This is a genomic window from Olsenella absiana (genome assembly GCF_036408855.1).
Taxonomy (GTDB): Bacteria; Actinomycetota; Coriobacteriia; order Coriobacteriales; family Atopobiaceae; genus Olsenella_K; species Olsenella_K absiana.
Genome location: NZ_JAZGJQ010000010.1, coordinates 1 through 55961, shown reverse-complemented (window position 1 = coordinate 55961; position 55961 = coordinate 1). Strand labels below are relative to the sequence as shown.

At 68.4% G+C, this 55961-nt stretch carries 57 protein-coding genes (1 of these 57 running past the window's edge); 10 read left to right on the top strand and 47 right to left on the bottom strand.

From position 1 onward, the window contains the following. The 17 genes from VXJ25_RS08295 to lepA form a co-directional block, all read right to left on the bottom strand. Window positions 1–1329, bottom strand: the 5' end (the start) of a protein-coding gene (locus VXJ25_RS08295) for an FtsK/SpoIIIE family DNA translocase (RefSeq protein ID WP_330958743.1). Its footprint begins 1386 nt before the window's first position; 1329 of the gene's 2715 nt are visible here — the first part of the coding sequence; the start codon lies at window positions 1327–1329; its stop codon lies beyond the left edge, outside the window. 4 nt (window positions 1330–1333) lie between these two features. Next, a complete protein-coding gene (locus VXJ25_RS08290) occupies window positions 1334–2995 on the bottom strand; it encodes a ribonuclease J (RefSeq protein ID WP_330958742.1) in 1662 nt (553 codons plus the stop codon). 303 nt (window positions 2996–3298) lie between these two features. Next, complete coding sequence (locus VXJ25_RS08285; protein ID WP_330958741.1) at window positions 3299–4537, bottom strand: glycoside hydrolase family 3 N-terminal domain-containing protein; 1239 nt, start codon at window positions 4535–4537, stop codon at window positions 3299–3301. A 47-nt stretch (window positions 4538–4584) separates the two neighbouring features. Beyond that, entirely contained in the window at window positions 4585–5973 is a 1389-nt protein-coding gene (locus VXJ25_RS08280) for a zinc ribbon domain-containing protein (RefSeq protein ID WP_330958740.1), read from the bottom strand. A 258-nt stretch (window positions 5974–6231) separates the two neighbouring features. Further along, the gene (locus tag VXJ25_RS08275) at window positions 6232–8478 is read right to left on the bottom strand and encodes a polyribonucleotide nucleotidyltransferase (RefSeq protein ID WP_330958739.1); all 2247 of its coding nucleotides are present in this window, start codon (window positions 8476–8478) and stop codon (window positions 6232–6234) included. A gap of 164 nt (window positions 8479–8642) precedes the next feature. Further along, window positions 8643–8921, bottom strand: a complete 279-nt coding sequence (gene rpsO, locus VXJ25_RS08270; protein ID WP_330958738.1) for a 30S ribosomal protein S15 — start codon at window positions 8919–8921, stop codon at window positions 8643–8645. Window positions 8922–9090: 169 nt separating this feature from the next. Then, a complete protein-coding gene (recO, locus tag VXJ25_RS08265; RefSeq protein WP_330958737.1) occupies window positions 9091–9840 on the bottom strand; it encodes a DNA repair protein RecO in 750 nt (249 codons plus the stop codon). 1 nt (window position 9841) lies between these two features. Then, window positions 9842–10756: a GTPase Era gene (era, locus tag VXJ25_RS08260; RefSeq protein ID WP_330958736.1), complete on the bottom strand. Its 915-nt coding sequence runs from the start codon at window positions 10754–10756 to the stop codon at window positions 9842–9844. Between the two features lie 35 nt (window positions 10757–10791). Then, window positions 10792–11166 (bottom strand): diacylglycerol kinase family protein, encoded by a 375-nt coding sequence (locus VXJ25_RS08255; protein WP_330958735.1) that lies wholly within the window; start codon window positions 11164–11166, stop codon window positions 10792–10794. Next, on the bottom strand, window positions 11163–11690 hold the full coding sequence (ybeY, locus tag VXJ25_RS08250; protein WP_330958734.1) for an rRNA maturation RNase YbeY: 528 nt from the start codon (window positions 11688–11690) through the stop codon (window positions 11163–11165). Before ybeY ends, VXJ25_RS08255 begins: the two co-directional genes overlap by 4 nt. After that, complete coding sequence (locus tag VXJ25_RS08245) at window positions 11690–12670, bottom strand: PhoH family protein (RefSeq protein WP_330958733.1); 981 nt, start codon at window positions 12668–12670, stop codon at window positions 11690–11692. Before VXJ25_RS08245 ends, ybeY begins: the two co-directional genes overlap by 1 nt. 67 nt (window positions 12671–12737) lie before the next feature. Further along, on the bottom strand, window positions 12738–14051 hold the full coding sequence (locus tag VXJ25_RS08240; RefSeq protein WP_330958732.1) for a MiaB/RimO family radical SAM methylthiotransferase: 1314 nt from the start codon (window positions 14049–14051) through the stop codon (window positions 12738–12740). After that, on the bottom strand, window positions 14048–15301 hold the full coding sequence (dnaJ, locus tag VXJ25_RS08235; RefSeq protein ID WP_330958731.1) for a molecular chaperone DnaJ: 1254 nt from the start codon (window positions 15299–15301) through the stop codon (window positions 14048–14050). The genes VXJ25_RS08240 and dnaJ overlap by 4 nt, the downstream gene beginning before the upstream one ends. A 92-nt stretch (window positions 15302–15393) precedes the next feature. Continuing rightward, entirely contained in the window at window positions 15394–16542 is a 1149-nt protein-coding gene (locus VXJ25_RS08230; protein ID WP_330958730.1) for a DnaJ domain-containing protein, read from the bottom strand. Between the two features lie 51 nt (window positions 16543–16593). Further along, window positions 16594–17862 carry a coproporphyrinogen-III oxidase family protein gene (locus VXJ25_RS08225; protein ID WP_330958729.1) on the bottom strand — a complete coding sequence of 423 codons (1269 nt, stop codon included), beginning with the start codon at window positions 17860–17862 and terminating at the stop codon, window positions 16594–16596. Next, the gene (locus VXJ25_RS08220; protein WP_330958728.1) at window positions 17855–19006 is read right to left on the bottom strand and encodes a tRNA dihydrouridine synthase; all 1152 of its coding nucleotides are present in this window, start codon (window positions 19004–19006) and stop codon (window positions 17855–17857) included. Before VXJ25_RS08220 ends, VXJ25_RS08225 begins: the two co-directional genes overlap by 8 nt. Next, window positions 19003–20814, bottom strand: coding sequence for a translation elongation factor 4 (gene lepA, locus VXJ25_RS08215; protein ID WP_330958727.1), 1812 nt, complete (start codon window positions 20812–20814; stop codon window positions 19003–19005). The genes VXJ25_RS08220 and lepA overlap by 4 nt, the downstream gene beginning before the upstream one ends. Window positions 20815–20920: 106 nt before the next feature. Between lepA and rpsT the strand changes: the two genes are divergently transcribed. Beyond that, window positions 20921–21184 carry a 30S ribosomal protein S20 gene (gene rpsT, locus VXJ25_RS08210; protein ID WP_330958726.1) on the top strand — a complete coding sequence of 88 codons (264 nt, stop codon included), beginning with the start codon at window positions 20921–20923 and terminating at the stop codon, window positions 21182–21184. Between the two features lie 91 nt (window positions 21185–21275). Here rpsT and holA read toward each other — a convergent pair whose 3' ends face one another. From holA to VXJ25_RS08125, 17 genes are all read right to left on the bottom strand, one after another. Then, window positions 21276–22259, bottom strand: coding sequence for a DNA polymerase III subunit delta (gene holA, locus VXJ25_RS08205; protein WP_330958725.1), 984 nt, complete (start codon window positions 22257–22259; stop codon window positions 21276–21278). Window positions 22260–22278: 19 nt separating this feature from the next. Continuing rightward, window positions 22279–24663: a ComEC/Rec2 family competence protein gene (locus tag VXJ25_RS08200; protein WP_330958724.1), complete on the bottom strand. Its 2385-nt coding sequence runs from the start codon at window positions 24661–24663 to the stop codon at window positions 22279–22281. Beyond that, window positions 24656–25489 (bottom strand): helix-hairpin-helix domain-containing protein, encoded by an 834-nt coding sequence (locus VXJ25_RS08195; protein ID WP_330958723.1) that lies wholly within the window; start codon window positions 25487–25489, stop codon window positions 24656–24658. Before VXJ25_RS08195 ends, VXJ25_RS08200 begins: the two co-directional genes overlap by 8 nt. A gap of 217 nt (window positions 25490–25706) precedes the next feature. Further along, entirely contained in the window at window positions 25707–26996 is a 1290-nt protein-coding gene (gene thiI, locus VXJ25_RS08190) for a tRNA uracil 4-sulfurtransferase ThiI (RefSeq protein WP_330958722.1), read from the bottom strand. After that, window positions 26996–27289 (bottom strand): DNA-directed RNA polymerase subunit omega, encoded by a 294-nt coding sequence (locus VXJ25_RS08185; protein WP_330958721.1) that lies wholly within the window; start codon window positions 27287–27289, stop codon window positions 26996–26998. Before VXJ25_RS08185 ends, thiI begins: the two co-directional genes overlap by 1 nt. Further along, window positions 27276–27869, bottom strand: a complete 594-nt coding sequence (gene gmk, locus VXJ25_RS08180; RefSeq protein WP_330958720.1) for a guanylate kinase — start codon at window positions 27867–27869, stop codon at window positions 27276–27278. The genes VXJ25_RS08185 and gmk overlap by 14 nt, the downstream gene beginning before the upstream one ends. Beyond that, on the bottom strand, window positions 27869–28177 hold the full coding sequence (gene mihF / locus VXJ25_RS08175) for an integration host factor, actinobacterial type (RefSeq protein WP_330958719.1): 309 nt from the start codon (window positions 28175–28177) through the stop codon (window positions 27869–27871). The genes gmk and mihF overlap by 1 nt, the downstream gene beginning before the upstream one ends. 215 nt (window positions 28178–28392) lie before the next feature. After that, window positions 28393–29118 carry an orotidine-5'-phosphate decarboxylase gene (gene pyrF, locus VXJ25_RS08170; protein ID WP_330958718.1) on the bottom strand — a complete coding sequence of 242 codons (726 nt, stop codon included), beginning with the start codon at window positions 29116–29118 and terminating at the stop codon, window positions 28393–28395. Next, complete coding sequence (locus VXJ25_RS08165) at window positions 29112–30035, bottom strand: dihydroorotate dehydrogenase (protein WP_330958717.1); 924 nt, start codon at window positions 30033–30035, stop codon at window positions 29112–29114. Before VXJ25_RS08165 ends, pyrF begins: the two co-directional genes overlap by 7 nt. After that, window positions 30035–30844, bottom strand: a complete 810-nt coding sequence (locus tag VXJ25_RS08160; RefSeq protein ID WP_330958716.1) for an iron-sulfur cluster-binding protein — start codon at window positions 30842–30844, stop codon at window positions 30035–30037. The genes VXJ25_RS08165 and VXJ25_RS08160 overlap by 1 nt, the downstream gene beginning before the upstream one ends. A 9-nt stretch (window positions 30845–30853) precedes the next feature. Further along, window positions 30854–32149, bottom strand: a complete 1296-nt coding sequence (locus tag VXJ25_RS08155) for a dihydroorotase (RefSeq protein WP_330958715.1) — start codon at window positions 32147–32149, stop codon at window positions 30854–30856. Continuing rightward, entirely contained in the window at window positions 32133–33068 is a 936-nt protein-coding gene (locus VXJ25_RS08150) for an aspartate carbamoyltransferase catalytic subunit (protein ID WP_330958714.1), read from the bottom strand. The genes VXJ25_RS08155 and VXJ25_RS08150 overlap by 17 nt, the downstream gene beginning before the upstream one ends. Before the next feature lies 1 nt (window position 33069). Next, window positions 33070–33666, bottom strand: coding sequence for a bifunctional pyr operon transcriptional regulator/uracil phosphoribosyltransferase PyrR (pyrR, locus tag VXJ25_RS08145; protein ID WP_330958713.1), 597 nt, complete (start codon window positions 33664–33666; stop codon window positions 33070–33072). Between the two features lie 194 nt (window positions 33667–33860). Next, complete coding sequence (locus tag VXJ25_RS08140; RefSeq protein WP_330958712.1) at window positions 33861–35789, bottom strand: hypothetical protein; 1929 nt, start codon at window positions 35787–35789, stop codon at window positions 33861–33863. 74 nt (window positions 35790–35863) lie between these two features. After that, complete coding sequence (locus tag VXJ25_RS08135; RefSeq protein WP_330958711.1) at window positions 35864–37012, bottom strand: glycosyltransferase family 2 protein; 1149 nt, start codon at window positions 37010–37012, stop codon at window positions 35864–35866. A 1-nt stretch (window position 37013) separates the two neighbouring features. Next, window positions 37014–37850 carry an ABC transporter ATP-binding protein gene (locus tag VXJ25_RS08130; RefSeq protein WP_330958710.1) on the bottom strand — a complete coding sequence of 279 codons (837 nt, stop codon included), beginning with the start codon at window positions 37848–37850 and terminating at the stop codon, window positions 37014–37016. Between the two features lie 48 nt (window positions 37851–37898). Further along, window positions 37899–38732 carry an ABC transporter permease gene (locus VXJ25_RS08125; RefSeq protein ID WP_330958709.1) on the bottom strand — a complete coding sequence of 278 codons (834 nt, stop codon included), beginning with the start codon at window positions 38730–38732 and terminating at the stop codon, window positions 37899–37901. Between the two features lie 1117 nt (window positions 38733–39849). Between VXJ25_RS08125 and VXJ25_RS08120 the strand changes: the two genes are divergently transcribed. Together VXJ25_RS08120 and VXJ25_RS08115 are read left to right on the top strand one after the other, a co-directional pair. Further along, window positions 39850–40920, top strand: coding sequence for a ComEC/Rec2 family competence protein (locus VXJ25_RS08120; protein ID WP_330958708.1), 1071 nt, complete (start codon window positions 39850–39852; stop codon window positions 40918–40920). A gap of 1085 nt (window positions 40921–42005) precedes the next feature. Then, complete coding sequence (locus VXJ25_RS08115) at window positions 42006–42791, top strand: 2'-5' RNA ligase family protein (RefSeq protein ID WP_330958707.1); 786 nt, start codon at window positions 42006–42008, stop codon at window positions 42789–42791. Window positions 42792–42801: 10 nt separating this feature from the next. Here VXJ25_RS08115 and VXJ25_RS08110 read toward each other — a convergent pair whose 3' ends face one another. The 3 genes from VXJ25_RS08110 to VXJ25_RS08100 all read right to left on the bottom strand — a co-directional run bounded on the left by VXJ25_RS08110 (window position 42802) and on the right by VXJ25_RS08100 (window position 45841). Continuing rightward, window positions 42802–43239 carry a CRISPR-associated endonuclease Cas1 gene (locus VXJ25_RS08110; protein WP_330958706.1) on the bottom strand — a complete coding sequence of 146 codons (438 nt, stop codon included), beginning with the start codon at window positions 43237–43239 and terminating at the stop codon, window positions 42802–42804. Window positions 43240–44461: 1222 nt separating this feature from the next. Beyond that, window positions 44462–45220 (bottom strand): hypothetical protein, encoded by a 759-nt coding sequence (locus VXJ25_RS08105; protein WP_330958705.1) that lies wholly within the window; start codon window positions 45218–45220, stop codon window positions 44462–44464. Window positions 45221–45322: 102 nt separating this feature from the next. After that, a complete protein-coding gene (locus VXJ25_RS08100; protein WP_330958704.1) occupies window positions 45323–45841 on the bottom strand; it encodes a helix-turn-helix domain-containing protein in 519 nt (172 codons plus the stop codon). A gap of 205 nt (window positions 45842–46046) precedes the next feature. Between VXJ25_RS08100 and VXJ25_RS08095 the strand changes: the two genes are divergently transcribed. From VXJ25_RS08095 to VXJ25_RS08075, 5 genes are all read left to right on the top strand, one after another. Further along, window positions 46047–46373, top strand: a complete 327-nt coding sequence (locus VXJ25_RS08095) for a hypothetical protein (RefSeq protein WP_330958703.1) — start codon at window positions 46047–46049, stop codon at window positions 46371–46373. A gap of 111 nt (window positions 46374–46484) precedes the next feature. Beyond that, window positions 46485–46760: a hypothetical protein gene (locus VXJ25_RS08090; protein ID WP_304199048.1), complete on the top strand. Its 276-nt coding sequence runs from the start codon at window positions 46485–46487 to the stop codon at window positions 46758–46760. A 334-nt stretch (window positions 46761–47094) separates the two neighbouring features. Beyond that, window positions 47095–47271 (top strand): hypothetical protein, encoded by a 177-nt coding sequence (locus VXJ25_RS08085; RefSeq protein ID WP_330958702.1) that lies wholly within the window; start codon window positions 47095–47097, stop codon window positions 47269–47271. Between the two features lie 298 nt (window positions 47272–47569). Further along, the gene (locus VXJ25_RS08080) at window positions 47570–47809 is read left to right on the top strand and encodes a hypothetical protein (RefSeq protein WP_330958701.1); all 240 of its coding nucleotides are present in this window, start codon (window positions 47570–47572) and stop codon (window positions 47807–47809) included. 40 nt (window positions 47810–47849) lie between these two features. Further along, complete coding sequence (locus tag VXJ25_RS08075) at window positions 47850–48986, top strand: IS3 family transposase (RefSeq protein WP_330958700.1); 1137 nt, start codon at window positions 47850–47852, stop codon at window positions 48984–48986. 309 nt (window positions 48987–49295) lie between these two features. Here the strand turns inward: VXJ25_RS08075 and VXJ25_RS08070 are convergent, their stop codons facing one another. From VXJ25_RS08070 to VXJ25_RS08050, 5 genes are all read right to left on the bottom strand, one after another. Then, entirely contained in the window at window positions 49296–49592 is a 297-nt protein-coding gene (locus tag VXJ25_RS08070; protein ID WP_330958699.1) for a hypothetical protein, read from the bottom strand. Window positions 49593–49651: 59 nt separating this feature from the next. Continuing rightward, window positions 49652–49942 (bottom strand): hypothetical protein, encoded by a 291-nt coding sequence (locus tag VXJ25_RS08065; RefSeq protein WP_330958698.1) that lies wholly within the window; start codon window positions 49940–49942, stop codon window positions 49652–49654. 193 nt (window positions 49943–50135) lie between these two features. Further along, window positions 50136–50429, bottom strand: a complete 294-nt coding sequence (locus VXJ25_RS08060; RefSeq protein ID WP_330958697.1) for a hypothetical protein — start codon at window positions 50427–50429, stop codon at window positions 50136–50138. 268 nt (window positions 50430–50697) lie between these two features. After that, a complete protein-coding gene (locus VXJ25_RS08055; RefSeq protein ID WP_330958696.1) occupies window positions 50698–50973 on the bottom strand; it encodes a hypothetical protein in 276 nt (91 codons plus the stop codon). Window positions 50974–51091: 118 nt separating this feature from the next. Continuing rightward, window positions 51092–51685 carry a sugar O-acetyltransferase gene (locus VXJ25_RS08050; RefSeq protein ID WP_330958695.1) on the bottom strand — a complete coding sequence of 198 codons (594 nt, stop codon included), beginning with the start codon at window positions 51683–51685 and terminating at the stop codon, window positions 51092–51094. A gap of 468 nt (window positions 51686–52153) precedes the next feature. Between VXJ25_RS08050 and VXJ25_RS08045 the strand changes: the two genes are divergently transcribed. After that, window positions 52154–52336, top strand: a complete 183-nt coding sequence (locus VXJ25_RS08045; RefSeq protein WP_330958694.1) for a hypothetical protein — start codon at window positions 52154–52156, stop codon at window positions 52334–52336. Between the two features lie 20 nt (window positions 52337–52356). Here VXJ25_RS08045 and VXJ25_RS08040 read toward each other — a convergent pair whose 3' ends face one another. The 5 genes from VXJ25_RS08040 to VXJ25_RS08020 form a co-directional block, all read right to left on the bottom strand. After that, window positions 52357–52485 carry a hypothetical protein gene (locus tag VXJ25_RS08040; RefSeq protein ID WP_330958693.1) on the bottom strand — a complete coding sequence of 43 codons (129 nt, stop codon included), beginning with the start codon at window positions 52483–52485 and terminating at the stop codon, window positions 52357–52359. Window positions 52486–52495: 10 nt separating this feature from the next. After that, window positions 52496–52735 carry a hypothetical protein gene (locus VXJ25_RS08035; protein WP_330958692.1) on the bottom strand — a complete coding sequence of 80 codons (240 nt, stop codon included), beginning with the start codon at window positions 52733–52735 and terminating at the stop codon, window positions 52496–52498. 66 nt (window positions 52736–52801) lie between these two features. Further along, a complete protein-coding gene (locus VXJ25_RS08030) occupies window positions 52802–53095 on the bottom strand; it encodes a hypothetical protein (protein WP_330958691.1) in 294 nt (97 codons plus the stop codon). A 237-nt stretch (window positions 53096–53332) separates the two neighbouring features. Continuing rightward, complete coding sequence (locus VXJ25_RS08025; protein WP_330958690.1) at window positions 53333–53617, bottom strand: hypothetical protein; 285 nt, start codon at window positions 53615–53617, stop codon at window positions 53333–53335. Between the two features lie 107 nt (window positions 53618–53724). Beyond that, the gene (locus VXJ25_RS08020) at window positions 53725–53985 is read right to left on the bottom strand and encodes a hypothetical protein (RefSeq protein WP_330958689.1); all 261 of its coding nucleotides are present in this window, start codon (window positions 53983–53985) and stop codon (window positions 53725–53727) included. A gap of 890 nt (window positions 53986–54875) precedes the next feature. Here VXJ25_RS08020 and VXJ25_RS08015 point away from each other — a divergent pair. Continuing rightward, a complete protein-coding gene (locus tag VXJ25_RS08015) occupies window positions 54876–55655 on the top strand; it encodes a DUF4230 domain-containing protein (RefSeq protein ID WP_330958688.1) in 780 nt (259 codons plus the stop codon). Window positions 55656–55961: the final 306 nt, after the last annotated feature.

Here is a 55961-nt window from a genome sequence, read left to right as displayed (position 1 = left end):
GTCGAGCTCCGCCTTGGAGCTGGCGGACCCGCTGGAGTTGGGGTTGGAGGAGAGCATCTCGAGCGGCGGCAGCTCGTACTCGCCGTCGTCGTCTCCAGGGCGTACGGCATGCTGCGGCGCGGCAGCGGAGGCGGCAGGCGCCGTGGCCGCGCGGCCCGCCTCGGAGGCGGACGCGACCCCGGCGACCCTGGGGGTCTTCGCCTTCGGGTTCCTGAGGAAGTCCGGGACGGCGGCACCTGCCGCCGTGCTCGCGCCCTCCCCGTCCGTGGCCTCGACCGGACGCCTCCTGCCGTGCGGGCCCCGCTTGAGCCGCGTCGTCCTCTTAGCGGACTCGTCGTCCGCGCTGGCCGCGCTTGCGTCGCGCCCGCCCTCGGGGGCGGACCCGGGGGCGTCTGCCGGCGTCTCGGTCGTCCCGGCCGCGGCAACGGCGTCCTGGCCGAGGGCCTCCTCCACCTTCGGCCTCCGCTTGAGCTTCACGGTCTTGAGCGCGTCCTGGATCTGCGACTGCGCCCCCTTGGCAGTACCCTCGACCTCAGGCTGAGCCTTCGACTTTCCCTTCCTCGTGAGCACGGAGGTCTTGCGGGAGCCGATGAAGGTGGTGTCCCCCTCGGCCGTCCTGCGCGGGGCGGGCCCGCCAGCCTCGGGGGCCTCGGCGCCCTGCTCCTCGAGGGCGACCTCGCGCTCGGCCGCAGCGGCGGCCCTGCGCAGGGCGTACGACTCCCGTGCGGAGCGCACGCCGTCCTGGACGTGCTCGACGAGGCCTGAGATCGAGAAGCCGCAGACCACCACGCCCGCGACGATCGCCCCGACGAGGACGACGTTGGCGACGACCTGGCCGAGGAAGGTCAGGAGCGCCCAGGCGATGAGGCCTCCCACGTAGCCGCCCGCGTGCGGCACCACAGCGGAGCCGACGACCAGGGAGGGGTCCGCCGCGGCGCCGGGGACGTTGACGGAGATCATGGAGAGCAGGGCGAGCACGATCAGCAGAAGGCCCAGCGCCGCCCTCTCGCCGAGCGGGCCCTCGCTCTCCACGAAGAAGGTCAGCGCGAAGAGGAAGAGGGCGACGGGGCAGAGGATCGCGCCGACGCCGAAGCAGAGCGTGAGCACCTGTGCGGTGGCGTGCGTCACCACGGCCGAGGTGGGGGCGACGAGTGCCACCAGCATGGCTATGGCGACCACGGCGAGGACCACCCCCGCTATGTCGTTTCGCGCGCTGCCGGGGACGGCAGCCTCCGAGGCGCGCGGCGACTTGCCGCGTGCCTCGGAGGACCTCCCCTGCGCCTTGCCCTTGTTCGTCCTGGGTGCGTTCGTCCTGCGCTTCTGGGGCATCTGCCTAGACCTCCATCACGACCGTGATGACCATCGGCCGCGTGTGGGTCCTGTTCCACAGGAAGTTCGAGAGGCCGTTCCTGATGCTCTTCCTCAGGGTCTCGATCGCGTAGTTGTCGTCCGAGACCTTCGCGACCTGGCCGCGCACGACGTCCTGTGCGTCGCTCACGAGGGCGTCGTCGTTGGCGAAGGAGACGCCGCGCATCGAGATCTCGACGTCGCCGACCTTGTGCCCGCGCCTCGAGACCGTGGCGACGACCGTCACGATGCCGTCCTGCGAGAGCTTCTGTCGGTCGCGGAGGACGACCGGATCCGCGTCGGTGACGGACAGGCCGTCGACGTAGACCACGCCGGAGTCCACGGGGGCGCCGATCCTGGCCTTTCCGCCGCTGAGCTCGAGCGTGTCGCCGTTGTCCATGAGGAAGATGTTGCTCTCGGGGATGCCGACCTCGCGCGCGAGCCGGGCGTGGGCCCTCAGGTGCACGGCCTCGCCGTGCACCGGCATGAAGTTCCTCGGGTGCGTCATGGCCAGCATGAGCTTGAGCTCCTCCTGGCTGCCATGGCCGGAGACGTGCACGAGGGTCTGCGACTTGTCGAAGACGGTGCAGCCGATCTTGGAGAGCGAGTTGATGATCCCCTGCACGCTCTTCTCGTTGCCGGGGACCGGCGTGGCGGAGATGATCACCGTGTCGTCGGCGGTGATGGAGAGGCTCCTGTGCTCGCCGTTGGCCATGCGGGCGAGGGCCGAGAGCGGCTCGCCCTGGCTGCCCGTGCAGAGCACGACGATCTTCTCATCCGGGAGCTTCTCCACGTCGTAGGCGTCGACGATGTTCTCATCGGCGATCTTGAGGTAGCCGAGCTCGCGCGCGACCTTGGTGTTGGTAATCATGGAGCGGCCCGTCACCACGACCTTGCGGCCCACTGCAACCGAGGCGTCGCACACCTGCTGGAGCCGGTGGATGTGGCTCGAGAAGGACGCGACGAAGACGCGGCCGGGGGCGTTCTTGATGATGTGGCGCAGGCTCGGGCCCACCGCGGCCTCGGAGGGCGTGAAGCCCGGGCGCGTCGCGTTGGTGGAGTCGGAGAGGAGGAGGTCGATCCCGTCGGTGGCGAAGCGGTTGATGGCGCTGTAGTCGGGGCGCACGCCGTCGATCGGGGTCTGGTCGAGCTTGAAGTCCCCGGTATGCATGACGGTGCCGGCGGGCGTCCTCATGAAGACGCCGAGCGAGGCCGGGATCGAGTGCGTCATGGAGAAGAAGTCGATCTGGAAGGCGCCCAGCGTGATGTGGGAGCCGTCCTTGACCTCCTTGAACTTGGGGTTCTTGATGCGGTGCTCGTCCAGCTTGCCCTGGATGAAGCCGAGGGTGAGCCTCGAGCTGAAGATGGGCACCTTGCGGGTGAGGTCCATCAGCAGGTACGGGAGGGCGCCCGTGTGGTCCTCGTGGCCGTGGGTGATGATGATGCCCCTGAGCTTGTCCTCGTTCTCGAGGACGTAGGTGTAGTCGGGCAGGACGAGGTCGATGCCCAGCTGCTCGTCGTCGGGGAACATGAGTCCTGCGTCGACGAGCACCATGTCGTCGCCGTATTCGAACACCGTCATGTTCTTCCCGATGCCGTCGAGGCCACCCAGGGGGATGACCCTCAGCGGCGTCTGTCTTCTTGCCATGCTCTCGTCGTTCCTTTCTCCGTGGCTTCCTCAGCCGATTCTTCTCTTCTTCTCTGCTACCTATGTAGACGGCTCTGGCGCTCGCGCACAGGCCGCTAGTCTCCCAGAGTGATTGTAAGGTAAGTCTCCCCTGCGGGAGCATCCCCATGCACGCGCACGCAAACGTCCAGAAACCTCAAAGCACCTGCGACAAGGGCGGCCGCGTCCGACCATGCGGACGCGGTGCGCACACAGAGGCTCCACAGAAGGGGCACTCGCGTCGGGCCCCCGCGCCGCGCGCCCGTGCGCGCGATGCGCCGCGCGTCAGCCCGAGGCGCCGACTGGCTGCGCTAGCGAGAGCTTCAGGGCGACGACCCTGCGCAGGGACTCCTCGATGCGCCCCTCGCCGATCCTGCCCGACGAGACGGCATCGAGCACGCCCTGGAGGGCGGACTCGAAGTCCGCAGGCATCAGGATGAGGTCCTGCCCCGCCTCGAGGGCGGCGACGGCGGCCTCGGCCGGGGTGCGCGTCGCCGTGACGGCACCCATGCCGAGCGAGTCCGTGATCGCCACGCCCGAGAATCCCAGCCTACCGCGCAGGAGGTCGCCCACGACCGCGCTCGAGAGCGAGGCGGGCTCATCGGTCCCGGTGACGCCCGCGCAGCTCAGGTGCCCGACCATGACCATGGGGACGCCCGCCGCGACCGCGGCCGCGAAGGGGACGAGCTCGCGCGCGGCGAGGTCATCGACGGTGCCGTCGAGGCTGATGGGCTCGACCTCCGAGTCCCCGGAGGCGTACCCGATGCCGGGGAAGTGCTTTGCGCAGCAGCCGACGCCCCTGCCGGCGAAGCCCCTCACCTGCGCGGCGACCATGGAGGCGACGAGGTCGGGGTCGTCCCCGAAGGAGCGCCGCCCCATGACCGAGCCTGCGGGGGCGACGTCTGCCACGGGGGCGAAGTCGACGTTGAAGCCGAGGTCCGCGAGATAGGCGGCGACCGTCTCCGCCGCGGCCCCCGCCGCGTCGGCGTCGCCGCCGGCCCCGACGGAGCGCATGTCCCCTACGTTGGCCACGCCGAAGGCTGGGTTTGAGGCGACGCGCGCGACCGTGCCGCCCTCCTCGTCCACCGCCCTGAGGATCGGCAGGCCGACCGCCTCCTCGGAGAAGGACTCCACGTTCGCGAGCATCCGGCGCACCTGGTCGGGGTCCTCGAGGTTGCGCCCGAAGTAGCAGATGCCGCCGACCGGACGGCGCCGGAGCGCCTCGCGCGTCGCCTCGCCCGCCGCGACGACCGTGCCGACGTCGACGATGTCCTCGGGCCGCACCACGAAGAGCTGGCAGACGCGCTGCTCGAGCGAGAGGGACGCTATGGCGCGCCCGACGGGGTCCGCCTCCTGGACGCCGTCCTGCGCCCCCTCGCCGGCGCCCGAGGGGGCGCAGGACGAGAGTCCCGCGAGCGAGGAGGCGGCCGCGAGGGAGGCCCCTGCGAGCGAGGCCCCCGCCACGAGCGAGAGGGCGCCCCTCCGCGAGAGCCTGCGACCGTCCGTGTCAGCGTTCCTGCCCAACCGAGCCCTCCCTCCTCGGGTCCTCGCCCGCAAGCTGGCGCGACCACCTAGACGGGGTCGCCCATCCTGACCTTGGTGACGAGGTCCTCGTCGTTGAAGCTCACGGTCATGGTCAGCGTGTAGCTGCCTGCCTCCTGCCACTTGAGGGCATCGCCCTTGTACGGGTCCGCGGTCCCGTTCCCCTTCGCCTGCGTTGCGTGCATGGCGACCGTGAAGTCCCCGCCGTCGGGCGAAACACGGGCAACGCGCACGTCCGAGATCAGCATCGGGGTGCCCGAGAACCCGGTATCCGTGGAGACGTCCTGGTAGATCCTGCTGCTCGGGTCCAGGTAGCGGAGCACGTCGGACTTCCAGGCTCCGAAGTCGAGGAAGTAGATGCCGGGACTCCCCTCCTCGCCGTCAGTCCGTCCAGTCTCGTTGAACTTCTCGGCGAAGGCAAGGGCCAGCTCGGAGCGCCTCTGGCGCGCTGAGGCAGCGCGGCTCTCCTCCTCCGCCTTCTTGCGGGCCTCCTCCTCGGCGACCTTCTTCGCCGCCACCGCGTCGTCGCGCCTCTTGGTGGCAGCCTCCGCATAAGGGCCGGCCTTCGCGGCCTGGTCGGCGTCCGGGTCCGCCTCGGCGGCCGCGCGCGCCGCCGCAATCTGGTCGTCCGTGACGGTCGTGAGGTCGTCGATGGTCTCAAGCTCCACCTCCACCATGGCGGTGGACCCGCCGTCAGCGTCCGATGAGGCACCGGCGTCATCGGAACCGTCGTCCGTGCCCGTAGCCGAGCCGATGTCGTCTCCCACCCGCAGGGCCGTGGGCTCGGCCGGCAGCGCGTAGAGCGACCCGTCCTGCAGGATGGGGGACGCGACCACGCTCACCTGGTAGTCGCCCTTCCTGAGCCGAAGCTCGCTCGTGTCCGCGTTGACGTAGAAGACCTGGTCCACCGCCTGCTGGTCGAGGTCGGTCCCCGTGACCCTGAGGGGGATGCGCGTCGCCGCGTCGTCGTAGTTGGGGGCGACGAGGCTCAGGTGCACGGCGCGCTTGGCGTGCTCGGCGTCCCACGCGGCCTGTCGGGCGGCCTCCTCGGCCGCCTTGCGGTCCGACTCGACCTTCCACCAGACGCCCGCCCCGGCACCCGCCACCGCGAGAAGGACCAGCGCTACGACGAGGGCGACGCGCAGGCCGCGACGAGGCCGCCTGCGGCGCCCCTCTCCGCCCTTGGCGCCACCATCCTCGTAGCCGGGGACGGGCTCGGGGACCTCCCGCGCAGGCGCCGTCGCGTCAGGGCCATCCGCTGGCGGCCGCGGCATCTTGGCCGTGACGTCCGCGGACGCCGGCTGCTCGAGGGGCGCCGTGGGCCCGGTGCCCGCAGCGTCGCCGAGCGGCGCGCCGCACATGGGGCAGAACGCCGAGTCCTCGCGCTCCACCTTCGCCCCGCAGTTCGTACAGAACATCGAGCGCACCTCTCCCCCGCGTCAGCCCAGCTCCTCGTGGGCCGGGCGTCGTCTCCGGTCAGCGAGCATCCACCTGCCTGCCTGCTCGGAGAAGAACGATACCCCAGGCGCGCGCGTCTCCGTTGCGCAACAAGGGGCCGGCCCCGGAAGCGCTCCGAAGCCGGCCCTCTGCTCTAAGGTCGCCGCACGACGGCGGGTCCTTCTCACCTGTGTCGCCAAGCCGCCGACCATGGGATGGGGCGGGCAGGACCTCAGTCGCTACTGGCCCTCGTGGTGGCGCCTGGGCTGGCGTCCCTGGCCCTTGGGCGCGCCGCCCTCCCTGGAGCCGCCCTGGTCGCCGGGGTGGCGGTGCTGACGGGCGCGCGGGCGCTCGGAGTGCTCCTTGCGCTCGCCGCGACCGGCGTTCGCCGGTGCCTCGGGCTTGTCGAGGCGGTCGAGCGAGATCTTGCCCTTCTCGTCCACCTCGAGAACCTTGACCTTGACCTCGTCGCCGATGTTCAGGACGTCCTCGACCTTGTCCACGCGGCCCTTGGCGACGCGGGAGATGTGCAGCAGGCCGTCCTTGCCGGGCAGGAGCTCGACGAAGGCGCCGAAGGGCTGGATGCCCACGACGCGGCCCGTGTACTCCTCGCCGACCTCGGGCACCTTCACGATGGCGCGGATGCGCTCCGCGGCCTCCTTGGCGCACTCGGCCGTGCCGGCGATGAAGACGTTGCCGTCCTCCTGGATGTCGATCGTGGCGCCCGTGTCGTCCTGGATGCCGCGGATGACCTTGCCGCCGGAGCCGATGACGTCGCGGATCTTGTCGGTCGGGATGGTCAGCGAGACGATCTTGGGCGCGGACTCCTTGGTCTCCTCGCGCGGCGCGGGGATCTGGTCGAGCATGGCGTCGAGGATGAACATGCGGCCCTCGTGCGCCTGCTGGAGCGCCTGGCGCAGGATCTCGGGCGTGAGGCCGGTGGCCTTGTTGTCCATCTGCATGGCGGTGATGCCCTTGGTGGTGCCCGTGACCTTGAAGTCCATGTCGCCGAGGAAGTCCTCGAGGCCCTGGATGTCGGTCAGGACGACGGTCTTGCCCTCCTCCTGGATGAGGCCCATGGCGACGCCGGAGACGGGGCGCTTGATGGGCACGCCGGCGTCCATCAGCGCGAGCGTGGAGCCGCAGGTGGAGGCCATCGAGGAGGAGCCGTTGGACTCCATCACGTCGGACACGACGCGGATGGTGTAGGGGAACTCGTCCTCGGAGGGGATCACCGGGAGCAGCGCGCGCTCCGCGAGGTTGCCGTGGCCGATCTCGCGGCGCTTGGGGCTGCCCATGCGGCCGGTCTCGCCGGTGCAGTAGGGCGGGAAGTTGTAATGGTGGATGTAGCGCTTGCCGTCGACCGGCTCGATGGTGTCGAGGCGCTGCCACTCGTTGAGCATGCCCAGGGTGCAGACGGAGAGCACCTGGGTCTGGCCGCGCTGGAAGAGGCCGGAGCCGTGGACCAGGGGCAGGTAGTTGGGCTTGACCATGAGCGGGCGCACCTCGGTCGCGCTACGCCCGTCCACGCGCTCTCCGGTCTCGACGACCATCTTGCGCATGGCGTGCTTCTCGAGGCCCTTGAGCTCGACGGGGATGGCGCGGTCCCACTCGGCCTGCTCGTCCTCGGAGAACTCGGCGCGGATGGACTCCTTGAGCGCCTCTACCTTGCCGATGCGGGAGAGCTTGTCGGCGTCGCGCAGCGCGGCGCTCATCTCGTCGAAGTGGGCGAAGACGCGCTCGTGCACCTCGGGCACGGGCTCGTCGAGCACGTACTCGCGCTTCGGGAAGGGGCCGTTGGCCTCCTCGACCTTGGCGAAGAACTTCTTCTCCTCCTCGCAGAAGGCCGCGATCGCCTCCTGGCCGAAGGCCATGGCGTCGAGCATGTCCTCCTCGGAGATCTCCTTGGCGCCCGCCTCGAGCATGGAGATGAAGGTCGCGGAGCCGCCGAGCTCGAGGTCGAGGTCGGAGGCGTCGCGCTCCTCGTAGGTGGGGTTCACGAGGAACTCGCCCGTCTCGGGGTTGCGGCCGATCCTCACGCCCGCGAGCGGCCCCTCGAAGGGGACGCCGCCGACGGTGAGGGCGGCGGAGGCGCCCATGATGCAGATCGTGTCGACCGAGTTGACCTGGTCGGCGACGAGCGGCATGGCGACGATCTGGACCTCGTTCCTGAAGCCGTCGGGGAACGACGGGCGGATCGGGCGGTCGATCATGCGCGCGGTGAGGGTGGCCTTCTCGGAGGGGCGCGCCTCGCGCTTGAGGTAGCCGCCGGGGATGCGGCCCACGGCGTACATGCGCTCGATGAAGTCGACCGTCAGCGGGAAGAAGTCGTAGTTCTTGCGCTCCTTCGAGACGACGACGGTGACGTTGACCGTGGAGTCGCCGCAGGAGACCAGGCACTCGCCGGTCGCCTGCTTCGCGAGCTCGCCCGTCTCCAGCTTGTAGTGCTTGCCGTACAGGTCGAACTCGTGCGTAACCTTTGCCATTCTTTTCCTCTTATCTCCGCCTGCCCCATCGCAGGCGGGCCGTCTTGCGGGGCCCTCGGGACGCCGCCCTCGCGGCGTGCGCGACGCATCGCGCCTCCCGCGCGCCGGGTTCGCCGGCGCAATCCGAAAGGAGCGCCCGAAGGCGCTCCCCCACTACCAGAAGGCTACTGGACGTTGTCGCGGATACCGAGGCTCTTGATGAGGCTGCGGTAGTTCTCGATGTCCTGCTGCTTGATGTAGGACAGGAGGCGACGACGCTTGCCGACGAGCATCAGCAGGCCACGACGGGTGTGGTGGTCGTGCTTGTGGACCTTCACGTGCTCGGTGAGGCCCTTGATGCGCTCGGTCAACAGGGCGACCTGGACCTCCGCGGAACCGGAGTCGTGCTCGTCCTTGCCGTACTGCTTGATGAGCTCGGCCTTGCGCTCCTTGGTAACTGCCATGTGTGACGCCTTTCTCTCGTGAATTCGCCTCGGACCGGGTCGGCCGCCTGGCATGAGCGGGCCGCTAGGTAGGAGGTACAACCTTTGCAATAGTAGCACGGGGAGGCGTCGCGTCCCGCCCCGGGGGCACGCGCACAAGAACTGCACGCGCGCCGTCCACGTCCCGCGGCTAGAGCGAGAGCATGAACTCGAAGGCCCTGAGCCGCGCGTCGAGGTGCGTCGCCGCCCAGACGTGGGCGTACGAGAGCAGCTCCGTGGAGGTCGCCACGTCAACCTCGGCCCTCCCCAGCTCGTCGAAGGTCGAGCGCAGGAGCGAGCGCAGCCACGCGAGCGTGCGCGCGTCGACGGGCTCCGCTCCCGCGACGTTCCTCGCGCAGCTCGAGCAGAGCGTCCCCCCGAACGGGGCAGAGAAGAACGTGACGCTCGCGTCCCCGCACGCGACGCAGGAGTCGAGCTCGGGCCTCCAGCCGCTGTGCGCGAGCACCTTGAACGCGTAGGCCGCTACCGCAAGGTCGAGCCTCCCCTGGTCGGGCGCCTGCTCGAGCGCGGTGAGCGCGCGTGCGAGGATCGCGTGGAGGAAGGGGTCCTCCGCGTCCTCGAAGCTCGTGAGCCGGGCCACCTCGCAGACGGCCGAGGCCGCCGAGACCCGCTCGAGGTCACCCCGCAGCCCCGCGTGCGCGCACGTCACCTGCGCCTCGGAGACGACGTCCAGGCTCCGGCCCCGCGCGAGGAGGAAGTCGCTCTCGCAGAAGAGCTCGACACGGGCCGCGAGCCTGCCCCCGGGCTTGCGCGCGCCCTTGGCGACGGCGCGCAGCTGCTCTCCCGTCTCGGAGAGGAGCGTGAGGATGAGGTCCTGCTCGGCCAACTTGGTGTGGCCGAGCACGATGGCCTTGGTGCGATAGGTGCGCCTGCCCGCCAATCTACTCGCCCGCGTCGTAGCCGAGGCGGCGGATCTCGTTCTGGTCGCGCCTCCAGGCGGGCTGGACCCTCACGCTGAGGTCGAGGTAGACCCTGCGCCCGAGGAGTCGCTCGATGTCGCGGCGGGCCTCCGTGCCGATCTTCTTGATCATGCGGCCGCCGTGGCCGATCACGATGCCCTTCTGGCCCTCGCGCTCGACGATGATGGTGGCCTCGATGGAGGCGTGGTCGCGCGCGTACTCGATCGAGTCGCAGACGACGCCGACGGAGTGCGGGATCTCCTCCCTGAGGTTGAGGAAGGCCTTCTCGCGCACGAACTCTGCGACGAGCTCCTCGGTGGTGGCGTCGCAGCTCATGTCCTCCGGGAACCACCGGGGCCCCTCGGGGAGGTGGCGCGAGACGAGCTCGACGAAGGAGTCGACGTTGAATCCGGTCTTGGCGGAGACGACGAGCTCGTCGTCCCAGTCGAGCAGGGCGCGGGCGGCCTCGAGCTGGGAGGCCATCTGCTCCGGCCCGGAGAGGTCCGCCTTGGTCAGGACTAGGAGCTTGTAGGGGGCGTCGCAGGCCTTCACGTGGCCTGCGACCCACTCGTCGCCCGTGCCCACCGGCTTGGTGGCGTCGACGAGCATGGCGACGGCGTCCACGTCCTCCAGCTCGGCCAGGGCGGAGCGGTTGAGCTCCTTGCCGAGCGCGTCCTTGGGCTTGTGCAGGCCCGGGGTGTCGACGATGACCAGCTGCGAGGAGTCCGTGTTGATGACGGCGCGCAGGCGCTTGCGGGTAGTCTGCGCCACGGGGCTCGTGATTGCCACCTTCTGGCCGAGCGCCGCGTTGAGCAGCGTCGACTTGCCGGCGTTGGCACGGCCGACGAGGGCCACGAAGCCGCTGGTGAAGGGGGTCTGTGCGGTGTTATCGCTCATGTTGCTCCTAAGTCCTTTGGTGGGGCGCCGGCGCGTCAGCCGAGCAGGGCCCTCGCGTACACCAGGGCGCCCACGACGGCGGCGGCAATCGAGAGGACCCAGACGGCGGCGGCGGCGATGTCCTTGGCGCGGCCGGCGAGGGGGTGGAACTCGGGCGAGACGAGGTCGACGACCGTCTCGATGGCGGTGTTCAGCAGCTCGGCGGAGATGACCGCTCCGCAGCAGACGACGATCGCCGCCCAGCCGAGCAGGTCGACCCCGCACGCGACACCGAGCGCGATGGCGAGGGCGCCGCCGGCGAGCATGACCTTGATGTTCCGCTCGGTCCTGACCGCCGTGCGGAAGCCCTGGGCCGCGAAGAGGAAGCTGCGCCGGAAGGTCGGGTGGTTTTCCTTCTGGCCGGGTATCATGCGCCTTCAGCGCCCCTGTGCCTGGTCGTCGTCACGTGGCCGAGGCCGGCCCCGCCCAGCAGGGCTGAGACGAGCTCGTCCTCGCGGGCCTCCATGACCTCGGCGTCGGCGTCCTCAATGTGGTCGTAGCCGAGCAGGTGGAGCGTACCGTGGACGAGGAGGAGCGTGAACTCGGCTGCCGGGGAGGTCCCGAAGCCCGCCGCCTGCCGCTCGATGTAGGCGGGGGCGAGCGCGATGTCGCCCAGCTCGCAGGGCTCGCCGTCCGCGAGGTCGGGGTCGTCCGGGCGCTCGCACTCGAGCGAGATCACGTCGGTCGCGCGGTCGACGCCGCGCCACTCGCGGTTGAGCTCGTGGATGCGCCCGTCGCCGACCAAGGAGACGGAGACGAGGCAGGGGCGGGTGACGCCCTCCTCGGCGAGGACGAAGGCGACGGTGCGCCTGATCTCGTCGTCGGTGAGGGGAGCCTCGACCCCATCCTCGTGGCTGATGTCGAAGAGCTCCTCCGATGCCTGGCTTGCGCCCATCACTGCTCCCTCCCCCTCGCGCGGGCCTGCCGCTCGGCCGCCTCCGCCTCATTGTAGGCGTCGACGATGCGGGCCACGAGCGAGTGGCGCACGATGTCGTTCCTGTCGAGAGACACGAAGGCGACGTCCTCCACGCCGCCCAGCACGCGTCGGGCCTGCTCGAGGCCGTTCGCGCCGCGCACGTCCCGCTGCGAGGCGTCGCCCGTGACCACGAACCTGCTGTGGAACCCGAGGCGCGTGAGAAACATCTTCATCTGCTCGGGCGTCGTGTTCTGCGCCTCGTCGAGGATCACGAAGGCGTCGTTGAAGGTCCGCCCGCGCATGAAGGCGAGCGGCGCTATCTCTATCACGCCCTGCTCGATGAGCTCGTTGCCCCGCTCGCGGCCCGTCAGGTCGAACAGCGCGTCGTAGAGGGGCCTCACGTAGGGATCGAGCTTCTCCTCCAGGGTGCCGGGCAGGTAGCCGAGCGACTCCCCCGCCTCCACGACGGGCCTCGCCAGCACGATCCGGCCGACCTCGCGCCGCTTCAGGGCCGCCACGGCCATGGCCATGGCCAGGTAGGTCTTGCCGGTGCCCGCCGGGCCCACGCCGAACGTGATCGTGTTGGCCCTGATGGCCTCGATGTAGCGGCGCTGCCCGGGCGTCTTGGGCCTGACGGCGCGCCCGCGGTACGTGAGCACGACGTCGTCGCCCGAGCGCTCCATCCTCCCCGCCCCGTGCGCGACCTGCCCAACGATGAGGTCCACGTCGGCGACCGAGGGCGTCTCCCCGGACTCCACGAGCCCGATCAGGCGCGAGAAGACCGTCGTGGCCTCGGCGACCGCGCCGGCGGGGCCGGTGACGGACACCTGGTTGCCTCGGACGCAGATCATGGCCTCGGACTTCTCCTCTATGCGGCGGAGAAGGGCGTCGGCGGGCCCCATCAGGGCCGTGGGGTCCACCGAGTCGGGGATGGTCAGACGGATGTTGGTCGGCTCCATGCTCCTCCTGGCATCTTGCTGCCCGCACGGGGCGCGCACCTCGGCGCGCCCCGCCCCGCGGGCGTCCTCACTTCGATGATAGGGCACTTGCCCCCGGCTGTCGCACGGCCTCGCCCACCAGGGTGCCGTCCTCGAGGGCGCGCACCATCCTCACGCGCGCCACCTCGCCGACAGGGACGCGCGGGTCGACGAGGACGTCGAAGAGGCCGCCCGAGACGCCCCTGCCGGGGTACTCCACGAGCACGTCATCCATCTCCCCGACGTGCAGCGACGCCTCGTGGGCGCGCATCCTCGCGGCGAGGTCGCGCACCCGGCGGCTCCGCTCCGCCATGACCTTGGGCGCCACCTGGCCCGGGGCGTCGGCCGCCGGCGTACCGGGGCGCCTCGAGTAGCGGAACACGTGCATCTTCGCGAACGACATCTCGCGGCAGAAGCCGAGGGACTCCTCGAACTCCTCGTCCGTCTCGCCCGGGAAGCCCACGATGAGGTCGGTGCCGAGCGCCACGCCGGGCAGCGCCTCCCGGCTGAGCTCGCAGACGCGCCGGAAGGAGGCCGCATCGTAGACGCGCCCCATCCGCCTCAGGGTGGCGTCGCAGCCGGACTGGAGACAGACGTGCAGGAAGGGGGCCACGCGCCCCCCGGAGGAGGCCATGACGTCGAGGAGCTCCCCCGTGACGTCGGGCGGCTCTATGGACGAGAGGCGCACGCGCTCGACGGGCGTCTCGTCCAGGATGAGCGAGAGCAGGCCGGCGAGGCCGATCTCGCGGCCCCGCGCGTCGCCCGACGCGTATCGCCCGAGGTTGATTCCGGTGAGCACGACCTCGTGCGCGTCGCGCGCGCAGGCCTCGCGGACGGCCGCGAGCACCCGGTCCGCCGGCAGCGACCGCCCGGCGCCGCGCGCCTTCCAGACGATGCAGTAGGTGCAGCGGTTGTCGCAGCCGTCCTGGACCTTGATGCCCGGGCGCGACCGGCCGGTCGGCGTCGGCGAGCTCGCGAGCTCGCCCGCGTCGGAGACCGCGCCCGCCCCCAGGCCGAGCGCCTCGAGGGCGCGACGAGCGACGAGCGACTTGTCGGCCTCCACGACGACGTTGGGGGCAAGCGAGGAGAGCTCCTCGGAGAAGAGGCTCGCGACGCAGCCCGTGGCCACGACGAGCGGCGCCTTGGGGAGGCGCGCCGCATGGCGAATCACCTTGCGCGTCTTCGTCTCCGCCTCGCCCGTGACCGCGCAGGTGTTGACCACGACGAGGTCCGCCTCGTCTTGCCCCACCATCCTGAGCCCCGCGCGCTCGAGCGCGGCGGCGACGAGGTCCGTCTCGACCCTGTTGACGCGACAGCCCAGGTTCACGACGGCGAACCCGGGCGCTCCCCCCGCGGCGCTCACTTCTTCCTTCCGTGGAAGGGCGAGCGCTTCTGCCTCTTGGCGGCGTGGCGCCTCTCGCCGGCCGCCCCGGCGGCACCGGCGTCCGCGTCGCTCGTTGCGGGGGACCCGTCGGACGCCCCGCCCTTGGTGCCCGCAGGGGCCTCCGCCTCCTCGCGCTCGTCGCCCGCAGGGTGCATGACGGAGGCGACGGCGCGAACGTGCTCGAGCAGGCCCTCGCTCAGGTTGGTCGGCGTCACCACGCGCACGACGGCGAAGAGGTTGCCGCGCGCGTGGGAGTTGAGCCTCGGCATGCCCTTGCCCTCGACCCTGACCTGCTGGCCGAACTGGCAGCCCGCGGGCACCTCCACGACGACGCGCTCGCCGGCGAGGATGCCGTCGACCTCGACCCTCGTGCCGAGAATCGCCTCGAGGGAGTCGACGCTCACCTCGCAGAACAGGTCGTCGCCCTGGCGCTCGAAGCGCTCGCTCTCCGCCACCTTGACCGAGACGACGAGGTCTCCGGCGGAGTCGCCGCGCACGCCCGCCTCGCCGTAGCCCGGCAGGCGTATCGTCTGGCCGGAGTGCACGCCGGCCGGGATCTCGACCTTCACGGTCTCGTGGGAGGGGGTCCGGCCCTGGCCGTCGCAGGTCTCGCACGGCTTGTCGACGACCTTGCCGGTGCCGTGGCAGACCGGGCAGGTCGACTGGGTCTGCATCTGCCCGAAGATCGTACGCTGGACCTCCACCACGCGCCCGGTGCCGTGGCAGCGGTCGCAGGGCTTCTCCTTGCCGCCCTCGGCGACGCCCGTGCCCCCGCAGTCGTCGCAGGGGGCCAGGCGGTCGTAGGCGATGGTCTTGGTGCAGCCGGCGGCCGCCTCCTCGAGGGTGATCCTCATGGTGATGCCCATGTCGCGCCCGCGCGTACGCGCCGCGCGCCCGGCGCCCTGTGACCTGCCGCCGCCGAAGAAGGAGTCGAAGATGTCGTTGATGCCGAAGCCGCCGCCGTTGAAGATGTCCGACATGTCCACGTAGTCGGAACCGAAGCCGCCCGGGCCGTCGGGGTTGCCGTACTGGTCGTAGTTGGCGCGCTTGCGCTCGTCGGAGAGGACCGAGTAGGCCTCGTTCACCTCCTTGAAGCGCTCCTCCGCGTCCGGCTCCTTGTTGACGTCCGGGTGGAGCTTGCGCGCGAGCTTGAGGAAGGCGCGCTTGATCGTCCTCTGGTCGGCGTCCCTCGACACGCCGAGCACCTCGTAGTAGTCCTTGTCTGCCACTCTAACCAATCCCTCGAGACGGCCAAGCCGGCCGCACGGTACCTATTCCTGACGAGCAAACTCTTATTACCCCAAACGGCCGCGGGCGAAACCTAGGCGTTGAGCCCGCCCGCGCCCCCGCGCGGCGCCGCGGTGAGCGCCGACGCGGAGCAGGAGCTCATGAGGAGGAAGAGCAGGGCGATGACCAGGCCGATGGCGAAGCCGTTGCGCATCGCGTACCAGGCGTTCCTCCACCAGCGCCGGCTCTTGTGCGCGACGCCGTCCTGGCAGGCTATGAGCACGCCCACCGCTATGAAGACGAGGTCCACGACGGGGACGCCCCCGCCGAGGCCCAGCGCGAGCGAGAGGAGCGAGACGAGCGTGAAGGGCAGGAAGAAGCCGACGATCTCCAGGCCGATCGCCTGCCCCTGGGTCACCCGCTCGCTCGGGACGCCGACCCGGCACACGAAGTCGCCCGACTCCTTGCCGTTGGTGCCGGCGTTGCCCATGCCCCTCACGCGGACCTCGTCGCCGTCGTGCGACCCCGCGGGGATGTCCACCACGACCTCGCTCGCGGTGAGCACGCGGCCGGAGCCGCCGCAGGAGCCGCAGGGGTCCTCCACCACCTGGCCGGAGCCCTCGCACTCGGGGCACTCGACCTCGATGACGCCGAAGCCGAAGATCCCGGAGAGGTCGACGTGCATGCGGCCCGTGCCGCCGCAGGTCGGGCAGGTGACGGGCCGTGCGTGCTCGACGGAGCCCGAGCCGTGGCAGACGTCGCACGTGGCGTAGCGCTGGAAGGTGACGCCGCGTCGCGTGCCGCTGCGCGCCTCCTCGTCCGAGAGGTCCACGGAGTAGGCCACGTCCTTGCCCGCGCGCGGGTTGTAGGCCCGGGAGCGGCGGGTGGTGGTGCGGAAGCCGCCCCCGCCGAAGGGGAAGCCGCCGAAGCCCGCGAAGGGGTCGCCATAGCCGCCGAAGGGGTCGCCGTAGCCGCCCGCGTAGCCCGGCTGGGAGCCGCCGGCGGCTCCCTGGAAGGGGACGCCGGAGCGCATGGCGTCGTAGCGCTTGCGCTTGCTCTCGTCGGACAGGACCGCGTAGGCCTCGGAGACCTCCTTGAAGCGCTCCTCGGCGTCCGGCGCCTTGTTGACGTCGGGGTGGAGCTTGCGCGCCTTCTGCTGGAAGGCGCGGCGGATCTCGTCCGTCGTCGCGTTCTCCTCCACGCCGAGTATGGCGTAGTAGTCCTTCTCGTTCATAGCCGCCATGGCATATCCCCCTACCCGCGCGCCCAGGGCGCCGCGGCCACGACCAACCTGTCAGCAGCGAAGCTCTTCTATGGTACCCTCGGCGAGTTCCCAGCAGGCACCGAACAGCTCGTTTCCAAGAAGCCACCCAGATTCGGTCGGCGCGATGCCGCCCGCCGCAGTCTCCCTGACGAGCCCGCGCGCCAGCATCCGCTCGGCCATCGCGTCGACCCGGGCGGCCCCCAAGGCGCCCCGGGCGTGCCCGAGGAGGGCCGGGCCCACGCCCGAGGAGAGCCTGAAGCCGAGCATGAGGTCCTCTGCTGCGGCCTGCCCCTCGTCGAGGACCTCGAGGTCCCAGTGGCGCTCGGCCAGGGAGGGCCTCTCCGCCACCCCCACGCGGCCGTCCGCGACCGTGAGCCTCACGCGGGCCGCGCTCGGCGGCAGCGCGGGCAGGGACGTCGCGACGCGGCGGAGGCGCTCGTAGCCCTCCCGCGCGAGCATCGACGAGGCGCGCACGCCGAGCCCCAGGTAGGGCCTGCCGGTCCAGTAGGCGACGTTGTGCTCGCAGCGCCTGCCGGGCCGCGCGTAGCTCGCGACCTCGTAGCGCGCAAGGCCCGCCCGCCCGAGCGCCTCCTCGGCGCGCCTCATGCGCCGGGCCTGCACGTCCGGGTCGTTCCACGCGACGGGGGCGTCCCCGTAGCGCCGCCAGAGGGCCGTGCCCTCCTCGATGGCGAGCGGGTAGACGCTCACGTGGCCGACGCCCAGGGCGATGGCGCCCTCGAGGGTGGCGTCCCAGCTCTCGTCCGTCTGCAGGGGCGTCGCGCACATGAGGTCGACCGAGACGTCGAGACCCGAGGCGACGGCGGCGCCCACGCGCTCGCGAGCGAGCCTCGCATCGTGCACCCTGCCGAGGGCCTCGAGCTCCTCGTCCCGAAGGCTCTGCACGCCGATGGAGAGCCTCGTGCAGCCGGAGCGGGCGACCCCCTCCACGAGGGCGTCCGTAAGCGACTCGGGGTTGGCCTCGCAGGTGAGCTCTGAGACGGGGGCGCGGCTCGTCACGGTCGAGACGAGCCGGGGCAGGAGGCGCTCCCCCAGAAGCGACGGCGTACCCCCTCCCACGTAGGCGGTCGCACAGGCTCCGAGCAGCCCCGCCGAAGCTACCTCCTCGACCTCGCGCTCCAGGGCGGCCTCGTAGGCGCCCATGAGGGGGTCGTCCCGCCGCGTCGTCCACGAGGCGAAGTCGCAGTAGGCGCACTTGCGCGCGCAGAACGGCACGTGGAGGTAGAGCGCCTCGGCCCCAGCCTCGTGGAGGCGCGGCTCCCAGCCGTCGGCGCTAGGCACGCCGCTCCCCCTCGGCCGCGCGGGCGGCGCCTTCCTCCGCGAGCTGCGCGCGGAGGGCCGAGGCGAGCGCGAGGTAGTCGTCGACCGTCCGGCACCGCATCGCCCTGTCCCGCCACGTCGAGGCGTCGGGCATCCCCTTGAGGTACCAACCCGCCGCGCTCCGTGCGCGCGCGAGGTGGGCGCCCGTCGCCTCCAGCAGCAGGACGTGGCACGCGAGCGCGGAGAGGCGCTGCTCCGCCGTGGGGACGACCTCGGGCTCGCCGGCGAGCAGGCGGCGCGCGTTGGAGAAGACCCACGGGTTGCCGTAGGTACCGCGCGCGACCATCACGGCGCACGCGCCCGTCTCGCGCCTGATCCTGACGGCGGCCGAGGCGTCGCGCACGTCGCCGGAGGCGATGACGGGGACGTCCACGGCAGCCGCGACCCGCTCGACGGTGCCCCAGTCGGCCTCGCCGCGGTAGAGCTGGCTCGCGGTGCGGCCGTGCACGGCGATGGCCGAGGCGCCGGCGTCGGCCATCGCGCGGGCGAACTCGGGCGCGACCTCCGGCCCCGCGCTCGTGCGGGCCTTGCGGATCTTGCAGGTCACGGGGACGTCGGCCTCGGCGAGGCAGGCGCGCACGATCCGGGCGGCGAGCTCGGGCTCGTCGAGCAGGGCCGAGCCCTCCCCCTTGCGCGTCACCTTCGGCACGGGGCAGGCCATGTTGACGTCGATGAGGACGAGCTTCTCGCCCAGGCGCTCCTGGACGGCGGCGGCCGCCTCGCGGAACTGCTCGGGCTTGGAGCCGAAGAGCTGGACCGCGAGGTCCGGCTCGGGGTCCCTGGGGCAGGCTAGCTCCCAGGTCTTCTCCCCTCCGTAGTGCAGGCCCGCCACGGAGACCATCTCCGTGTAGGCCAGCGCGGCGCCGCCGGCACGCGCGAGCAGGCGGTATGCCGCGTCGCTCACGCCCGCCATCGGCGCCATGAGGAAGGGGTTGGCCGCGAGGCGCTCGGCGAGGGTGCCTGTGCGCGGGAAGGGCGCGATGCGCGCGGAGAGGCCGGCTGCCGGCGCCCACTCCTCGAGCACGGCCGCGGCCGCGCAGCCCGCGGCCTGGTTGCGCCCGGCGGCGGGGTGCGTCCCCGTCCCCGCGTCCCTTCCGGCGCTCACTCGTCGTCCACCTTCAGCACGGCGAGGAAGGCCTCCTGCGGCACCTCGACCGAGCCGATGGCCTTCATGCGCTTCTTGCCCTCCTTCTGCTTCTCGAGGAGCTTGCGCTTGCGCGAGATGTCGCCTCCGTAGCACTTCGCGAGCACGTCCTTGCGCACGGCGCGCACCGTGGAACGGCTGATGATCTTGTTGCCGATCGCCCCCTGGATGGGCACCTCGAACTGCTGGCGCGGGATGATGTCCTTGAGCTTGTCGCACAGGCCGCGCGCCATCGAGTAGGCCTTGTCGCGGTGGACGATGAAGGAGAGGGCGTCGACCGTCTCGCCGGCGAGCATGATGTCGAGCTTCACGAGGTCGCTCGTGCGGTAGTCGCCCATCTCGTAGTCGAGCGACGCGTAGCCGCGCGTGCGGCTCTTGAGCTGGTCGAAGAAGTCGAGGATGAGCTCGGCGAGCGGGATGTCGAAGTGGACCTCCACGGACTTCTCCGACAGGTAGACCATGTTGCCCGTCTCGCCGCGGTGCTCCACGACGAGCTGCATGACCGCGCCCATGAACTCGGGCGGGACGATGACCTTCGCCTTGAGGTAGGGCTCCTCGATGTGGTCGATGCGCGTGACGTCGGGCAGGTCCTGCGGGCTCGTGATGTCGACCATCGTGCCGTCCGTCCTGAAGACGTGGTAGTCGACGGAGGGCGAGGTGGCGATGAGGTCGAGGTCGAACTCGCGCTCCAGGCGCTCCTTCACGACCTCCATGTGGAGAAGCCCGAGAAACCCGACGCGGAAGCCGAACCCCAGCGCGACCGAGGTCTCCGGCGCCCAGGTCAGCGACGGGTCGTTGACCCTGAGCTTCTCGAGGGCGTCCCTCAGGTTCTCGTACTGCTTGTTGTCGATCGGGAAGAGGCCCGTGAAGACCATGGGCTTGGCCTCGTGGTAGCCGGGGCAGGCCTCGGCGCAGGGCCGGTCCGCCAGGGTGATGGTGTCGCCCGTCTTCACGAGCGAGGGGTCCTTGAGGCCGGTCACGACGTAGCCCACCTCGCCGACGCCCAGCTCAGCGAGGGGCGTCTCGAGCGGGCGCTTGCAGCCCACCCCGTCGCAGAGGAAGGTGTCGCCCAGGGCCATCATCCTGAGCTGCTGCCCCTTGCGCATGACGCCGTCGAAGACGCGCACCGTGGCGACGACGCCCCGGTACTCGTCGAAGTAGGAGTCGAGGATCAGCGCCTTCAGGGGCGCCTCGGCGTCGCCCGCGGGCGGCCGCACGAGGTAGACGATGGCCTCGAGGAGCTCATGGATGCCCTCGCCCGTCTTGCCGGAGACGAGCACCGCGTCGTCGGCCGGGATGGCGAGGTCCTCCTCGATCTCCTCCTTGACCTCCTCCGGGTGGGCCGAGGGCAGGTCGATCTTGTTGATGACCGGGATGATGTCGAGGTCGGAGTTCATCGCCAGGTTGGCGTTGGAGACCGTCTGCGCCTCGACGCCCTGCGTGGCGTCCACGACGAGCAGCGCGCCCTCGCAGGCCGAGAGCGAGCGCGAGACCTCGTAGGTGAAGTCCACGTGGCCCGGGGTGTCGATGAGGTTGAACTGGTACTCCTGGCCGTCGTCGGCGGCATACATCACGCGCACCGCGTTCGACTTGATGGTGATGCCCCGCTCCTGCTCGATGTCCATGGTGTCGAGCATCTGCTTGGAGACGTCGCGCTCCTCGACGGTGTGCGTGAGCTCGAGGATCCTGTCCGAGATGGTCGACTTGCCGTGGTCGATGTGCGCAACGATAGAGAAGTTGCGGATATGTGAAGTATCGTAAGTAGTCATGGGCCGGATGATACCCCTTTTCCGCCCCACCTGCTATACTCTCGACTCGCCCTCAACTGTGTCTCAGCGTAGAGGCCTCACTGGAAATCTTTGAAAGGAACCTCAAGTGGCAAACATCAAGTCTCAGAAGAAGCGCATCCTCACCGCCGAGAAGGCCCGCGTCCGCAACCGCGCGGTCCGCTCCGAGCTCAAGACCGCCGTCAAGGACGTCCGCAAGGCCGTCGAGGCCGGCGACGCCGAGGCCGCGCAGACCGCCGCCAACAAGGCCGGCCGCCTGCTCGACAAGGCAGCCTCCAAGGGCATCATCCACAAGAACCAGGCCGCCGACCGCAAGAGCGGCGTCCAGAAGCTCGTGAACACCCTCAAGTAGGCTGAGCGCAAGGTAGCAAGACCCTTCTGAGCGATATTTCTGGTGAGTGGGACCCGGGGTGCTGCCCGGGTCCTTTTCTTGTGCCGTGCGGCTACGCCCTGCCGCAGATCCTGAGCACGAGCGACACGAAGGCCGTCTCGTCGTCGCCCGTCCCCTTGAGCACCCGTTCGCAGGCGGCGCAGGCCACGAGGCACCCCTCGAGCTCGCCGGGGGCGAACGCGCGCGCCCAGCGCACGTGGTTCTTGACCTGCCAGTCCCTCTTGCCGAGCTCGGAGGCGACGGCCCCGGCGCGCCCGCGCCGGTCGAGCGAGGCGGCGCAGACGAGCTCGCGCAGGCGGGAGACCAGAAGCGCGAGAAGGGCGATGTGGGAGGGGTTCGCCATGAGCCGGTAGAGCTCGAGGGCCCTGTCCGCCCTCCGCGCGCAGACGGCGTCGAGGAAGTCCCAGGGCTTCACCTCCGCGGTGCGCGCGACGTTGTCCTCCACGTCCCCGAGGGTCACGCGGCCGCTCGCCCGGCACAGCTCCGCGAGGCTCCTCAGCTGCCGGTCGATCATCGTCGTGCTCTCGCCGACCCTGCTCACGAGCTCCTCGGCCGCGTCCCGGTCGACGCTTATACCGATGCTCGGCGAGGCCGCGTGCTTGATCACGTAGTTGGGGAGCTCCCAGCGCTTGGGCGGGGCGCAGTCCAGGATCGCGCCCTTGCCCACGGCGGCCACCGCCTTGTAGAGCCGCGTGCCCTTGGAGAGGGACTCCGCCACGAGGCACAGGACGCATGCGGGGTTGGGATTGGCGAGGTAGGAGACGATCGCCTCCGAGACGGGCTTCGCGAGCTTGTCCGCGCCGTGGACGATCACGAGGCGGAAAGCGGCGCCGACGGGCAGCGTGTTGAGCGAGGCGACGAGCTCCTGCGGCTCGAGGTCCGGGGAGGCCGCCCTCTCGTCCAGGTTGAACGCCGCGAGCCCCTCGTCTAGCCGGCCCTTCAGCCGCCTGACCACGACCTCGCGCTTGAGCTCGTCCGCACCGACCACGAGGTAGGCGGCGAGGAGCCTCCCTCCGGCCTTGCCCGCAACCGCCATCTCTCCTCCTTCGACCCCGTCATGATAGCGCACCGCGCCCGATCCTGACCCGCGCTCCCCCGCGCCCAGGCCCCACCGTGACGTCACCCACGTCCTTGGTGCACAGGAAGCGCGTGCCCGCGCGCTCGAGCGTCTCCCTGCAGACCTCGCTCGGATGCCCGTAGCGGTTGTGCTCCCCGGCGCTCGCGACGGCCACCTCGGCGCGCAGCCCCGCCGCCTCCGCGTCCCCCAGCGAGGCCTCCGACCCGTGGTGGCCGACCTTCAGGAGGTCGACGTCGCCGACGTCGCCGCGCGCCAGCGCCTCGGCGAGCCGGTCCCGCTCGGCGTCGCCCGTGAGGAGCGCCTCGAGGGCGCCCCGGTCACTCTCGTAGGAGACCGCGCACATGAGCGAGTCCTCGTTGTCGAGGCCGTCGACCTCTCCTGTGGGCGAGACGACCCTGACCTCGAAGGCGCCCACCCCGAGCACGTCGCCGTAGGAGAGCTCCTCGGCGTCTGTCCCTGTGAGGGCGCGCACGGCCTCCCTGAGCTCGTCGGGCTCGTGCGCCGCGGCGCCCCGGGCGACGTACACCCGCCCGCACGGGACCTGCCCCACGAGCTCGGCCACCCCTCCGTAGTGGTCGTCGTGCAGGTGCGTCACGACGAGCGCGTCGACGGAGAGCACGTGCTCCCGCCTGAGCGCGTCCACGACGGCGCCGTCCGCGCCCGCGTCGACGAGCAGCGTCGAGGCGCCGTCCTGCACGAGGATCGCATCGCCCTGGCCGACGTCGAGGACGCACACCCTCGGCGGCGCGAGCAGCTCGAACCGGACGACGAGCGCGAGCGCGAGGGCCGCGGCCGCCCCCGCCGCGGCGGCCAGGCGCCCCCTCGTGAGCCTCGGCCAGGCGACGATGGCCGCGAGCAGCAGGACGCCCATCAGGGTCGGGAGCGCCGCGAGCGCCCCCTCGGCGCGGACGAAGGCCGCGGGCAGACGCGCCGTCGTGCGCACGACGAGGGCGGCGAGGCCCCCGGCGACGTCCGCGAGCGCGAGCGGCACCGCCTGCAGGGCCGGGAGGGGCGCGAGGCAGGCGGCGGCGAGGCCGGCCGCCATAAGGACGACGAAGAGGGGCGCGAGCAGGAGGTTCGCCAGAGGGGCCACCAGCGAGAGGTCGCCGAACGCGCGCGCCACCACCGGGGCCGTGGCGGCCTGGGCGACGAGCGTGGAGGCGAGGACGTCGCGCACCGGCCTCCTCGCCGCCTCCGCCCGCCTGAGCGCCTGGGGCCCGAGGGCCCGCGGCAGGGTCGGGGCCGCGACCTCGAGCACGTAGCCGGCGTAGGGCACCGCGAGCGAGAGGGAGGCGACCGACAGCGCCGAGAGCACGAACCCCGGCTGCCCGGAGAGCGTGGGGTCGGCGAGGCACATGGCGAGGCAGACCGCGCACGCGGAGGAGGTCGCGTGACCGCGCCTCCCCAGGGCCCCGCCCGCCTCTCCGCAGGCGACCATCGCCCACGAGCGCACGGCCGAGGCCGCGAAGCCGGAGAAGGCGACGAAGAGGCCGCAGGCTGCGACGAGCGCGACCCTCCTGCGCCAGCCGCCGACCCGCGCCCCCGAGAGCAGCGCGCCCACGATGGAGGCCACGAGGGCGAGGTGGGACCCCGAGACCGCCACGAGGTGGGATACGCCGCTCGCAGAGAACGCGTCCTCGAGCCCGCGCTCCCCCATGGCGCGCCTGTCCCCGCAGACGCAGCCCGCGAGGATCGCCCGCGCGTCGGACGAGGAGGGGTCGATGGACCCGAGCACCCTTCCCCTCGCCTCCGCGACGAGCCCGAGCGGGGGCGGCGATGGCTCGCGCGAGAGGAGCCTCAGCGCCCTGACGCTGCCTGACACCCCCTGCGCCCTGCTCGTGCGCCCCCAGTCGTCCTCCCCGTTGGGCCTGAACCTCCCCACGCAGGTCAAGCGCTCGCGCAGGTCGAGCGGCTCCGCGCTGGTCAGCCACACCGAGCCGGCGGGCCACCCGTCCCTCTCCGCGCGGCAGCGCGCCGTGTAGCCGTGCTCCCCCGCGCTCGAGCCGCCCTCGACCGTGAACGTCCAGGCGGAGACAGCGCTCGTGGAGAGCTCGTCGGCGAGCGCGTCGACGCGGGCGGCGGAGGCGAGGGCGAGGCCAAACGCTGCCGCGGCGCACATGGCGACGAGGCAGGCCAGCGCCCAGCCGGGGCGGGTGCGAAGGGCGAGCGCCGCGAGGGCGCACGAGAGCGAGAGCGCGGAGGCCGCCACGAGGACGGGCGTCCCCAGGCGGGCGAGGGCTGCCGTCGGCACATACCTGAGCGTCGCCGCCTCGACGGCCACGGCCACGGCGAGGAGGTAGAGCGTGGGCGGGACGTCCGGGCGGCGCGGGAGCTCGGGCGCATGGGCGCGTGCGCTACACATAGGCCTGCCCCCGGAGCCTCTCGAGCTTCTTCTCCCCGATGCCCGGGACCCGCATGAGGTCCTCGACGGAGGCGAACGGCCCGTTCTTGGCGCGGTCCTCGACGATCTTGGCCGCGGTCGAGGGACCCACGCCCGGGAGCCGCTGGAGCTCCTCCTCCGTCGCGCTGTTGAGGTTGACCCGGGACCCGGACGAGGGCGAGCCCGCCTGCGAGGCCGTCACCCGGGCAGCCGAGCCTGACGGGGACGCCCCGGCCTCGGCCGCCTGCGCGGACTCCGCCGCCTCCACTGCGTCGGGGACGTGCACCTTGGAGCCGTCCTCCACGGGAGCGGCGAGGTTCAGGGACGTGGTGTCCGCGCGCTCGGTCAGGCCGCCCGCCGCCTCGACGGCGTCCCTCACCCGCGGGGAGCCCCCGGCGAGCTCGACCACGCCTGGCGACGCGACCTCCCCGTCCACGTGCACGAGGACCTTCTCCGTCGCCCCCGGCTCCGACTCCGTCCCCGCGCCGCCGTCCGCCTGGGCGCCTGCCGCCCCGTCGGAGGGGTCACCGGCACCGCGGCCCTTCTCCGCGCCCGCGGACCCGGCCGCGCCGTCGCCGCCGGGCTCGACCGCCTGCGCCTGCCGCGCGCCCTGCTCGCCCGCTCGCGTGACGCTGACCGTGCCCGCCGAGAGGCCTCGCGCGACCCCGACCGCGGAGGCCACGAGCACGAGCGCGCACGCCCCCACGACGAGGGCCCGCCTGTTCACAATCCCGTAGCGCCTCGCGAGGCGCGCGAGACGCGCCCCATGGCCAGGGCCGCGCCACGGCCTCTTGCCCCTCTGTGCCATAAGGACCACCCCCATCCCTAAGGGTGGGGGTGGTCCTTTGTCGAAGTCATGCGAATGCGAGAAACCCCTGCAGCCCCCTTGCGCCAGCCTCGCGCGAAGCTTGCCGCAGGGACGCCCGCGGCGGCCGCCACCTGTCGCGGCGCCCGGCGGGCCTGCGACGCACAAAGCCGGGGCGCAGGGACCCTCCACGCCGCGCGCACAAGCGGGCCGCCCGTGGCTAGTCCTGGTCCTGCTCCCCCGTGCGGCGCACGAAGGCGCGCCAGCGGTCGTTGTCCTCGATCGCCGGCGCGAGCTCGCGGTGCCGCGCGCGCAGGCGCCGGGGCGGCTTGTACGAGGGGCACTGGTCGAAGTCGAGGTACTCGACGTTCTCCACCAGGTCGGCGATCATCGCCTCGTGGTCGAAGGACTCCCAGGCCTCGTGGACCTCGCGAATCCGTGCGTGGGTCTCGGGCTTGCGCGGCATGAACAGGGTGCAGCAGTCCGGCGCGTCCTGGCAGCTGATGTCGTACGTGCCGATCTCCTGGGCGCGGCGCATGATCTCCTGCTTGTCCGAGCCGATGAGCGGCCTCAGCACGGGCATCGTCGCGATTTCGTCTACGGCGGCGATGTTCTCGAGCGTCTGCGAGGCGACCTGCCCCAGCGACTCGCCCGTCACGAGAGCCAGCGCGCCCTCGGCGCGCGCAATCTCCTGGGAGACCGCGAACATGACGCGACGGTACATGATGACCCGCAGGCTCTGCGGCACCGCGAGGGAGATCTCCCTCTGGCGCTCGCCGAAGGGCACCACGTAGAGGCGACCGACCACGCCGGAGGGCGCGAGCGCGCCGACGAGGTCCTGCGCCAGCCACTCGCTCGTGTCCGAGGTCATGGGGCGGCCCGAGAAGTGCACGGGCACGGTGATGGCGCCGCGGCGCCCCACCATCCACGTGGCGACCGGCGAGTCGAAGCCGCTCGAGAAGAGCGAGACGACCTTGCCCGCCGTGCCGACCGGCAGCCCGCCCACGCCGGGGCCCGTGTCCGTGTAGACGAAGGCGTTGCCCTGGACGGCGTGCACGATGACCGTGACGTCGGGGTGGTGCATCTCGACCTTCTTGTCGGGGAAGGCGGCGCACAGGACCTCGCCCACGATGTGGTTCATCTCGAGCGTGTGCTTCTCGTAGGCGGTGGAGGAACGGCGCGCGTGGACCTTGAAGGTCGCGAAGTCCCCGGCCTCGGCCAGCGCCCGGACGGCCGCCTGCGAGTACTCGGCCTCGTCGAGCCCGCAGCGGTAGGCGACCGAGACGCGCGCGACGCCCGGGACACGCGATATCGCGTGCGCGAGCTCGTCGTTCGCCTCTCCGCCCTCGACCTCCACCAGGATGTGGCCCGAGATGCGCGAGATGCGCTCCACGGGGTAGCCGCGGAGCGCACGGTTCAGGTTGCTCACGAGCTGGTTCTCGAAGGTCGAGCGGTTCTTGCCCTTGAGGCCGATCTCGTGGTAGTGGACGAGGCAGACCCTATCGCTCATCAGGAGTTGTGCTGGACGCGGATGTTGGAGCCCTTGATGTCCTCGTCGAAGTCTTCCTTCACGAAGCTCAGGGTCCCCGAGTCGATCTCCTCCATCGCGGTGGAGATGGAGTCCTCGCCGGACACGACGGTGGTGATGTCGTCGAACTCCTGGATGGCGGTGACGCGGAGGTGCTGGCCGCGCAACATGTTGTTGATGTCGCAGGCCCTCTTCGAGGCGATCGCGCAGAGAAGGAACGGGTTCTGCTCGGTCTTCTCGAGGAGGCTGTCGATCTCGGGGCTAGTGATGGACATGGGTGGTGGTACCTCCCTGAATCTCATGGGACTCGATGGTCTCCGCGAGCTCGCGCGCGGCGGCATCGAGGTCGTCGTTGGTGATCCTGACGTCGTAGGTGGGGGCGAGCTCGAGCTCCTTGCGCGCGTCGGCGAGCCTCAGCCGGAGGGAGTCCTCCGACTCGGTGCCCCGGCCGCGCAGACGGCTCTCGAGGACCTCCCAGGACGGGGGGAGGATGAAGATCCTGACCACGTCCGGGTAGAGCCTCTTCACGTTGGCCCCGCCCTGCACGTCGATCTCGAGCACGACGGAGCGCCCCGCGTCGAGGCAGCGGTCGACCTCGCTCCTGAGCGTCCCATAGCGGTGGTCGTGCACCTGGGCCCACTCGAGGAAGTCGCCCGCGTCGACGTGCGACTGGAACTCGTCCTCGGTCATGAAGTGGTACGAGACCCCGTCGACCTCACCGGGTCTTGGGTCTCGCGTCGTCGCCGACACGGTCAGGCCGAGCTCGGGACGGGCGGCCCTCACCCTCGAGACGAGGGTGCCCTTCCCGACGCCAGCCGGACCGGACACGACGAACAGTCTCGGCGTGCGTTCCACTACTTCGAAAGCACCTCGAGGAGCTGCTCGCGCTGGCGCGCACCGAGGCCCTTGACGCGACGGCTCGCGGAGATGCCGAGCTCGTCCATGATCTTGGTGGCCTTGGCCTTGCCATACCCGGGAAGCGACTCGATGAGCGCGGAGACCTTCATCCTGTTGGCGATGGGGTCGTCGGAGTCGAGGACCTCCTCGAGCGTGATCTTGCCGGACTTGATGTTGGCGCGGAGCTCGGCACGGGCGTGGCGGGCCTGGGCGGCCTTCTCAAGGGCGGCCTTGCGCTGTTCATCGGTGAGCTGGGGTAGAGCCATTGTTCCTCCAAACATCAATTACTGATGCAGTGCTTCGTGGTTGCGGTTTGGTCGGACTCTCTCGGACGTGTGCGGGCCGGAGGTCCACAGGCAATTGGGCATTTTACGCGATATTACCTAGCTAGTGTGCCAATATGCTCGGATTTCTACAAGCGACGCAGGTGCGATACGCCCGAGGCGACACCCGCAATCCACATGAGGGCGCGGGGTGTGCCCTAGGCGCCCACCAACTCGCCCACGATCGCCTCGAAGGCGGCTACGGGGTCCTCCGCGCGCGTGATCGGCCGGCCCACCACGAGCTTGGAGGCACCGGCGGCGATCGCCGCCGAGGGGGTGGCGACGCGCTTCTGGTCTCCCACGGCGGAGCCGGCGGGCCTCACGCCCGGAGTCACTATCAGGGCGTCCGGGCCGAGAAGGGCGCGCATGCCGGCGGCCTCCACCGGCGAGCAGACGATGCCGTCGGACCCGGCGCGCACGGCCATCCCGGCGAGCCGCTCGACCTCGGTAGCGACGGGCCGATCGACGCCGACCTCCCCCAGGGCCTCCTGGTCCATGCTCGTGAGCACCGAGATGGCGACGAGCCTCGTCCTCTCCCCCGCGCGCTCGGCCGCGGCCGCCTCGACGCCCCTGCGGGCACCGGCGATCATCTCCGAGCCGCCGAGCCCGTGGATGGAGAGGATGTCCGCCCCGACGCGCGAGCACGCCGCAGCGGCCCCCTCCACCTGGAACGGGATGTCGTGGAGCTTGAGGTCGAGAAAGACCTGGTAGCCCCTCGCGTGCATCTCCTCGACGACGCTCGGCCCGAGCGCGTAGTACAGCGTCATGCCCACCTTGACCCACCGGGCCCTGCCGGCGAGCCTGTCCGTGAGGGCGAGCGCCTCGTCGCGGCCCATGTCCAGCGCGACGATGACGGCGTCGCGGGCCTGCTCTTCGCTCAGCATTCGAAGGCTCCAATCAGCTCGTTGATGTCCGTGACCCCCTGCCCCTCGGCCCACTGCTCGAGCTCGCGCAGGACGCGCGGGGCCGCCATGGGGTCGTAGAGGTTCGCCGTCCCGACGGAGACCGCCGTCGCGCCGGCGAGGATGAACTCGGCGGCGTCCTCGCCGCTCGCGACGCCGCCGACCCCGTTGATGGGGATGGAGACCGCGCGGGCGGCCTCCCACACCATGCGCACCGCGATCGCGTGGATCGCGGGCCCGGAGACGCCGGCCGTGGGGCGAGAGACCCGGCTCCTGCGAGTGCGCACGTCGATCGCCATCCCCGGGATGGTGTTGATCAGCGTCAGGGCGTCCGCGCCCTCCGCCTCCACGGCGCGCGCGATCTCGCCCACGTTGGTGGGGGCGAGCTTCACGAGCAGCGGTCGGCTCGTGTGCGGGCGGCACGCGCGGGTGACCTCGGCCGCGCCCGCGGGCGTGGAGCCCATGGCCGAGCCACCCTTGGCGATGTTGGGGCAGCTGATGTTGAGCTCGAAGCCGGCCGCGAAGGGCGCGAGCTCCTCGAAGAGGTCGAGGGCGCGCACGTACTCCTCCACGGAGTGGCCCGCCACCTGGCAGATGACCTTGCAGCCCCTGGCCGAGAGCCCGGCGAGGTAGTCGCCGTAGTCGCGCACGAAGGCTCGCACCCCCGGGTTCTGGAGCCCAACGGAGTTCATCACCGCGGAGGGGAGCTCCGCCATGCGGGGGGCGGGGTTTCCCTCCCAGGGCTCGGCCGAGACGCCCTTGCAGGTGATCGCCCCCAGCTCGGAGACGTCGTAGAACCCCTCGAACTGCCAGCCGTTGCCGAAGGTACCCGAGGCCGTGCAGACGGGGTTGTCCATGTGTATGCCTCCGAGGTCGACGGCCATGCTGACCGATGACATCACCAAGCCACCTCCTCGGCGTCGAACACGGGGCCGTCCATGCAGCACGACGCGTAGCCGCCGCGCGCGAGCGCGACGTTGCAGGTGCTGCACGCCCCAAAGCCGCAGGTCATCATCCGCTCGAGCGACGCCTCGCAGAAGGTGCCGCCCTCGCGCGCGATCCTCGCGACGCCCGCCATCATCACGTTGGGGCCGCAGGTCAGACAGGCCGCATAGGCGTGCTCGCCCATAAGGCCGAGAAGAGCGTCGGTGGTGAAGCCGCGCAGGCCGCACGTGCCGTCGTCGGTCGTCACGGTGACGGAGCAGCCGAGCCGCTCGAGCTCGTCCACGCCGCCCCGCCACAGCCGCGAGGCGCTCTGGGCGCCCACGACGGCATCTACCGCGCAGCCGGCCGAGCGCGCCATGCGCGCCGCGGCGACGACGGGGGGAAGCCCCACGCCGCCGGCCACCACGACGACGCGCGAGCCCGCACCCGCGCCCTCGGGGAGCCACCAGCCGTTGCCGAGCGGGCCCAGGACGGTGGCGCCCTCGCCGGGGCGCAGGGCGGCGAGCCTCCTCGTGGCGTCGCCGACGGCGGCGAAGACGAGCTCCAGCTCGCCCGCAGCGGCGTCCGCGCTCGCGAAGGAGAGCGGGACGCGCGTGAGGTGGGCGGGGTTGTGCGGGACCTCCACGTTCACGAACATGCCGGGCGCGAGGGCGCCCGCGAGCTCGGCGGGCACCCCCATGACCATGCGGTGGACGCCCTCGGCCACGGGCGCGACCTCGCGCACCACGTAGTCGAAGGCGCACGCCTTGGACTCCGGAGTCATCACGACCGCCTACCAGGCGACTTCGCCGTCGACGAGGGTGTGCTTCCCCTCGACGAAGACGTCGGTCGCGCAGCCGGTCAGCGTCATGCCCAGGAAGGCGCAGTTCTTGGACTTGCTCTCGATGAAGTCCGGGGTGACCTTGACCTGGCGCTCCGGGTCGATGAGCGTGAGGTTGGCCGCCGAGCCCGCCTCCACCCTCACCGGCTCGAGGTGCAGGACCCTCCTGGGGTTGACGGCCATGACCTCAACGAGGGCCTGCCAGCTCATGTGGCCCTTGCGCACGAGGTTGTTGAGCATGAGCGGCAGCGAGCACTCCAGGCCGACCGTGCCGAAGGAGGCGATCTCGAACTCGCACTCCTTCTCGTGGGCGGCGTGCGGCGCGTGGTCGGTCACGACGCAGTCGATGGAGCCGTCGCAGACGCCCTCCCTCAGGGCCGCGGCGTCGGCGGCGGTGCGCAGAGGCGGGTTCATCTTGAGGTTGGTGTTGTAGCTCTCGGTGATGTTCTCCTCGGTGAGGAAGAGGTGGTGCGGCGTGACCTCGCAGGTGACCGGCAGCCCCTCGGCTTTGGCGGCCCTCACGAGCTCGAGGCCGCGCGCCGTGGAGATGTGGCACACGTGCAGCTCGCAGCCGGTCAGGCGGGCGAGGTCGATGTCGCGCTGGATCTCGAGCTCCTCGCCGAGCGCCGGCCAGCCGAACATGCCGAGCCGCGTGCTCGCGCGGCCCTCGTTCACGACGCCGTGGTTGGTGAGCGACTCCACCTCGCAGTGCGCGAGGACGGCGCGGCCGAACTGCGAGACGTAGGCCATGCAGGTGCGCATCATGCCGGCGCTCTGCACGCCGTGGCCGTCGTCGGAGAAGGCGCAGGCGCCCTCGACGAGCATGTCGCCGATCTCCGCGAGCTCCTCGCCCTTCTCGCCCTTGGTGAGCGCCCCGATGGGGTGCACGTAGACGAGGTTGGCGTGGCGGGCGCGGTCGATCTGGTAGCGGATGCCGGTGCCGGTGTCCGTCACGGGGCTGGTGTTGGGCATGGTCGCGACGTCGGAGAAGCCGCCCTTGGTGGCCGCGCGGGCGCCGGTGTAGATGGTCTCCTTGTACTCGAAGCCGGGGTCGCGGAAGTGGACGTGCATGTCCACGAGGCCGGGGACGAGGTACTTGCCGGCGGCCTCGATGACCTCGGCACCCTCGGGGGCCTGGAGGCCCTCGCCCACGGCCGCGATCGACTTCCCGTCGACTAGGACGTCGAGCACCTGGTCGCAGCCGAGCTGCGGGTCGACGACGTGGGCGCCCCTAAGCAGAAATGCCATTGTTCTCTCCTCCCAGAAGCAGGTACATCGCGGCCATGCGCACGGCGACGCCGGCGTTGACCTGGTCGAGGATCCGCGCGCGCGGGCCGTCGGCCACCTCGGTGTTGATCTCCATGCCGCGGTTCATCGGGCCGGGGTGGCACACGATGGCCTCGGGCTTCATGAGGGAGGCGCGGCGCTCGTCGAGGCCGTAGAGCCGGTTGTACTCCCTCTTGGAGGGGATCACCGCCCCCTCCATGCGCTCGAGCTGGACGCGCAGCATGTAGACCACGTCCATCTCGGGCAGCACGGAGTCGAGGTCGGCGGTCTGCGTCACGCCGTACCAGCTGGGGTCGGAGACCTGGAAGGTCGGGGGCCCCACGAAGGTGACGTCGGCGCCCATGGTCTTGAGGGCGGGCGCGAGCGACCCCACGACGCGGCTGTGGTCGAGGTCGCCGACGATGGCGACCTTGAGCCCGTCGAGGTGGCCGAAGTTCTCGCGGATGGTGAAGAGGTCGAGAAGGGCCTGGGTGGGGTGCTGGTGCTTTCCGTCGCCGGCGTTGACCACCACGGCGTCGGTGTTCTGGGTGATGAGGTAGGGCGTGCCCGCCAGGCGCGCGCGGCAGACGAACATGTCGACGTTCATGGCGGCGATGGTCTGGATCGTGTCGGCGAGGCTCTCGCCCTTCACGACCGAGGAGGTGGAGCCGCTCATGTTGAGGGAGTCCGCGGAGAGGCGCTTCTCGGCCAGCTCGAAGGAGCTGCGCGTGCGCGTGGACGGCTCGAGGAAGAGGTTCACGATGGTGCGGCCGCGCAGCGCGGGGACCTTCTTGATCGCCCTGCTGTTGACCTCGGCGAAGGAGCGCGCCGTGTCGAGGATCTGGGTGATGTCGTCCGCCGTGAGGCTGGTCGTGTCTATCAGGTTCCTTACGCTCAGCATGCTAGTCCCTGCCTCCCGCCTTCTGCCTTGCGGCGGCCTTCGCCGCCCGCTCGCACTCCACGTCCCAGATCTCCACGGCGTTGTAGCCGTCGAAGTCGGCCATCTTCACGCGGACGCTCTCCTCGTGGGAGCTCGGCACGTTCTTGCCGACGTAGTCCGCCCTGATGGGGAGCTCGCGGTGGCCGCGGTCGACCATGACGGCGAGCTGCACGGTCCTGGGCCGGCCGAAGTCCATGAGGGCGTCCAGGGCGGAGCGCACCGTGCGCCCGGTGTAGAGCACGTCGTCCACCAGGATGATGTTGGTGCCCTCGACCTCGAACGGGATGTCGGTCGCGTGCAGGACCGGAGAGATCTGGCGCATCACGTCGTCGCGGTAGAAGGAGATGTCGAGCCTGCCCACGGGCGGCTTGATCCCCTCGATCTCCTCGATCTCGCAGGCGAGGATGTTGGCCAGCGGCACCCCGCGGCGCACCACGCCGACCAGGCCCATGTGCTCGGCGCCCTCGTTGTGCTCCACGATCTCGTGGGCGATGCGCGTGAGCGCGCGCCTCATGGCCTTGTCGTCCATGACGACGGCCTTGGGCTTGAACTCTTCCATAGGACTCCTTCCAAAAAAAAGAGACGCCCCACCGACACGCGGCGCGAGCATCCCCAGGTAAGGCATATGTCCATGGGTCCTTGGGCCCTGAGCCTTGCGGGCATCTCGTACCACGCTTAAAGGTCTCACCCACTATACACGAGGGACGCGGCTGCCTGCCGCGCCCCTCGCAATAAACACGCATGCATCTTCCCCTACGCCTCGGGCGCGGCCATCCTCCTGAGGTAGTCCTTCCAGAACGCGACTGAGGTCAGCTCGGCGGCAGACGCGGCCCACTCGGCGTACACCCTGTCGTGCTCGCGCCTGAGCTCGGCGAGCACGGACTCGAACTCGCGCTCGAGCGCCTCGGAGCGCGAGCGGTCCATCTCGCGGTAGACGCCCTCGTGCAGGTCAGCGGAGACCACGAGCAGGCGCGTCCTGTTCCGGATGTAGTTGGGGTAGTAGCCCGTGAAGGGGATGACCCCGATCTCGTCGGTGAGCAGGGGGTCGGGCAGCCTGTGCCCGTTGAGGGTCAGGTAGTCGAAGGCGCGCTCGGCGAGGTTGCGGCGCTGGATGTCGCCGAGTTCCTCCCTGCTCACCTCGACGTCCTCGAGGATGCTCGGGTCCATGTCCTCGATCCGCACGAGCTTCTCGTTCTTCTGGGAGTTCTCCTTCATGAGGGCGGCGCCGTCCACCCGCTTCAGGTACTCCGGCCCGCGCAGGAAGTCGCGGACCGCGCGGATCGTGAGCTCGCAGCCCTCGTAGTAGAAGGTCTTGAGGTCGTAGCCGAACAGCACCCTCACGACCTTCGCGAAGTCGTGGTCTGCGTAGACGCCCGTGGTCGCCTGGCCGATCAGCGAGTTCCTGAGCACCTGGTAGCGGTCGACGCTCGCGCGGAACTTGGAGCCGAAGGTCATGTGCCAGACGGAGATCCCGTTCATGGTCATGATCTTCGCGTGGCAGCGGGCGGCGTACTCCGTGTCGTCGCCGCGCACGAAGAGCGGAAGCGGCAGGCCGTGGCGCTCGATGTTCTCGACGGGCACGCAGCAGAACCACCAGCCCGCATAGCGCTCGCGCTTCTCCGCGAACGGCAGGTTCTCGGTCTCCACGCCGACGACGCCCTTCAGGGAGTCCAGCCGGTGGGCGCGCTTCGCCGGCGCGTAGAACCCGTCGCCGGTAACCTGCCCGATGTCCTCGTGGAAGAGGTTCTGCTGCTCGAGCGAGAGCATCGCACCGGAGACGAAGGCGCTCCTGTAGGCGTCCTTGACGAGGCTGAGCAGGTTGTACGTGCGCTTGAAGCTCTCGGCCGACATCTCCACGTCGTCGTCGAGGAGCACGACGTGGGTGGCCCTGGGCGTCTGCTCCATGGCCTCGATCATGCCGCGCGCGAAGCCGCCGGAGCCGCCCACGTTGGGGTTGGGGTGGACGCGGACGCAGCCGCCGGTGAGCCCTTCGGCGTCGAGCGTGCGCCCGTTGTCGATCACGTGCAGGGTGAAGTGGTCGGCGATGGGCTCGTCGCACTCCCCCACCTGGTGGCGCAGGAGCTCCACGTTGGGGAGGATGTAGTCCTCCTTCCTGAAGGTCGTCGTGGCGACGGCGAGCTCCACGGGGCGGACGAGCGACTCGTCGACCTTGGTGTAGTAGTAGGCCTCCGCGATCTGAACCTCGGAGCCGCAGACGAGCTCGAAGGCCACGAGGTCGTCTGCGATCGAGGGGAACTCCACGTCCACGTCGGAGAGGACGTCAGAGGAGAAGGACCTCGTGAGCAGGCGGGTCCTGCCCGGCTCGCCCAGCTCGTCCACGTCCTCGAGGGCGAGCGAGAAGTCCGTGTTCGCCCCCACGTCGACCCTGATGAAGGGCTGGTTCTCCGTGATGCCCACGAGGGTGAGGGTGAAGTCGCCCTTGGCCCTGAGGTGGAGCCAGACGTTGTCGACCACGGTGTAGCGGCGCCACTTGATGGTCGAGAGGGCGTTGAAGTAGGTCGCGAAGTCGTAGCGCACGCCCATGGAGGTGGCGCCCAGGGCGCAGGTGCCCTCCGCGCTCCTCAGGGGCACCTGGGTGCGGTGCCAGTAGAGGTCGGGGTTGGAGGCGCTGTGGTCGCCCTCGTCGAGAAGGACGTTCGCAAGGCGGAAGTCGATGTTCATCTCATCACTCCTGTCGTAAGCCGGGCTGCGCCGGCGGTCCACCCGAGGGTGGGTGCCGGCGCCGTGCCCGGACGCTAGCTCTTGTCGGCTTCGGCGGCGAAGCCCTCCGAGCGCTTGTCCTGGCTCTTGCGGCGCTCGAGGTAGAGCCTCGTCTGCGCCGCGGCGAACCCCACGCCGTTGCAGCTCAGCGCGTAGCCGAACTCCCGCACGAGGCCCAGCGCGTAGCCCGCAGGCGAGATCCTGGGCGCCTCGCGGCCGCTGAGCCTGAGGGCCAGGGCGCGGAGCTGCGGCGAGACGTTGTCGAGCGAGAGGATCACGTCCTCGTCGACGCGCGAGAACATCTGCGCCATCAGCCCCTTGAGCTCCTCGTCCTCGAGGCCCGCCCGCGCCACCGCCTCGCCGGCGTAGCGGAAGGCCACGGTCGCGAGGGCGCGGCGAACGCCCGGGTCGTCCTCCCCCAGGCGGTCGCAGACGTCGCACATGTCGTTCCAGCGCTCGAAGGAGAGCTTGAGCACGCGGTTGGCCGAGGAGGAGCCCGGCAGGTCCTCGCGGTAGCAGTAGTAGGGCCTGTCGAGGTAGACGATGGTGTCCGCCTGGAGCATGGTCTCGTACCAGAAGGGGTTGTCCACCCAGCCGGCGCCGGGCGCCTCCTTGAGGCGGATGTCCTTCTCCGCTATGAAGCCGCGGCGGTAGAGGGCGGACCAGATCGAGGGGTGGTGCTGCACCATGCGCGGGCACTCCTCCACCCGGAAGGGCTGGTGAGCGGGGTTGACCCTGTGGTAGTAGGGGCAGTAGAGCCGGCGCTCCATGGGGGTCGTGGGCATCCAGATGCGCCAGTAGGGGCTCTTGACCACGTCGGGCGGGCACTTGAGGTCGAAGCTCATGGCGTACTCGAAGAGGTCGTCGTACATGTGGGGCTCGACCCAGTCGTCCGGCTCGAGGATCGCGAGGTAGGTGCCGCGCGCCTCGCGGAAGCCGCGGTTCACGCTCGCGCCGTAGCCCTCGTTGGGCTTGTCGATCACGCGGACGCGCGGGTCGAGGCGCTCGTGGGCGCGCATGATCGCGAGCGAGCCGTCGGTGGAGCCGTCGTTGATGGCGAGGATCTCGAGGTTCACGCGGGAGTTCTGCTCCGCGGAGGTCAGCGCCTCGTCGAGGAAGCGCTCGGTGTTGTAGGTGGGGACCACCACGGTGACGTCGATGCCCCAGGGCGCGGACTCTCCCATGCTATGCCCCCAGTGCCTTGTACGCGGCGCAGACCTCGTCGGTCGCACCCAGCATCCGCTGGTGGCCGTGCTCGATCCAGCACACGCGGTCGCAGATCTGCTCGACCAGGCTGATGTCGTGCGAGACGAGAAGGACGGTGCAGTTGTTGGTCTCCACCAGCTCGCGGATGCGCCTCATGCACTTCTCCTGGAAGAGGAAGTCTCCCACGGAGAGCGTCTCGTCGACGATGAGGACGTCGGGCACCGTGATGGTGGCGATCGCGAAGGCGATCCTGGCGACCATGCCGGAGGAGTAGTTCTTGAGCGGCATGTCCATGAAGTCGCGCAGCTCGGCGAAGTCCACGATGTCGTCGAACTTCTCGTCGATGAAGTCCTTGGAGTAGCCGAGGAGCGCGCCGTTGAGGTAGATGTTCTCCTTGGCCGTGAGCTCCATGTCGAAGCCGGCACCGAGCTCGATCAGCGGCGCGATCGAGCCGTCGACCCTGACCGTGCCCTTGGAGGGCTCGAGCACGCCGGCGATGATCTTGAGCATGGTGGACTTGCCGGAGCCGTTGGTGCCCACCAGGCCGAAGGCCTCTCCCCTGCGGACCTGGAAGGTGATGTCCTCCAAGGCGTGGAACTCCTTGAAGAAGAGCTCGTGGCGGGCGATCTTGATGAAGTACTCCTTGAGGGAGCCCAGCTCCTCCGAGGCCATGTTGAAGATCATCTGGACGTGGCTCACGTCGATCACGACGGGCACGTCGTCGGAGGGAATCTCGGGTCGGCCGAGAATGGCCTCGGGCCTCTTGTCGAGGCCTGCCCCGGGCTGGGGGCTCGGGCTTTCGGTGGTGTCGGACACGGGCGCTCCTCGCAGTTGTCGCGCGGCCCTCGCGCTGGGCGTGCAGTGCTAGATGTGCAGGATGAACTTGTGCTCGTTCTTGTGGAACACCAGGGCGCCGATGGCGAGCGAGACGATCGCCCACAGGAAGCACAGGGCGATGGTCTTGGGCCCGGGCATCACGCCGTCGATGAAGATGTTCCTCATGAAGTTGATGTAGTTGTACATCGGGTTCAGGTACATGAGCTTCTGGACGACCACGAACGGGACGTCCTTGATCATGGACTGCGGCCAGAAGATCGGGGTGGCGTACATCCACGCCATGAGGATGACGCCCCACAGGTGGATGACGTCGCGGAAGAAGACCGCCGCCGCGCCCAGGAACATGCCGAGGCCCACGCAGAAGCCCATGAGGGTCACGAGCACGATGGGCAGGAGCAGCAGGTACGGCGTGGGGGCCACGCCCTCCCAGAGCATGACGATGAGGACGGCCACCAGCGAGAACCCAAAGTTGACTATGGCGAACAGGACCTTCTCGACCGGGAAGACGACCTTGTTGACCTTCACCTTCTTGAGGAGGCCCGCCGCGTCGATGATCGACGTCACGCCGAAGTTAGTGGAGTCGGCGAAGACGGCCCAGGTGATGTTGCCGATGATCAGGTAGAGCGGGTAGTGCTGAATCTCCGCGTAGCGCAGGAAGAACGAGAAGACGAACGACATGACCACCATCATGAGCAGCGGGTTCAGGACGCTCCAGACCACGCCGAGAACGCTGCGGCGGTACTTGAGCTTGAAGTCCTTGGTGACGAGCTGCCTCAGAATGAAGAGCGTCTTCTGCCTGGGGGTGTTCCAGACCTGCAGGCTGGCGGGTCGAGACGGCGACTCAACCGTGTTTGCGTCCACGCAGTTCACCTCTTTACCTATGCGATACCGTTGCACGGAGACGTCGGCCCCGCGCCGAGCGGCCTCGGTCCATCGACAGCACGATACGCCAACCGGGGCCGCGTGTCCCATCCGCCCCGCCATCTCATGAAACCTCTCGATACCCGGCGCGGCGCGACCGGGCCGGGCGGGCCGGGCGCGGGGCGGGCCGGGCGCGCGGGGGCGCGCGGGGCTGGCCGGCGCCGAGGGCACCGGCGGTGGGCGCGGGAGAGCCTCGGCGCAACCCTGAGCGACGCCCGTTGCAAAATCGAGAGTTATGGACGGGTCGGCGGCCTGCGGGACGCCGGCCCGTCGCCGAGATCCTTCGGCGACCGGGTCTTTCTCCATCGGCCAGGCTTCGAAGTGGCCTCGGCTCCAGGAAATCCGTCCATAAGTGACGCTGTTGCACCGATCCGCAGACGGCGTTGCGACCGGGCGGCCCGGGGCCCCGGGGCCCCGGGGCCCCGAAGGCCTCGCCCGCACGGCAGACTACGAGGCTGGCACGTACCTGAGCGCCGACGGCGTCGCGACCCCCGCCGGGCGCCGCACCCCGAATCCTGCGCGGCCACCACGACTGCTACAAGACGCCGCGCGACCACCACGAGCGCCAGGGCAACTCCACCGACAGCTGGGACGCGACTGGTGCGGTCTAGCTCATGGACCAGCTCCTCCTCGCGAACCAGCCCCGCCTCCGGTCACGCAGCGTATGACGTCTGTTGTGGCCTCCTACGTCGATGCCCCTGAGCAGGACCAGGCAGCGCATGGGACCTCCTCCGCCTGACCGGACACGGCGCCTCCGGGCGCAGACGTGTCGCACCCGGCACCGACCGCGGCGCCTCCCTTCATGGACGCGGCGCCGGGTACGACAGTCTCCCGGACACACGCCCAGCTCGCGCGGCTGTTCGGGCGCCCCGTCCCCGAGAACGTCGGGCTGCTGGCGGCGCTCGGCGGGTCCGCTTGCAGGCTGCTGGCGGCGCTCGGCGGGTCCGCTTGCAGGAGGCTGGCGGCAATATAATTGCCAGGGGCTTTCACGCGATGGAGCCGCCCCGGCAGCCGGCCGCGGCGGCCCCGCGCGACCGCGGCAGGGGGGATGGCCGTCATGCGACGCACCAAGAAGCAGATCCGCCGGAGGCTGTGGGTCGTCCTCGTGACGCTCGCGCTCCTCGTGCTCGTGGGCGTCGCCGGCGCGGGCGGCTCCGAGGTCGACGCGGGCGGCGCCGCCGGGCCCCAACAGACGCAGGCGGAGCAGTCCCAGCAGGCGGGCCAGCCGGACCAGGCCGCCCCGTCGCAGCAGGGCTCCGCAGACGCGAGCCGCCCCCAGGCGTCCGCCGCGGGCGACGGCACCCAGACGCTGGACACGCAAGCCGCGAACGCGCCTCCCGAGGGCACGCTTACGGTGCGCTTCCTCGACGTCGGGCAGGGCGACTCCGAGCTCGTGGAACTGCCCGACGGCAAGCTCATGCTGATCGACGCCGGCACGCAGGACGCCGGCCCCACAGTCGTCCGTGCGGTCCGCGACCTCGGCAGGACACGCATCGACTACCTCGTCGCCACCCATCCGCACGCCGACCACATCGGCGGCATGGCCGAAGTCTTGCACGCTTTCGACGTCGGCGAGGTGTGGGCGCCCGCCGTCGCCGCAAACACCAGGACCTTCGAGGCGTTTCTCGACGCCGTCGAGGACAAGGGCCTCACCATCCGCGCGGGCAGCCGCGGCAAGGACATCGTCGCACCCGGGACCGCGGGCTACGACGTCCAGATCCTTGGCCCCTCCGACTCGCTGAGCTCGGAGGACCTCAACGACTACTCCCTGGTGATCCGCGTGCGCTTCGGCTCCACCTCGTTCCTCTTCACCGGCGACGCTCCGAAGGACGAGATCCGCGCGGACGCGCGCGAGCACGTGGACGTGCTCAAGGTCGCGCACCACGGCAGCGACACCGGAACCGACGCCTCCCTCGCCGCGCAGCTCTCCCCCAGAATCGCGGTCATCTCGTACGGCATCGACAACGACTACGGCCACCCCACGCAGCACGTCCTCGACGCGCTCGCCGCCAGCGGCGCACAGGTGCTCGGGACGGGCGCCAACGGCACCGTGACGGTTACCTCCGACGGCACGGACGTCACGGCCGCCCCCGCGCGAGAAGGACCGGTTGTCGCGAAGAGCGAGTAGGCGGCGCGGGAGCGGGCTGCCGCGACACCCGCACCGGCCAGCGCTCACCCGGGTGCCGCGACACCCGGGCCGGGCCGCTTCATCACCCCGGGCCGGCCAGCGCTCGCCGGGCCGCCGCGACACCCGGGCCGGCCAGCGCTCCCTGGGCCGGAAACTCCGCGTCGGTGCGCTTCGCCTCGGGCCACCCTGCAACTCCCCGGTCCTGAGAGTTGCAGATTTCCCCCTTATGGACGGCTCCCGACCACGCCGCGGGGCCCACGAGAGACGGGTCGCGGCCGCCAACTGGTTTTCCTCGAGGCGCCCAGCGCACCGCGGCCAGCCGGACTCCCCCGGCGGGCACCGGGACGTCAGGGGGTTGTCCATAACTCGGAAAGGTGCACGCCCGCGCCCACGGAGTTGCGTTGGGGCCGGCCAGACGGACGCGACGGTCTGGGCGGCGTGGGTCGCCAGCGCGGTGTGCGTCATCTTCGACATGCGCCGCGCCAGCTCGCCGCAGCTCAGCGGCCCACTCCGAAGGCGATGCATGGTGAGAATCGCCCGCTTGTCCAGGCTGAGCCGCCGCGTGGATCAAGAGGACCGCCCGCCCAGCTGCTCCCCACCGATCTCCACGGTGGTGTCCCAGCCCAGCTGCTCCCCGCCGATCTCCACGGTGGTGCCCCTCGAAGGGGAGAAGGACCCGCGCTCGAACGGTGCTCCGGACCAGCTCGTCGAGCGACGCGCAGTCGACACCGTCAGCTGGTGCAAAAATCCCGGTTATGGACGGGTCCCCGCCGTCGGCGGTGGCCCCGCACTTACGCCAACTGCGGTTTCTCCGATTCCGCCGCACCCTGCCGACCTCGGCTCTCCACTCCGTCGACGCTGGGCGTCGAAATCCGTTCACAACTCCCGGAGATGCACCATCCCGTCGTGAGAGTTGCGCCGCGAAACCGGAGCCCCCGTGAGTCCCACCCCGGGCGCCAAGCGGCATAATGTTCTCCCTTAGGTACCGGCCGGGCGCTCGAGGCGGCGGGCTACGTCGTCGAATAGCGCCGGCGCAACTGTGCTCCGGGGCCGCGAGCCCGGCAACGTCTCGAAAGGGGTTCCTGATGGTAGTCGAACCTGCGTCGGTCGCACCTGCGTCGATCGCGCCTGCGTCGGCGACCTCCGCGACCACCGCGACCGATGACGCCACTCCCCTGAGGCGCCTGTTCGTCGCGATCCTCCCCGACCCCGCCTGGAGCGCCGAGCTCCTCAGGACACAGGAGGCCATCGCGCCGCAGCTACGCAAGGCGAGTCGCACCGCCCCCACTAACTTCCACCTTACGCTCGAGTTCCTCGGTCCATGCAGCCACGGAGAAGAACGCGAGGCCCGAGAGGCACTTCTCGACGCAGTCGGGCGGCACACCCCGTTCGACCTGACGCTCGGGGGCGTGGGCGCGTTCGCAAAGCGCAGGGGCGCCATCCTGTGGCGCGGCGTCCATGCCGAGAAGGACGCTGGCTCGCGAGAGGCCGCCGGCTCGCCGGAGGGTGCCGGCTCGCCAGAGGCCGCCGGCTCGCCAGGTGGCTCCGCGCTTCGCGCGCTGCAGCGCGACCTTCTCGCCGCACTGGCCCGACAGCCGACGCTCGGGTCGCGGGTCGACGTCGCCGCCCCCTACGCGCCGCACCTGACGCTGTTCCGCCAGTCGCGCGTGGCTGGCGCCTCCGCAGGCTGCGACGACCCGCTGGATTCCCTGCTCGCGACGACGAACGCCGGGCTGTCGGCGCTCGGGCCCGAGGCCTTCCCCACGATGCGGGTCACTTCCGTCAGCCTGATGTGGAGCCACCACCCGGCCCCGCGCGGCCCGCTCGCCTACGACGCCATCGCGACCGAGCCGCTGAGGGATCGGCGCTAGCCGGCGCTCGTCAGAGGTCGACCATCGACCTGACGCCCACGAGGTCCTCCTGGGCACCGCGCCCCCCGGCGAGGTACGCAACCCTCTCGTACTGCCTCTCCGTCGTGCAGAAAACGCAGATGGAACCCGTGGTTGGGATACCCTTGCGCAGTTCCCTCATGCAGCGGCTGGCGACAGCAGTGCGCCGCAGCTCCCTCCCTATTGGTGGGTTTCCGACCTCCACCTGGCTCGCAAATGACCGCACTACCATGGCGCCCTCGACGCCCAAGGCTTCGAGCGCGTCCGCCTGGTTCAGCATCTTCCGCACGACGACGCGCGACCACAACCGGTCCGCCAGGTCCTTCTCCAGGCACGCTTGGGCAATCGCCACCCTTGCCTGGCGAGCGTTCGACACCGTAGGGATCGTCAGCGAGGAGGGCAAGTGGTTCCTCCCCATCGTCACAAACATCACGCGATGCTCCGCGCATGCTTAGACACATGGTGGAGAGCCTCACGTTTGGCGCGTCTGCAATGAGCATCAGGATGTCCTCGATGGGAATCGTCACTGTCTCCTCATCCATCGCTACGATGAGCTGGCCTGCATGAACGTGGATTTCCGCAGGATGCTCGATGCTCACGACCCTGAAGGCCAAGGCGTCGCCCCTCCCGTCACCACCAGCAAGATGGTTATACCGATAGTCCTGGCGAGCTCGAGCCGCCACGTGATATACGCGGATGGCGAGAGGGGCCGGCACGAAGCCGCATCATGGCGCCGAGCGGCACGACGATGTCCCACGCGAAGATGGACGGGACCGAGTTCAATCAGCCCACTAAGCTTGGCGTGTACGCTGACAAGCAGAGCCGTTGGACGAAGGGACGGTTTAAGTTGAATGGTGGGGCGTTTTCGTCCCACCGTTCGGCGGACAACAGAAACAAGGCATACGTTGCCATTGAGGTCGGGTCGCCCGGCCCCGGCGCAGCCACGCGGGTCGCGGCGTGCATCCTTCTGAGTTGTGGACGGCCCCCGTGCGGCCGGGCGCCCCCGGGGCGCCGCGGGCAGGCCCCCGGGCGCTGCGGGACGGGCGCGACCCCAGGAAGCGCATGCGCCGGGCGGGCAGCGGGCGCGGCTGGAGGCGGCGGGGCGGCCCCGACCCGTCCACAAGTCCGAAAGACGCACGGGCGCGCGGGCGGGGTTGCACCGCGGGCCCCAGGAAGCGCGTGCGCCGAGCGGGCAGCGGGACGGGTCGAATGGTGGGACGTTTTCGTTGAAGGGCGGGACGAAAACGGTCCGCCCTTCAACCGAGATAGACGCTGAGATAGCGAGGATGCGAAAGGCTATCGAGGACTAACGAGTAAAGGGGCCGCACGCATGGCCCCTTCACTCTGCATGGAGGAAGCCGGAATGAAGGGCTCGCCATGCGTTGGAGCTTGTACCAAGGCCCCGCTTCGGCGGGGCTTTGCCATGCCCTCGTTCCCACGGCAGCGCGACGGCGGCGCCGTCTGGAGCGGGCGGTCGGGGATGCCGCCCGTTCCGCGCTCTGACCAGCAGCGGGGCACGGCCTTTCCGCGCCGCCCTGCAGATAGTTTGACCCCGATCCGAAAACCGACCGCCGTTCAACTTGGCGGATGCAGGGACTGCTTTCGTATGTGGACTGCCCACTGGGCACATCCCGTGTCATCGACCCGCCGGATTATCGGCCGGACGGGCCCCATATGACCACGAGCCTCCAGTAGTGTGCGCCCTGCTCGTCAGAGCTCTCGCGCCTCTGGCAGAAGGCATCGAGCGGAGGTTCGCCGACATGGCGCGACAACGTCCTGTACCGCGTGCTTCGCGCGGATATGTCGGCCACGTCCGTGCCGGCGGCCGACACGATGATGTGTGGCTTCGCCGACGACCCAGCTGGCGTGGGCACGGTCCTCGTCGTGACGGGAAGGCGCGCGGCATTGTCGCCGACCCTCGGCCCGCTCCACTCCCGGATGTACAGGATCACGACATCCGCTTCGTTGGGGACAAGGTAGCCTAGGTCGCCAGCGATGCTCATCGCGACTGAGTCTGGCAGGAGCATCTCGACCGTGGGGATGCCCTTGGCGTAGGTACCCGACCTCCTCATCCTCACCCTCACCGGTCCGCCCGCAGACGCCAGCTTACGGAACGGAATCTCATATGTCCTCGTGGCACCAAACACGCGTCCGTCAACGGCCAGGGCAACGCCGCCGTCCCTCTTGGTGTTCCACGTCGTTCCCGTGAGCGTGCTTCGGAGCTTGGCAGGCCGAGTTACCACCTCGGCATAGAACTCCTGCCCACTGGAGATGTCGTGCAGCGGCTTCCCGTCGTAGACGTAGACGCCGCCACTCGCATGGCTTCCCTCAACCGTCTGCCATTCGGCGGAGCAGACGGCGCCCACGTCGGTATCTCCGATGGATTCGAGAATCCTCCTAAACAAGGACATAACGATCAACCCCCTAGCTATGCCGTGCCCTCCACCACTCCAGCCGCTCCATCGTTTGACCCCGGTCCGAAAACCGACCGCTATTTAACCGCACAGGCGCTGTTATCTCGCCGGCCGGTACGACCCCGTCATGCGCTTCCGGCGCCGCAGCTGCGCGACAAAGTTCACGAGCAGCACCAGCACGCCAGCCGCCGCGCATGCGTAACTCACGGGCACGAGCCAGAAGTCCTCGTGCAGCACGCCGCTCGCATCCACATAGCTCACCGAGTTTGTGGCCACCACGGCAAGCACGGTCGCGACCACGATGAGCACTGCGCCCACGACAGACATCGCCAGGCTCATGCGCATCCATCTGCCCTCGCTGCCGTCACGGATGAGCTTGTCGGCCATGCTGTTCGTCTCGCCTGAGTCATGTGTCATGTCTTCTCCTCCCAGAATGAGCTCGTCAAGGGAGATTCCAAACGTCTTGGACAAGGCGATGACCACCTCGATGTCGGGCAGGTTGCGGCCGTTCTCCCAGTTGGAGACCGCCTGCCGCGTCACCCCAAGGCGCGACGCGAACTGCTCCTGCGTGAGGCCCGCGCTGGTGCGCACGGCCTTGACCCTCTCGCCAAATTTCATGAGTTCCTCTCCCCTCCTAGCCCCAGCTTCATCCGGCCAAAGACATTACGCAAGAAAGCATAGCTTGCACGGCGGCGCGCGACCCGACCGCAGAACTGTCGCAGCATCTACCTGGTGTTTTTTCGTCTCTCCCCGCGCAAGAAGATGGTGACTCGATGTGCACGCGAGGAATCGCGCAAGCTAGTCCCTCGCGCGTTTTCTCGTTGTGTTTGACCCCGGTCCGAAAACGACCGCCATTCAACTCGAGGATGACAAGGCGGACCAGATCATCGAGGCGCACGCCGAGACCATGGACGCGCTGAAGCAGCAGGTCGCGGAAGCGGGCAGGGGCGGGGAGGACGCGGAGGCGCTCCGCAAGCAGGTGGAACAGCTGAAGGCGGACCTCGCGAAGGCCCAGGAGGCGGGCGACGCCGACGGGATGAGGGCCAAGTGCGAGGAGGAACACAAGGCCTTCGAGTTTGACCCCGGTCCGAAAACCGACCGCCATTCAACAGGAGCATCTGACACGCGAAGTCATCGCGCTGTACATTGAAGGGCGGGACGAAAACGGTCCGCCCTTCAACTACGTTATTGAAGACGGCTCCATGAGAGTCGGCGATGATGGTAGCGGCGCTTTCGTCAGTTTCCATCCGAGGAGTGCGGAATGATCTACATGAATGAGTCGAAGAGTCCGAGGCTTCACGTTCCACGGGCAGACAAGACTGAGATTCTAGCTGCAATGAGCGACGTCGAGCCAATCGGCATTGCTGCCGGTTACATCACAGACTACGCGACGGGGGAGCTTACCGATATAGTAGGCGCCCTCTATGAGAAGGATGGAGTCAGCTGGTCCAGGGAGAAGGCCTGGAACTTCGAGCACAACGACATGGAGGTGTCCGACGAGTTCGCCGACGCGCTCTTAGGAAGAGGCAAGCGATAGGCACAACAAACAATCTGCCGTGGCAGGAGCGGGCCGTCCCCCAGGGACGGCCCTTTTCATGCCCGTTACCCCTGCCAGACCATCGACGCAGACGCCCGGCCAGCGCAAACAGGCCGCCACACCCGCGCAGGGAAGCGCGCAACCAAACACGTGGATTGGAGAGGCACATGGCAGACGAGCAGGAGCCCAAGACCGAGCCCGAGGAGAAGCCCGAGGGCAAGGGGCCAAAGGAGAAGCCCGAGGGCGGCGACGGCGAGGCCATCAGGGACAGCCACGGCCAGAAGGGCATCTCCAATGCCAAGTACGGGCGCGAGGGCCACGAGTGGAGGCCAAGGTGGCAGACCTCAAGGCGCAGCTCGACGGCAAGGCCGGGGACGGAGACCGCGTGGCGAAGCTCGAGGCCGACCTCAAGGCCATGCAGGACAGGCTCGCCGACGAGAGGCTGACCGCATCGCTCGCGGCCGCGGGGTGCGTCAACGCCAAGGACGCGAAGGCCGTGCTCGGCGGTTGAATGGTGGGACGTTTTCGTTCCGCCATTCAGCTGAGATTCGGCATGCGTGCACCTCCTCGCGGCATGAGAAAGGCCCACCGTCTCCGATGGGCTTGAACGTTATTTCACAAGATAGGCCGCCTAGAATGGTGGCTAACAAGCACAGTGAACGTGCGGCCTATAGATTCATCCCGATACCAGTAGGCCACCTAAAATCTTCCGAATCGAAATCAACGAGATCACTCATCATGTACTTGTAATAGTCGATAGGGGACCCCGGACAAAAACTCGGACCTGACGTCCGGGGAGGGAGTCCGGGATGTACACCAAGGAAGAGCGCGAGGGGATCCTCTGGGAGTTCCACCAGAGCGGCATGAACGCCAAGCGCGCCTGCGAGGCCCTGCCGATGTTCCCCACGAGGGACGTCCTGAGGCGGTGGCTCCGGCTGGAGGCGCAGGGCGTCTACGTCGCTCGCGAGATGCCCGACAGGCCCTCCAGGATGCACTGCTCCCACAAGTGGGGGGACCGCGCCGGGCGCGGGGGGGCGCGGAGGTGGTAGCCTCGAGGCAGTTGCCGGAGAGGAGAGACGGGAGCCCGCCTTGGCCGACGAAGAGGGGCGCGAGGAGCAGACCACGTGGCGCGACTGGGGCGCCGAGCTGCCGGGGGACCCGGCGGAGAGGGCGAGGATGGCCGAGGTCAAGCTCGCCGAGGCCCTGGCGGTGTTGGACGTCCTAAAAGCACCAGGCCCTGGCTCTTTGACCAACAGGGAGAAGTACCTCGCGGGCGAGGCGGCAAGGGCCCAGGGCCGGGGGGTGAGGCTCGCCGACGTGACTGAGACGCTCTCCATACCCAAGAGCACCTACCTCGACCAGGCGGCGGCCGTCGGGCGGCCCGACCCCAAGGCGGCCCTCAGGGCGCGGGTGCGCGCCTCCTTCGAGTCCTCCGGCGGCACCTTCGGCGCCGAGAGCGTGTGGGCCGACCTCAGGCGGGGCGAGGGCGAGCCCGTCGGGTGGAGGGACCTCGAGGAGGGCGACGAGAGGACGCCGGTCATCGTCTCCGAGAAGGTGGTGCGCGCCATCATGGCCGAGGAGGGCCTCGTGGCCCGCAAGACGGCCCAGATGCGGAGGCGGTCCAAGTACAGCAGCTACCGCGGCGAGCGCGGCCCCAAGCCCGCCAACCTGCCCCTCCGCGAGGACGGGACCCACGACTTCCGCGCCGGCGAGCCCGGCCTCCTCTGCGTCACCGACGTCACCGAGTTCGCCCTCGACGGCTTCAAGGCGTACCTGTCGCCGGCGATCGACTGCTTCGACGGCAGGCCGGTGTGCTGGGGGGTAGCCCTCCACCCGGACAAGGAGCTCGCGGTCGGCATGCTCGAGGGCCTGGTGGCCGCCGTGCGGCCGACCGAGGCGCGCCCGCTCGTCATCCACACGGACGGCGGCGCCGTCTACATGAGCGACGACTGGGCGGGCGCGTGCGCGTCGGGCAACGTCACCCGCTCGATGTCCCGAAAGGCCAGGAGCCCCGACAACGCGAGGTGCGAGGGCTTCTTCGGGACGCTCAAGAGCGACTTCTTCGAGGGGGAGGACTGGACGGGCGTCACCTTCGAGGAGTTCAGGGAGAGGCTCGACGCCTACATCGAGTGGTACCGAGACGCGAAGCCGAAGAAGTCGCTCGGCTGGAGGACGACGGCGGAGTACAGGAGGGACCTGGGCTACGGCTACACGCTGGCGGCCTAGGTCCGGAAAAACGTCCGGGGTCCCTAGCTTCCTGCGGCGTATCCTCGGTAGGCACGAAATTTGGGCTCAGCTGATAGCTGCCATCGCCGACCCACTTAGCCACCTTCTCGTATTCCGCAAGCCCATCTTCCGTAAACATGCGAGCCCCTATCTATGCCGCCTCATCCAGTCTCTCAGGTTGAATGGTGGGACGTTTTCGTTCCGCCATTCAGCCGACCAGAGGTCAACGTACTTGCAGGGCCACACTGCTTTTCGCGACGGTTGCGAGCACGGCCCGCATAGTGTCGTAGTTGCGCAACCATACCCTCCCTACAGCAATGTCCCCTTGCCCCACTCGTCGGTCAGCTCTTGTGCGATTGCGTTTACCGACAGTTTGAGTGGCCCTTCATACTTCGCGCCGAGCGTCACCTTCATGTAAGCATTCGCGACGGCAAGGACCGGGGTCCCAAACATAAACGGCGCATTGTCGTTCACCAGTGGACGGACGAGCTCTGGAGCAGAGTAACCGCCTGATGCAAGTTTGAATATTGCGGTGCCCCTGCTAACGGGGTTGCTTGATCTCAAGGATGCAGCGATGTCATTGGGAATTCCCGTAGTTTTTCTCAATGTAACGCACCTCCTTGGGTTGAATGGTGGGACGTTTTAGTTCCGCCCTTCAGCCTCGATCACCCTATCACTACGCCGTATGGGTAGGTGTCGCTCACGAATCTGGCGTCGCCGAACTCCTCCTTGAGGGCGCTCTCGTCTATTGAGCGAATCTCAGAGTCCTCCGGTGTGCGCCCAAGTCTCACGTAGGCGCTCTCGACCGCCGAAATTGCGCGGTCCACGACGGCGCGTGGGACACCTGACCCGTCGTACATTGCGGGGTCACCGCACTGCGAGTCGATGAGGTAGTGATTCCCCTCGTAGGGGACCTCGAAAACGATCGTTCCGCTGTAGAGCCTGCGCATGCTCATGGCCCCACCCCCTCCAGGAGCTGCCTTATCGCGAACGCGAACAGCTTGGGGTGGCGCTCCTTCAGTCCGACCGGGTCGGCGTATAGAAACTGTATGCCCATGGAGGACGTCTCGTAGGCGCTTCCGTGGTAGTCCTTGTACGCGTAGTACGAGGTTGAATGGCGGGACGTTTTCGTTCCACCAGTCAGCCAGACTATCGCCTGCTTCTCCCGAGAAGCGCGTCTGCGAACTCGTCGGATACCTCCATGTCGTTGTGCTCGAGGTTCCAGGCCTCTTCCCTTGACCAACGTACGCCATTCTTCTCGTAGAGAGCTCCGACGACCGTTGTTACGATTGACCCCGTCGAGTAGTCGGTGATGTACCCCGCAGCCATTGCTATTGGCTCGCAGGACTTCATCGCGTTCAAGATTGCCATCTTGTCCTTGCGTGGCACGTGCAGCATGGGATGGTCCCCGTCGTGGTAATCGGCATCGTTTGCGTAGATCATTTTCTAGTGCTCCTTGGCTCGAACAGTATGAACTTTCCGCGCCCCTTGTCTCCGACGCTTACAGACCCATCTGCGTCGACATATAGAATCCCGTTCGGCGCCGACACCCTTACGCCCAGTCTGTCGTTGAATGGTGGGACGTTTTCGTTCCGACATTCAACGAAAGCATGGCAAACATGCCTTGCGACGCGTCACATGCCACATCCCTCCTTATACGAGAAGGCGCCCCGCAGGGCGCCTCGATTCCGTATCCGGACCACTCTGGTGCTCATTCGCCGTTGCGCAGACGCTCAGGCAGGTCATTGGTCTCCAAGCCGTCGAACTCCGCCCATGCGAACGTGTTCGGATAGACGCAGTCAAGTACTCCCCTATCCTCATCAACGATGACGTCTATGCACCCAATCCCATTCGGGTCATCGTATTCGCTCTCTACGTTGCTGATAGGCCCCTTGATGACAGACCCATCGTTCAACCCAAACACGCCGTTCCTCGCGAAGAATGATATATCCGCAGCCCTTTCATAGTCGGTAGTCCGAATCATCATTAGACCCCCTTCGACGGTTTTGAAGGCACAATGGTTGAAGGGCGGACCGTTTTCTTCCCGCCCTTCAACTGAGACGTGCCAGACGGCACAGGAGACGAGTCTGGGGAAACGAGTGAGGCTAGTGCCCGCGCTTAATACGGTCTTCGTCCGTGATGGGACGAACGACCCTCGCAGGCACGCCTGCAGCAAGCACATGGGGCGGAATGTCCTTCGTGACGACGGCGCCGGCAGCGATGACGGCGCCCTCGCCGATATGGACGCCGGGCATAAGGGAGACGCGGGCACCGATCCAGACGTTGTCTCCGACCTCAATTGGAAGCGCACGCTCGGCAAATGTGTTCCGCTCCTCTGCCACGAGCGGATGCTGCGCCGTATAGGCACCGAAGTCAGGACCGATGAAGCAGTGCTCCCCTATCGTTATCTTTGCGCCATCCATGAAGTAGGCGCCATGGTTCACGAACGTATGGTCGCCGATATGCACGTTGTAGCCATAGTCCACCTGAAGCGGTGCCCAGAGCTCTACATCGGCACCTACTGAGCCCAGCAAGTCTTCCAGAAGCTCCTTCTGCCGGGGAAGGTCGGAAGGACGTGCCTGGTTGAACTCATATGCCATGTCCTGCGCACGCTCGCGGAGCTCGGCGAGCTCCTCGTCTCCTCCTGCGTCGTACCAGACGCCTTCTGCCATGAGCTCCCTTGCGCTCTTCTTCTCCATGCTATGCCACCAGCCTTTCTCCTGCGATGACTGCAAGCACGCCTGCTACGAGAGATATGCCCATATAGAGCCCTGCCACACCATAGGACCCTCTGTCGATGAGACCCTGCGACTCGAGGGCGAATGTGGAGATTTGAATGGTGAGGTTGAAGGGCGGACCGCTTTCGTCCCGCCCTTCAACCACCGATGCCTACGTGGTCAACCACGAAGAAATCACACACTACTCAAGGAATTGAGCCTGAATGGCTTGCCCTCCACGAATGGGGGGTCCCTTTCAGGCTCAGATCCTTATACCACATTTCCCGCTAGTTCAACGGAAGAACGCATGGCTCTGGCCCATGCAATCGAAGTCCGAGCCCTCGGCGGAAAGCCATTGGAAGCACGGAAGCCCCGCACGGGGCCTCCTGCCACATACATGGGCCGCACGGCCCAAGACCCTGCCCGCACGGGCGGGGAGAGGAGCCACAGATGGCAGACGAGCAGGAGAATGGCAAGCCGGAGGAGGAAGGCTCCGACACCACCGACTGGAAGGCGATGGCCCGAAAGTGGGAGGTGCGCTCCAAGGAGAACGCCGACAAGGCCAGGGCCTACGACGAGCTCCAGGTTGAATGGTGGGACGTTTTCGTTCCGCCATTCAGCTGCGGGCTATAGTGTGGAAGTCGCTCATGCAGCTAGTCTATTCCTCTCGCAAGCCTGTCGAATAGTTCGGCAACCATCGGGTCTTGTGCGTCGACGCTGCTCGCGTCCCACTTGTCCCCATTTTTTTCGGCGATGAGGCTCCTGAGCTCTTCGTCGCTCATTTCCTTGGGGCTACGCATTCTCGACGGCCTTCTTCACCAGGTCCATGAGCTTCCTGTCGTCTACCCCCATGATCCAGGTATCACCATAGAGAGGCGAGCATTTCTCGAGCGTTCCGTCAATGTCTCGGACGATCCCAGCCTGTGGGTCCTCGTAGACGATTTTATCGCCCTCGCGCCTCGCGCTGAAGAAGTGCCCACCACCTCCGTGGTTTGTTGAATGGTGGGACGTTTTCGTTCCGCCATTCAGCACTTCACGTCAACACCGAGCACGACGGCAGACGCCGGGCCGGCTAACCTGCAGGCGCCGCGCACGGCGTTACCGTTCATAGGCATGCCATTCTTTCCGCAAATCTTCGGCAGCGGCATCAACCATGCCTGCGTAAAGCCCTTCATACGTCGCCCTGCCGATCAATTGCATATATGCGTTGGCCATGACAAGGACCGGCATCCCGAACATGAATGGTTCAGGGTCCGTCGTGAGCGGCTCTACGAGGGTGGGGTCGTCAATGCCGCGCCTCACGAGCTCCAGTATCCCCGTGGCTCGGGTCCCAGGATTTTGCGATCCTAGCTTCTCCCTAGTCTCGGCGATATCAATGGCTCTCTCGCTCAATCCGCGACACCTCCTCGTCGAGTAGCTTTCGCAACCTCATTGCAAGGTCGGTATACCCATCGGACTCGGCCCTCTCTATCTCCAGGCCATATGCGTGCTCTTCCATTTCGACTCGGGCTTCAGGATGTTCAAAGCTGAATGGCGGAACGTTTTCGTTCCGCCATTCAACCTGTGTCCGATGCGTCTAGGGGATCCTCGGTATGAAGCTCGAGACGTACCTCTTCGCCATCTCCTCGATCAGCCAATCACTGCGCCGTAAGGGTAGGTGTCGCTCACGAATCTGGCGTCGCCGAACTCCTCCTTGAGGGCGCTCTCGCCGATGGAGCGGAGCTCTGAGTCCGCCGGCGCCTGCCCCAGGCTGCCGTACGCTCTGTCAATCGCGGAGATGGCGCGGTCGACGACTACCTGGGGGATGCCCGATCCTTCGTACATCGCTGGGCATACCGAAAGCGAGTCGATGGCGTACCACCTCCCCTCGTAGGGGACCTCGAACACGATCGTTCCGCTATAGAGCCTGCGCATCCTCATTTTTCCGCCCCCTCCGTTGAATGGTGGGACGTTTTCGTTCCGCCACTCAGCTTAGAGTCGTCCGCCAGGACGTGCGTCCATATGTCGAGGAGTCTCCTCCGTCATCCGACAATGACAGGAACGGCGGCGCCGTCACGATCATCCCAGACGATTGCATGGTACCATTGCGCGCCATACTCACCGTCAACCCGGTCCGCCATCGCTTTCCAGCCCGCTTCGAAATCGTCAGCCTCGCCATTTGGGACAATCCACCCGTACAGGTCGTTCAGACGCCTGTGGCCAATGACGTAGACATCACAGTCCGATGTATCGAAGAAGAATCGAGCGCCATTGTTCTCGCAGAACTGGTTCATCAGCTTCACCGAACGCAAGACATCTTTGTACGTGAGGTCACTTGTGGACCGAATCCCAGGTGGCAGTAAGCTGCTCATTCCTCCCCCTCTCGAATCTAAAGACTGACACGACCGTCTTTGCATTAGCATTTACTATCGCAATGGCATCACCCATGCAATCGAACAAACACATGTCGTTAAACTGGCCAAGCCAAGTTGAATGGTGGGACGTTTTCGTTCCGCCATTCAACGGCGATGGACATGCTTTACGAAGAAAACGAGGCTGAGCGATGGTTCAAGGTGGAGAAGCTTTGACGAACGTACCATGCATTGCCGACGACTCCTTATTCGCAGTCTCCACCGACGCCGGGAAGCCACGAAAGCACTCGGGGGAAGAGAAGGAGTGGCGCGATTCGGCGAAGGCTAGTTTCGAGGAATGGTTGAAGGAGAGCGGACTATCCAGGCGAGCTGATCTCGACAAGTCATCTGAAAACGAGAAGTAACTAAATCTATAGATTGGATTCCATCACACCAAGCACGCACATCTTCTTTGAAGGGTCGCCCATCGGGGCGGCCCTTTTTTCGCGCCCGTTACCCCTGCCAGAACATCGACGCAGACGCCCGGCCGGCGCAAACAGGCCGCGACGGCCTGCTCGACAACGGAATCAGGTTCCAGGACGGAGATGGGCGCTGCCTCGGTGGCGAGGCCATCATCACGGACGAGGGGCGCGAGTTCCTCAGGCTCCTAGAGAACCACGGCGTCTGGCATCTTGTCACTCGCACGCTCGATGCCGCGGGGGTCGACGTCCCGGTTGAATGGTGGGACGTTTTCGTTCCGCCATTCAACTTCGACTGCATTCGTTAGACACGACTGATGTTAGTATTTAGAGAATCTGTGAAATATGTGTCTGGGAGACGCTATGTTTAGCATAGACAATGACGAAAAACTCGATAAATCGACCTTTGAAAGCACAGGCGGGCATACGCTCAGGGGGTTGGGGAAGAATCGGAAGAAGAACCCACGCAAGCGCTATAGCATCTGGAGTTTGATTGGAGTAGCAGCAGTCGCTCTTATCGTGGGGACCATCCTAGGGAGATTCGTCGTTCCCAAGCTTTTTGCCATAGACGATACAAAAAAGGCCACCCCTGCCATCGTGACCACCAAAGCTTACGACAATCCGACCGTTATCTTCGAAAGGGCCAAGGAGGCCGACAAGATGATCAGCGTCGAGATGCCGTACTGCGTAGTTGAGAGGATGACGAAGAGAAGCCGGTTCTTCGACCTATTCGACATCCCGTTCTCGGAGAGCGGCTACTGGATGAAGTTCGTCGGCACAATTGAAGCAGGTGTCGATATGAGTAAAGCGACGATGGACCCCGTTAACGAGGAAGGCAAGACGTTAACCATCCACCTTCCCGAGCCTGAGACATTCGGGAACGACGCTGACCTCAAAGAGAGCGGCCCACTTGAGGGTACGGAGCACGAGAGCGTCATCAACCAGCTGAGCACGGCCGACACAATCGCCTTCGAGGCGGAGTGCAAGGCGAAGGGCAAAGAGGAGGCTATGAGTCAGGGTCTCATCGATGATGCCAAGGAGAGCGCAGAGAAGAACCTCCGGTCTGTCTTCTACAGCGCGTGTGGCGACAAGTACACAGTCAACGTCGTTTGGGATGGCGGTGCCGTAGGCAAAGAGCAGTAGAAAGTAAATGCATCACGAGCGGCACAAGCTCATCTTCGAGAATCGAAGATGAGCTTTTTTTCTTTTGAGCGGCCGATAGTCAGAGGGCTCCACTTGTTACAGGAGTTCCCAATTGAGAAGGCGGAAGGCGAATCCTCCGAGAGGATATTAATCACTACCGATCCAAGAAAAACTCATTGTTCTGGTTCCGTCAAGTATCTTTCGCAAATGTCTTCTGACCCCCTATGTCGGCAGGACTTGCTTGCGGCTTCCTAGTCCGTGCTAACGCTCCTCTCGTCCCAGTGGTCCAGCAACGACATGTCGAGG

Excerpts from the sequence above, each read along its gene's own strand:
- VXJ25_RS08290 (WP_330958742.1), bottom strand. The coding sequence starts at position 2,995 with ATGGCAAGAAGACAGACGCCGCTGAGGGTCATCCCCCTGGGTGGCCTC.
- VXJ25_RS08280 (WP_330958740.1), bottom strand. The coding sequence starts at position 5,973 with ATGTTCTGTACGAACTGCGGGGCGAAGGTGGAGCGCGAGGACTCGGCG.
- VXJ25_RS08275 (WP_330958739.1), bottom strand. The coding sequence starts at position 8,478 with ATGGCAAAGGTTACGCACGAGTTCGACCTGTACGGCAAGCACTACAAG.
- rpsO (WP_330958738.1), bottom strand. The coding sequence starts at position 8,921 with ATGGCAGTTACCAAGGAGCGCAAGGCCGAGCTCATCAAGCAGTACGGC.
- era (WP_330958736.1), bottom strand. The coding sequence starts at position 10,756 with ATGAGCGATAACACCGCACAGACCCCCTTCACCAGCGGCTTCGTGGCC.
- VXJ25_RS08255 (WP_330958735.1), bottom strand. The coding sequence starts at position 11,166 with ATGATACCCGGCCAGAAGGAAAACCACCCGACCTTCCGGCGCAGCTTC.
- ybeY (WP_330958734.1), bottom strand. The coding sequence starts at position 11,690 with ATGGGCGCAAGCCAGGCATCGGAGGAGCTCTTCGACATCAGCCACGAG.
- VXJ25_RS08245 (WP_330958733.1), bottom strand. The coding sequence starts at position 12,670 with ATGGAGCCGACCAACATCCGTCTGACCATCCCCGACTCGGTGGACCCC.
- VXJ25_RS08230 (WP_330958730.1), bottom strand. The coding sequence starts at position 16,542 with ATGGCGGCTATGAACGAGAAGGACTACTACGCCATACTCGGCGTGGAG.
- lepA (WP_330958727.1), bottom strand. The coding sequence starts at position 20,814 with ATGACTACTTACGATACTTCACATATCCGCAACTTCTCTATCGTTGCG.
- holA (WP_330958725.1), bottom strand. The coding sequence starts at position 22,259 with ATGGCGGTTGCGGGCAAGGCCGGAGGGAGGCTCCTCGCCGCCTACCTC.
- VXJ25_RS08200 (WP_330958724.1), bottom strand. The coding sequence starts at position 24,663 with ATGTGTAGCGCACGCGCCCATGCGCCCGAGCTCCCGCGCCGCCCGGAC.
- VXJ25_RS08195 (WP_330958723.1), bottom strand. The coding sequence starts at position 25,489 with ATGGCACAGAGGGGCAAGAGGCCGTGGCGCGGCCCTGGCCATGGGGCG.
- thiI (WP_330958722.1), bottom strand. The coding sequence starts at position 26,996 with ATGAGCGATAGGGTCTGCCTCGTCCACTACCACGAGATCGGCCTCAAG.
- VXJ25_RS08185 (WP_330958721.1), bottom strand. The coding sequence starts at position 27,289 with ATGTCCATCACTAGCCCCGAGATCGACAGCCTCCTCGAGAAGACCGAG.
- mihF (WP_330958719.1), bottom strand. The coding sequence starts at position 28,177 with ATGGCTCTACCCCAGCTCACCGATGAACAGCGCAAGGCCGCCCTTGAG.
- pyrF (WP_330958718.1), bottom strand. The coding sequence starts at position 29,118 with ATGCTGAGCGAAGAGCAGGCCCGCGACGCCGTCATCGTCGCGCTGGAC.
- VXJ25_RS08165 (WP_330958717.1), bottom strand. The coding sequence starts at position 30,035 with ATGTCATCGGTCAGCATGGCCGTCGACCTCGGAGGCATACACATGGAC.
- VXJ25_RS08160 (WP_330958716.1), bottom strand. The coding sequence starts at position 30,844 with ATGACTCCGGAGTCCAAGGCGTGCGCCTTCGACTACGTGGTGCGCGAG.
- VXJ25_RS08155 (WP_330958715.1), bottom strand. The coding sequence starts at position 32,149 with ATGGCATTTCTGCTTAGGGGCGCCCACGTCGTCGACCCGCAGCTCGGC.
- VXJ25_RS08150 (WP_330958714.1), bottom strand. The coding sequence starts at position 33,068 with ATGCTGAGCGTAAGGAACCTGATAGACACGACCAGCCTCACGGCGGAC.
- pyrR (WP_330958713.1), bottom strand. The coding sequence starts at position 33,666 with ATGGAAGAGTTCAAGCCCAAGGCCGTCGTCATGGACGACAAGGCCATG.
- VXJ25_RS08140 (WP_330958712.1), bottom strand. The coding sequence starts at position 35,789 with ATGAACATCGACTTCCGCCTTGCGAACGTCCTTCTCGACGAGGGCGAC.
- VXJ25_RS08135 (WP_330958711.1), bottom strand. The coding sequence starts at position 37,012 with ATGGGAGAGTCCGCGCCCTGGGGCATCGACGTCACCGTGGTGGTCCCC.
- VXJ25_RS08120 (WP_330958708.1), top strand. The coding sequence starts at position 39,850 with ATGCGACGCACCAAGAAGCAGATCCGCCGGAGGCTGTGGGTCGTCCTC.
- VXJ25_RS08115 (WP_330958707.1), top strand. The coding sequence starts at position 42,006 with ATGGTAGTCGAACCTGCGTCGGTCGCACCTGCGTCGATCGCGCCTGCG.
- VXJ25_RS08110 (WP_330958706.1), bottom strand. The coding sequence starts at position 43,239 with ATGTTTGTGACGATGGGGAGGAACCACTTGCCCTCCTCGCTGACGATC.
- VXJ25_RS08105 (WP_330958705.1), bottom strand. The coding sequence starts at position 45,220 with ATGTCCTTGTTTAGGAGGATTCTCGAATCCATCGGAGATACCGACGTG.
- VXJ25_RS08100 (WP_330958704.1), bottom strand. The coding sequence starts at position 45,841 with ATGAAATTTGGCGAGAGGGTCAAGGCCGTGCGCACCAGCGCGGGCCTC.
- VXJ25_RS08090 (WP_304199048.1), top strand. The coding sequence starts at position 46,485 with ATGATCTACATGAATGAGTCGAAGAGTCCGAGGCTTCACGTTCCACGG.
- VXJ25_RS08080 (WP_330958701.1), top strand. The coding sequence starts at position 47,570 with ATGTACACCAAGGAAGAGCGCGAGGGGATCCTCTGGGAGTTCCACCAG.
- VXJ25_RS08065 (WP_330958698.1), bottom strand. The coding sequence starts at position 49,942 with ATGAGCATGCGCAGGCTCTACAGCGGAACGATCGTTTTCGAGGTCCCC.
- VXJ25_RS08060 (WP_330958697.1), bottom strand. The coding sequence starts at position 50,429 with ATGATCTACGCAAACGATGCCGATTACCACGACGGGGACCATCCCATG.
- VXJ25_RS08055 (WP_330958696.1), bottom strand. The coding sequence starts at position 50,973 with ATGATGATTCGGACTACCGACTATGAAAGGGCTGCGGATATATCATTC.
- VXJ25_RS08050 (WP_330958695.1), bottom strand. The coding sequence starts at position 51,685 with ATGGAGAAGAAGAGCGCAAGGGAGCTCATGGCAGAAGGCGTCTGGTAC.
- VXJ25_RS08045 (WP_330958694.1), top strand. The coding sequence starts at position 52,154 with ATGGCAGACGAGCAGGAGAATGGCAAGCCGGAGGAGGAAGGCTCCGAC.
- VXJ25_RS08040 (WP_330958693.1), bottom strand. The coding sequence starts at position 52,485 with ATGAGCGACGAAGAGCTCAGGAGCCTCATCGCCGAAAAAAATGGGGAC.
- VXJ25_RS08025 (WP_330958690.1), bottom strand. The coding sequence starts at position 53,617 with ATGCGCAGGCTCTATAGCGGAACGATCGTGTTCGAGGTCCCCTACGAG.
- VXJ25_RS08015 (WP_330958688.1), top strand. The coding sequence starts at position 54,876 with ATGTTTAGCATAGACAATGACGAAAAACTCGATAAATCGACCTTTGAA.